The organism is Komarekiella delphini-convector SJRDD-AB1 (assembly GCF_014831675.1).
Classification (GTDB): domain Bacteria; phylum Cyanobacteriota; class Cyanobacteriia; order Cyanobacteriales; family Nostocaceae; genus Komarekiella.
Genome location: NZ_VJXY01000011.1, coordinates 115,344 through 173,014 on the forward strand (window position 1 = coordinate 115,344; position 57,671 = coordinate 173,014).

General features: G+C 42.1%; 48 protein-coding genes, 1 tRNA gene and 3 pseudogenes (1 of these 52 only partly in view). 30 read left to right on the forward strand and 22 right to left on the reverse strand.

Features of this window, described 5'->3' with window-relative positions:
• On the reverse strand, nt 1-1,821 hold the 5' portion of the coding sequence (locus FNW02_RS12510; RefSeq protein WP_191757868.1) for an NAD(P)/FAD-dependent oxidoreductase. It extends 312 nt beyond the left edge of the window; 1,821 of the gene's 2,133 nt are visible here — the first part of the coding sequence; its start codon is at nt 1,819-1,821; the stop codon falls past the left edge of the window.
• Nucleotides 1,822-1,981: 160 nt separating this feature from the next.
• Between FNW02_RS12510 and FNW02_RS12515 the strand changes: the two genes are divergently transcribed.
• Complete coding sequence (locus FNW02_RS12515) at nt 1,982-2,215, forward strand: hypothetical protein (RefSeq protein WP_191757869.1); 234 nt, start codon at nt 1,982-1,984, stop codon at nt 2,213-2,215.
• A gap of 296 nt (nt 2,216-2,511) precedes the next feature.
• Here the strand turns inward: FNW02_RS12515 and FNW02_RS12520 are convergent, their stop codons facing one another.
• Both FNW02_RS12520 and cimA read right to left on the reverse strand, forming a co-directional pair.
• Nucleotides 2,512-2,721: a hypothetical protein gene (locus FNW02_RS12520; RefSeq protein ID WP_191757924.1), complete on the reverse strand. Its 210-nt coding sequence runs from the start codon at nt 2,719-2,721 to the stop codon at nt 2,512-2,514.
• A gap of 132 nt (nt 2,722-2,853) precedes the next feature.
• Nucleotides 2,854-4,503 (reverse strand): citramalate synthase, encoded by a 1,650-nt coding sequence (cimA, locus tag FNW02_RS12525; protein WP_191757870.1) that lies wholly within the window; start codon nt 4,501-4,503, stop codon nt 2,854-2,856.
• A gap of 74 nt (nt 4,504-4,577) precedes the next feature.
• Between cimA and FNW02_RS12530 the strand changes: the two are divergent.
• The 6 genes and pseudogenes from FNW02_RS12530 to FNW02_RS12555 form a co-directional block, all read left to right on the forward strand.
• Nucleotides 4,578-5,024: pseudogene (locus FNW02_RS12530) on the forward strand (hypothetical protein).
• A 49-nt stretch (nt 5,025-5,073) separates the two neighbouring features.
• Nucleotides 5,074-5,430, forward strand: coding sequence for a hypothetical protein (locus FNW02_RS12535; RefSeq protein WP_191757871.1), 357 nt, complete (start codon nt 5,074-5,076; stop codon nt 5,428-5,430).
• Between the two features lie 298 nt (nt 5,431-5,728).
• Nucleotides 5,729-7,822: a thiazole synthase gene (locus FNW02_RS12540; RefSeq protein WP_191757872.1), complete on the forward strand. Its 2,094-nt coding sequence runs from the start codon at nt 5,729-5,731 to the stop codon at nt 7,820-7,822.
• A gap of 357 nt (nt 7,823-8,179) precedes the next feature.
• Nucleotides 8,180-8,356, forward strand: coding sequence for a photosystem II assembly protein Psb34 (gene psb34, locus FNW02_RS12545; protein WP_191757873.1), 177 nt, complete (start codon nt 8,180-8,182; stop codon nt 8,354-8,356).
• A 263-nt stretch (nt 8,357-8,619) separates the two neighbouring features.
• Nucleotides 8,620-10,824: a tetratricopeptide repeat protein gene (locus FNW02_RS12550; RefSeq protein WP_191757918.1), complete on the forward strand. Its 2,205-nt coding sequence runs from the start codon at nt 8,620-8,622 to the stop codon at nt 10,822-10,824.
• Between the two features lie 246 nt (nt 10,825-11,070).
• Nucleotides 11,071-11,183 (forward strand): annotated as a pseudogene (locus tag FNW02_RS12555) (DUF433 domain-containing protein); the annotation flags it as partial.
• 464 nt (nt 11,184-11,647) lie between these two features.
• Here the strand turns inward: FNW02_RS12555 and FNW02_RS12560 are convergent.
• Nucleotides 11,648-11,989 carry a hypothetical protein gene (locus FNW02_RS12560; protein WP_191757874.1) on the reverse strand — a complete coding sequence of 114 codons (342 nt, stop codon included), beginning with the start codon at nt 11,987-11,989 and terminating at the stop codon, nt 11,648-11,650.
• Nucleotides 11,990-12,136: 147 nt separating this feature from the next.
• On the opposite strand from FNW02_RS12560, the gene FNW02_RS12565 reads away from it, so the two are divergent.
• Nucleotides 12,137-12,421: a DUF427 domain-containing protein gene (locus FNW02_RS12565; protein WP_191757875.1), complete on the forward strand. Its 285-nt coding sequence runs from the start codon at nt 12,137-12,139 to the stop codon at nt 12,419-12,421.
• Between the two features lie 117 nt (nt 12,422-12,538).
• Here FNW02_RS12565 and FNW02_RS12570 read toward each other — a convergent pair whose 3' ends face one another.
• The 8 genes from FNW02_RS12570 to alr form a co-directional block, all read right to left on the reverse strand.
• Nucleotides 12,539-12,976 carry a TOBE domain-containing protein gene (locus FNW02_RS12570; RefSeq protein ID WP_191757876.1) on the reverse strand — a complete coding sequence of 146 codons (438 nt, stop codon included), beginning with the start codon at nt 12,974-12,976 and terminating at the stop codon, nt 12,539-12,541.
• 195 nt (nt 12,977-13,171) lie between these two features.
• The gene (locus FNW02_RS12575) at nt 13,172-16,234 is read right to left on the reverse strand and encodes a hybrid sensor histidine kinase/response regulator (RefSeq protein ID WP_191757877.1); all 3,063 of its coding nucleotides are present in this window, start codon (nt 16,232-16,234) and stop codon (nt 13,172-13,174) included.
• 228 nt (nt 16,235-16,462) lie between these two features.
• The gene (locus FNW02_RS12585) at nt 16,463-19,285 is read right to left on the reverse strand and encodes a methyl-accepting chemotaxis protein (RefSeq protein ID WP_191757879.1); all 2,823 of its coding nucleotides are present in this window, start codon (nt 19,283-19,285) and stop codon (nt 16,463-16,465) included.
• A 58-nt stretch (nt 19,286-19,343) separates the two neighbouring features.
• A complete protein-coding gene (locus tag FNW02_RS12590; protein ID WP_191757880.1) occupies nt 19,344-19,841 on the reverse strand; it encodes a chemotaxis protein CheW in 498 nt (165 codons plus the stop codon).
• Nucleotides 19,842-19,845: 4 nt separating this feature from the next.
• A complete protein-coding gene (locus tag FNW02_RS12595) occupies nt 19,846-20,223 on the reverse strand; it encodes a response regulator (RefSeq protein ID WP_191757881.1) in 378 nt (125 codons plus the stop codon).
• Between the two features lie 69 nt (nt 20,224-20,292).
• A complete protein-coding gene (locus FNW02_RS12600; RefSeq protein ID WP_191757882.1) occupies nt 20,293-21,354 on the reverse strand; it encodes a response regulator in 1,062 nt (353 codons plus the stop codon).
• Nucleotides 21,355-22,260: 906 nt separating this feature from the next.
• Nucleotides 22,261-22,342, reverse strand: a tRNA-Leu gene (locus FNW02_RS12605).
• Between the two features lie 124 nt (nt 22,343-22,466).
• Nucleotides 22,467-23,654 (reverse strand): alanine racemase, encoded by a 1,188-nt coding sequence (gene alr / locus FNW02_RS12610; protein ID WP_191757883.1) that lies wholly within the window; start codon nt 23,652-23,654, stop codon nt 22,467-22,469.
• 446 nt (nt 23,655-24,100) lie between these two features.
• Here alr and FNW02_RS12615 point away from each other — a divergent pair, with 446 nt between their 5' ends.
• The 14 genes from FNW02_RS12615 to FNW02_RS12680 all read left to right on the forward strand — a co-directional run bounded on the left by FNW02_RS12615 (nt 24,101) and on the right by FNW02_RS12680 (nt 39,605).
• Nucleotides 24,101-24,598 (forward strand): HNH endonuclease, encoded by a 498-nt coding sequence (locus tag FNW02_RS12615; RefSeq protein ID WP_162396860.1) that lies wholly within the window; start codon nt 24,101-24,103, stop codon nt 24,596-24,598.
• Nucleotides 24,599-25,312: 714 nt separating this feature from the next.
• Nucleotides 25,313-26,593 carry a DHH family phosphoesterase gene (locus FNW02_RS12620; protein ID WP_191757919.1) on the forward strand — a complete coding sequence of 427 codons (1,281 nt, stop codon included), beginning with the start codon at nt 25,313-25,315 and terminating at the stop codon, nt 26,591-26,593.
• Nucleotides 26,594-26,975: 382 nt separating this feature from the next.
• Nucleotides 26,976-27,512, forward strand: coding sequence for a phosphohistidine phosphatase SixA (gene sixA, locus FNW02_RS12625; RefSeq protein ID WP_191757884.1), 537 nt, complete (start codon nt 26,976-26,978; stop codon nt 27,510-27,512).
• A 112-nt stretch (nt 27,513-27,624) separates the two neighbouring features.
• Nucleotides 27,625-28,761 carry a citrate synthase gene (locus FNW02_RS12630; protein ID WP_191757885.1) on the forward strand — a complete coding sequence of 379 codons (1,137 nt, stop codon included), beginning with the start codon at nt 27,625-27,627 and terminating at the stop codon, nt 28,759-28,761.
• Nucleotides 28,762-29,161: 400 nt separating this feature from the next.
• The gene (nuoH, locus tag FNW02_RS12635; RefSeq protein ID WP_191757886.1) at nt 29,162-30,280 is read left to right on the forward strand and encodes an NADH-quinone oxidoreductase subunit NuoH; all 1,119 of its coding nucleotides are present in this window, start codon (nt 29,162-29,164) and stop codon (nt 30,278-30,280) included.
• Nucleotides 30,281-30,489: 209 nt separating this feature from the next.
• Nucleotides 30,490-31,074: an NAD(P)H-quinone oxidoreductase subunit I gene (ndhI, locus tag FNW02_RS12640; protein ID WP_191757887.1), complete on the forward strand. Its 585-nt coding sequence runs from the start codon at nt 30,490-30,492 to the stop codon at nt 31,072-31,074.
• Nucleotides 31,075-31,172: 98 nt separating this feature from the next.
• Nucleotides 31,173-31,820 (forward strand): NADH-quinone oxidoreductase subunit J, encoded by a 648-nt coding sequence (locus tag FNW02_RS12645; RefSeq protein ID WP_191757888.1) that lies wholly within the window; start codon nt 31,173-31,175, stop codon nt 31,818-31,820.
• A 109-nt stretch (nt 31,821-31,929) separates the two neighbouring features.
• Nucleotides 31,930-32,235, forward strand: a complete 306-nt coding sequence (gene nuoK / locus FNW02_RS12650) for an NADH-quinone oxidoreductase subunit NuoK (RefSeq protein ID WP_006199065.1) — start codon at nt 31,930-31,932, stop codon at nt 32,233-32,235.
• Between the two features lie 6 nt (nt 32,236-32,241).
• A complete protein-coding gene (locus FNW02_RS12655) occupies nt 32,242-33,162 on the forward strand; it encodes an NAD(+) kinase (protein ID WP_162396853.1) in 921 nt (306 codons plus the stop codon).
• 401 nt (nt 33,163-33,563) lie between these two features.
• Nucleotides 33,564-34,355 carry a GNAT family N-acetyltransferase gene (locus FNW02_RS12660; RefSeq protein ID WP_191757889.1) on the forward strand — a complete coding sequence of 264 codons (792 nt, stop codon included), beginning with the start codon at nt 33,564-33,566 and terminating at the stop codon, nt 34,353-34,355.
• A gap of 320 nt (nt 34,356-34,675) precedes the next feature.
• Nucleotides 34,676-34,969: a hypothetical protein gene (locus tag FNW02_RS12665; RefSeq protein WP_191757890.1), complete on the forward strand. Its 294-nt coding sequence runs from the start codon at nt 34,676-34,678 to the stop codon at nt 34,967-34,969.
• Between the two features lie 564 nt (nt 34,970-35,533).
• A complete protein-coding gene (locus FNW02_RS12670; protein ID WP_191757891.1) occupies nt 35,534-37,186 on the forward strand; it encodes a glycosyltransferase family 39 protein in 1,653 nt (550 codons plus the stop codon).
• A 61-nt stretch (nt 37,187-37,247) separates the two neighbouring features.
• Complete coding sequence (locus tag FNW02_RS12675) at nt 37,248-38,870, forward strand: glycosyltransferase family 39 protein (protein ID WP_191757892.1); 1,623 nt, start codon at nt 37,248-37,250, stop codon at nt 38,868-38,870.
• A 171-nt stretch (nt 38,871-39,041) separates the two neighbouring features.
• Nucleotides 39,042-39,605 carry a Uma2 family endonuclease gene (locus tag FNW02_RS12680; protein ID WP_191757893.1) on the forward strand — a complete coding sequence of 188 codons (564 nt, stop codon included), beginning with the start codon at nt 39,042-39,044 and terminating at the stop codon, nt 39,603-39,605.
• A gap of 189 nt (nt 39,606-39,794) precedes the next feature.
• On the opposite strand, the gene FNW02_RS12685 is transcribed toward FNW02_RS12680, so the two are convergent.
• Nucleotides 39,795-42,083: a glycosyltransferase gene (locus tag FNW02_RS12685; RefSeq protein WP_191757894.1), complete on the reverse strand. Its 2,289-nt coding sequence runs from the start codon at nt 42,081-42,083 to the stop codon at nt 39,795-39,797.
• A 476-nt stretch (nt 42,084-42,559) separates the two neighbouring features.
• On the opposite strand from FNW02_RS12685, the gene FNW02_RS12690 reads away from it, so the two are divergent.
• Both FNW02_RS12690 and FNW02_RS12695 read left to right on the forward strand, forming a co-directional pair.
• Nucleotides 42,560-43,012, forward strand: a complete 453-nt coding sequence (locus tag FNW02_RS12690) for a DM13 domain-containing protein (RefSeq protein WP_191757895.1) — start codon at nt 42,560-42,562, stop codon at nt 43,010-43,012.
• Between the two features lie 106 nt (nt 43,013-43,118).
• Nucleotides 43,119-43,838: a DUF4079 domain-containing protein gene (locus FNW02_RS12695; protein WP_191757896.1), complete on the forward strand. Its 720-nt coding sequence runs from the start codon at nt 43,119-43,121 to the stop codon at nt 43,836-43,838.
• A gap of 214 nt (nt 43,839-44,052) precedes the next feature.
• Here FNW02_RS12695 and FNW02_RS12700 read toward each other — a convergent pair whose 3' ends face one another.
• The 3 genes from FNW02_RS12700 to FNW02_RS12710 form a co-directional block, all read right to left on the reverse strand.
• A complete protein-coding gene (locus FNW02_RS12700; protein WP_225225615.1) occupies nt 44,053-46,194 on the reverse strand; it encodes a pentapeptide repeat-containing protein in 2,142 nt (713 codons plus the stop codon).
• Nucleotides 46,195-46,461: 267 nt separating this feature from the next.
• A complete protein-coding gene (locus FNW02_RS12705; RefSeq protein ID WP_191757897.1) occupies nt 46,462-47,469 on the reverse strand; it encodes a zinc-binding dehydrogenase in 1,008 nt (335 codons plus the stop codon).
• Nucleotides 47,470-47,558: 89 nt separating this feature from the next.
• Complete coding sequence (locus tag FNW02_RS12710) at nt 47,559-48,170, reverse strand: hypothetical protein (RefSeq protein WP_191757898.1); 612 nt, start codon at nt 48,168-48,170, stop codon at nt 47,559-47,561.
• 253 nt (nt 48,171-48,423) lie between these two features.
• On the opposite strand from FNW02_RS12710, the gene FNW02_RS12715 reads away from it, so the two are divergent.
• Entirely contained in the window at nt 48,424-48,933 is a 510-nt protein-coding gene (locus FNW02_RS12715) for a biotin carboxylase (RefSeq protein WP_225225609.1), read from the forward strand.
• Between the two features lie 87 nt (nt 48,934-49,020).
• Here FNW02_RS12715 and FNW02_RS12720 read toward each other — a convergent pair whose 3' ends face one another.
• The 3 genes from FNW02_RS12720 to upp form a co-directional block, all read right to left on the reverse strand.
• Nucleotides 49,021-49,272 (reverse strand): YggT family protein, encoded by a 252-nt coding sequence (locus FNW02_RS12720; RefSeq protein ID WP_191757922.1) that lies wholly within the window; start codon nt 49,270-49,272, stop codon nt 49,021-49,023.
• A gap of 132 nt (nt 49,273-49,404) precedes the next feature.
• Nucleotides 49,405-49,758 (reverse strand): ssl2009 family thylakoid membrane protein, encoded by a 354-nt coding sequence (locus FNW02_RS12725; protein ID WP_191757899.1) that lies wholly within the window; start codon nt 49,756-49,758, stop codon nt 49,405-49,407.
• 76 nt (nt 49,759-49,834) lie between these two features.
• Nucleotides 49,835-50,485: a uracil phosphoribosyltransferase gene (gene upp / locus FNW02_RS12730; protein ID WP_191757900.1), complete on the reverse strand. Its 651-nt coding sequence runs from the start codon at nt 50,483-50,485 to the stop codon at nt 49,835-49,837.
• A gap of 286 nt (nt 50,486-50,771) precedes the next feature.
• Here upp and crtH point away from each other — a divergent pair, with 286 nt between their 5' ends.
• Nucleotides 50,772-52,265, forward strand: a complete 1,494-nt coding sequence (gene crtH, locus FNW02_RS12735; protein ID WP_191757901.1) for a carotenoid isomerase — start codon at nt 50,772-50,774, stop codon at nt 52,263-52,265.
• 164 nt (nt 52,266-52,429) lie between these two features.
• Entirely contained in the window at nt 52,430-53,440 is a 1,011-nt protein-coding gene (locus FNW02_RS12740) for a serine hydrolase (protein ID WP_191757902.1), read from the forward strand.
• Nucleotides 53,441-53,660: 220 nt separating this feature from the next.
• Here the strand turns inward: FNW02_RS12740 and FNW02_RS12745 are convergent, their stop codons facing one another.
• From FNW02_RS12745 to FNW02_RS12755, 3 genes and pseudogenes are all read right to left on the reverse strand, one after another.
• Entirely contained in the window at nt 53,661-54,143 is a 483-nt protein-coding gene (locus FNW02_RS12745; protein WP_191757903.1) for a pentapeptide repeat-containing protein, read from the reverse strand.
• Between the two features lie 265 nt (nt 54,144-54,408).
• Nucleotides 54,409-54,738: a hypothetical protein gene (locus FNW02_RS12750; RefSeq protein ID WP_191757904.1), complete on the reverse strand. Its 330-nt coding sequence runs from the start codon at nt 54,736-54,738 to the stop codon at nt 54,409-54,411.
• A gap of 34 nt (nt 54,739-54,772) precedes the next feature.
• A pseudogene (locus FNW02_RS12755) lies at nt 54,773-54,919 on the reverse strand (ATP-binding cassette domain-containing protein); the annotation flags it as partial.
• A gap of 331 nt (nt 54,920-55,250) precedes the next feature.
• Between FNW02_RS12755 and FNW02_RS12760 the strand changes: the two are divergent.
• The 3 genes from FNW02_RS12760 to FNW02_RS12770 all read left to right on the forward strand — a co-directional run bounded on the left by FNW02_RS12760 (nt 55,251) and on the right by FNW02_RS12770 (nt 57,433).
• Nucleotides 55,251-55,697 (forward strand): hypothetical protein, encoded by a 447-nt coding sequence (locus FNW02_RS12760; RefSeq protein WP_191757905.1) that lies wholly within the window; start codon nt 55,251-55,253, stop codon nt 55,695-55,697.
• A gap of 297 nt (nt 55,698-55,994) precedes the next feature.
• Complete coding sequence (gene leuB, locus FNW02_RS12765) at nt 55,995-57,083, forward strand: 3-isopropylmalate dehydrogenase (RefSeq protein WP_191757906.1); 1,089 nt, start codon at nt 55,995-55,997, stop codon at nt 57,081-57,083.
• An 89-nt stretch (nt 57,084-57,172) separates the two neighbouring features.
• The gene (locus FNW02_RS12770; RefSeq protein ID WP_162396835.1) at nt 57,173-57,433 is read left to right on the forward strand and encodes a hypothetical protein; all 261 of its coding nucleotides are present in this window, start codon (nt 57,173-57,175) and stop codon (nt 57,431-57,433) included.
• Nucleotides 57,434-57,671 lie beyond the last annotated feature (238 nt).

Genomic DNA, 57,671 nt, shown 5'->3' on the forward strand with positions numbered 1-57,671 from the left:
CAGTGCTAGGCGATTAAAGGTTAACCAATCACACCTATCTTTGATGAAATTATCTGCCACTTCTGGGGGTTCGTCTACTAACAACCCAAAGAAGGTATTGAGCATGGAGTTAATCCGTTGGGGTGGTAAAAATTTCCCTGTGGGAACCATCATGCCTTTGGAAAATAACCAAGTCACGGAAACATTACTTTGATAAGCACGAATTTGATTCAAGTGTCGGAAACTCAATAAGTCATGCTTAAGGGCGGTATCCAAGAGTGTTGTTAGGCGCTCTAAGTTGCGAACCAGGGAACCAAACCCAGTAAAAACCAGGGGAGACTGGAGTGATGCTGCATCACCGATCGCAATCAATCTATCAAAGGCAACTGTGCGATCACTACTGTCTATACTAAAATGCCCCGGTATATAGCCAAATGTCGGCTTTTTCCACACTAATTTGTCCATATCGCACCTGCGATACTCTGGCAAAATCGTGAAGAAGTCTTCGTACATCTCCAGCAAGGAACCAGGATTTTGCGAATTTACTTCGTGGTAATGAAATAAATAAATTGTTAGTTCTTCATCTGCTCCAGGAAACAATTCCCAAATTAACTGTCTTCCCCGCGAGATATCGCCGTGACTGTAAAGAACGTCCCCATACTGAGAGTCCCACACCCCAGGATCAAATCCGCCCTCAATTACAGCTCCTACTGTCGGACATACACTGTCAAAAGCACGACCACCATTTAATTGCCAAGCAATTGGAGACGCAGATCCCATTGCATCTACTAACAGTCGTCCACTTACTTGCTTCTCAGTTTGGCTGGGTAAATGCTTGACTGTAACGATTACTTGTGATTTGTCAATATCTGCGCGGATAAACTCTGTTTCATCCGAGATTTCACCGCCTGCTGCTTGTAACTTTTGCCCACACATCCGTAGCCATTTCTCGGAATCTAAGCCTAAATTTAACACTGTGGGTGTGTGTAAGACAGGCGATCGCAGTTTAGACGGATTATTGGCATCAAAAAACTTATTAAAGCCGTCTTTGTATTCCTTGGCAATAATAGTTTCTAACTCGGCAGTTGTTACCAAACCCAGGTTAACTAAGCTTTGAATCTCATCGCGGGAAATATTCCATTCTCGATTCATCCGCCCAAATGGCATTCGCTCCAGTAGCAAAACTTTATATCCCAGTTTTGCCATCACTGCTGCATGAATCACACCTAACGCACCGCCAATATAAATGATGTCGTAAGTAGGGGAAGAGGATGCTATTTTTTTATCTCCCCCTGCTTCCCCTGCCCCCCCTGCCCTTGTTCCTGCTGAGGAAAACACAACTTGATGCGGCTCCTGGGGATTGCGTACCCCTTCACGCCATCTTTGTTCCCACCAGTAGGCACGCTTGAGGTCATATTCCCCATTGGGCATTTTCTGAAAGTACTTGACGGTGAGGGGATAGACAGAGCTGAGTGCTGCAAAAATTGATTGTTGGGACAAATCAATCGCTGGCGGTTCCGGGTAGCGATGCGGAAAACGGCTCCTGATTTCTGTGGTCAGACGTTGCAGGATTTGCCCTTCTCCCGGAAAAGGTTGATCTGCCCAACGGAAGACTTTCAGATAGGTAGTTCGTTGCACCGACCAAACAAATACAGAAAGTTCACTAGGTAATTTTTCGGGAATAGCCCCACTAGCATTTGTATTTCCAGCAGGTGTTCTCAAGCGAAAGCCTTCCGGGGTCAGCACCTTTTCCCCATTGCCTGGTTTAAAATCTGTTTGCAACCAGTTACGTACAGACGCCGTATCCGCAGTCGGAATTTCTAAATAAAGGATTTCTCTCATCTTTCCCTGACATCTCCGATCAATCTACTCACTAAGACAGATTTTACAAAGGCAGAAAGTACGCTAGACTCCGCCCTAATAGTTGCATAAAGATTCAGTGAAGAAATTTTAAGAGTTTGTCAAATTTATTGTTCATTTTTTATTTCTATTAACCCACGCCATGAATTATCCTATTCCAGACAGTCCCCAAGAAATTGTTGCCTTACGACAAAAGCCTATTGATGAAGAATTAGTTGCTGCTGCGATCGCTGGAGTTGTTAAAATTGTCCGTGCTCAGGGTCAATCCTTGGAAGAATTAACCGCTCAAGTGCTAGCGGATGACTCAATGCTGGATCGGCAACAACGACGCTGGCTGAGCAAATTGCTTGCCCAAGCCTGGGAAAATTTCTCCTAGACAATTGTGCAGGATGAAGTCCTTGTCGTAAGCATTGCCTATTTATTCGCAGCATTAGTTTTTTATATCTTTGCCTATATTGCAGATCGTATTTTAGGTGTGGGAGTAACAATTATTATTTGTCTGGAATTGGCAATTGGGCTGCTATTTTTGCAATCACGCTCATAAGCCACTAATTTAACGATATCAGTACTGGGCACTAGTCTGGAAAAAGGCACAAGGTAAAAGGAATTAGTTTTACTTTTTAAGGTGAGTTCGACGGGTTGAAAAAGGCACAAAAAAAGCTGAGTCTGAAATTATAACGTTTCTTGGTTGCCTGCAATACACTGTTTTTCCCATACTACTGAATAACGCCAGAACAAGTGCTTTCTAACGATCGCTTCCGTTAGGATCTTTGTATAAATTCGCTGTGCTTGTGATTGAGTTAGGTACTTGTCTGTACGACCATGCTCTTTCCATGCTTCCACTGCTTCCTGTATCGGTCTGATGCGCCTATTTCTAAACACGGCTAGCTCCTCCTGCACAAGTTGATTGAGCAGAAAACAGGAGCGATCGCATAATGTTTTGCGATCGCTTCCAGATTCTCATAAAAAACAGAGCCTAGACGACCTATGACTATGTGGTGATTTTTGTCAATGTCAAGCTTTCAAAGCTGATTCCGCTTGGCAATGCAACAACAAACCATATTCCAAGCCCTCAACTACAGCTTGATAGGAAGCTTCCAAAATATTGGTCGAAACCCCTACTGTTGTCCAGCGTTGATGACCATTGCCTGATTCTACCAACACGCGGGTTTTTGCAGCCGTGCCCGTATGTCCGTTAAGAATCCGCACTTTGTAATCTGTCAGTTCAAAAGTCGCTATTTGCGGGTAAAAGTTCACCAAAGCCTTGCGTAAAGCTGCATCCAAAGCTGCCACTGGGCCGTTGCCTTCTGCCGCCTCCAAAATATTTTTACCATCAACAGCTACTTTAACTGTGGCTAAGGCGTTGCTAGTTTCTTTTCCTTCAATCAAATCACAGTGGACTTGAAACCCTTTGATTTCAAAGAACTGCTGGCGGCCTCCCAAAGCTTCGTGCATCAACAGTACAAAACTTGCCTCTGCCGCTTCAAATTGAAATCCTTCACTTTCCAAATCTTTAAGACGCTGAAGAATTTGCCTAGCCTCTGCCTTTTGCTGATCGAGTTCAATCCCAAAAGTGCGGGCTTTAGCTAAAACATTGCTGAGTCCAGACTGTTCAGAAATTACGATGCGGCGACGATTTCCGACTTGTTCTGGCTGAATATGTTCGTAAGTCAAGGGATTGCGTTCCACGGCTGATACATGAATACCGCCTTTGTGAGCAAAAGCCGAACGTCCTACGAAGGGAGCGTGTTCATCGGGGGCAAGGTTCACTACTTCGCTGACAAAACGACTAGCTTCTGTAAGTTGGGTTAGCTGGTCTTCTCTGATACAACTGTAACCCAACTTCAGTTGTAAATTAGGAATTAACGAACAGAGGTTGGCATTACCGCAACGTTCACCGTAACCGTTGATTGTGCCTTGTACCATGTTTGCTCCTGCCATAACGGCGGCTATTGCATTAGCAACCGCCATTTCCGAATCGTTATGAGTGTGAATTCCTATTTTGGGAATTGGGGATTGGGAAGAGTTTTTCCTAGTTTCCAGTCCCCAGTCCCCAGTCACCCGTACCACATCTTGAACGATTTGGCTAACTTCATGGGGTAAAGTGCCACCATTGGTATCACAGAGAACTAGCCATTCAGCACCAGCTGCGATCGCTGTCTCTAATGTCTGTAAAGCATAATCTTGATTGTGCTTGTAGCCATCAAACCAATGTTCGGCATCGTAGATAACGCGACGCCCTTGAGAACGGAGATACTCAATCGTGTCGCCAATCATCGCCAAATTTTCTTCTAATGTCGTCTTCAGTCCTGCTGTGACATGTAAATCCCAAGACTTGCCAAAAATCGTTACCCAGCGAGTTCCCGCAGCCAGAATAGCTTGTAGCATCGGTTCATCTGCGGCAGTCATATTAGGGCGTCGAGTTGAACAAAAAGCTACAATCTCTGCTTGTTTAAGCGGATCTTCTTGGAGTTGCCAGAAAAATTGTACATCTTTAGGATTAGCACCAGGCCAACCGCCTTCAATGAAAGGAATTCCCAGTTGATCGAGTCTGCGGGCAATGCGTAACTTATCTTCTATCGATACTGATAGCCCCTCGCGCTGAGTGCCATCCCGTAGTGTGGTGTCATAGAGCCAAAGTTGAGGTGAGGGATTTGTGGTCATAAAACTGCACCGACGAGACAACTTTCAAGGCAATGTGTCAATATACAACAAAAACCCAGTTTGGCAATCTAAAAATGCCTAAGGTTCTAGCTGAAGGTAAAACAATTGAATGCGAGGACGTAGTGCCTCCACTCAGCCACACTTGCTTTAAGCAAGCATCTATCCGTCTTGCCTTCAGTTTGCACTTGAGCAAAAGACGGATTAGGTCATATACGAACGATATCGGAGCCAATTTACGAAAAATTTTGCAGCAAAATGGTATTGACCTCTACAATAGCGGTGCTAAGGTAATAAACTGTCACATAATCGGCAGTTGTGCTACCTGTGCGGTTAAGGTAGAAAGCGAAGTATCAGCCGCGAATTGGCGTGGCAAAGAGCGGCGATAGTCTGTGGTTAAACCACAAGACCTGATAAATGCGATCGCTTTCTTCTCATTCTCCTACAGCAGACCTGCTTTTAGCCTGCCAAATTCAGGTTTAGGTAATGTGAAAGTGACAAAATTTGATGGATTTTCCGGTTAAGGTTCTCAAATAGTGTGGACACCAGAAGGTTAAAAAGGAGCAAAACAAGATGGGTAGATGGACACCCTTAATTCTCATGGCTGGCGGCTTGGCGATTCTGCTTGGTACATTACTGGGCATCAACTTTCCTATGGGCGGACAACAAAGCGCTAACGCTCCCACTGACAAAAAAGCCAGAGTCCTTCCAGCGAATATCAATGTTAATAGTACTGCTGGCAGCAGGAATGATGATGCATCTCAAACAAATGAAAGCAGAGGCAGTGTTGCATCTGACAGAGATGAAAGCAGGACTAGCGTTGCTCAGAATAACGCGACCGATGAAACTGATACAACAGACACCCAATTCACTGATACTCAATCAACTGATGGAAATCAAAGCAACGAACCAATTCGAGCCTTATGGTAGCGGTTGCTAGAACAAAAGGGGCTAGACAGAATATAGAAGTCTATAATGCTCGTGAAATCTGTTTTTTTGTTTGTTTTTAACTGTCTAGCTTATTCTTAACTGTACTGTACTAGTACAGCATGATGGAACCAAACCACTCATTCTCAATTAATGAAACGCTTGCGCTATGGGAATTACGAATTCCGTAGCGGTACTAGTCATTAGTTACAAGTTATGAGTTATCAGTCGTAAGTTATTAGTTATGAGTTATTAGTTATGTACTAATAAGAAATGGCTAATGATAAATGATTAATGACTAATGACTAGTGAGATTGTAATTATTGGTGGTGGCGTTATTGGTTTAGCGATCGCCATTGAACTAAAACTGCGCGGGACACATGTCACCGTGCTTTGTCGTGATTTCTGTGCCGCAGCTACCCACGCCGCCGCTGGGATGTTAGCACCAGATGCGGAAAACATCCCGAATGAGGCAATGCGCTCGTTGTGTTGGCGATCGCGTGCTCTATATCCTGACTGGACACATAAACTTGAAGAACTAACAGGTTTAAATACTGATTACTGGCCATGCGGTATCCTAGCACCCGTTTATGAAGAGAGTAGGGGAGTAAGGGAGAAAGAGGCAGGAGAGCAAGAATTGCTTTCTACTTCTCCTTTGCCCCCCTACCCCTCTGCCCCTCTGTCCCTCCGCCCCTCCGCTAGCGAAGAATCCCCGGCTTACTGGTTAGACAAAGAGGCAATTCATCAATATCAGCCAGGATTGGGAGCAGAAGTCGCTGGTGGTTGGTGGTATCCTGAAGATGCACAAGTTGATAATCGAGCTTTAGCACATGTACTGTGGACAGCGGCCGAATCCCTTGGTGTTGAACTCAGACAAGGCATTACAGTAGAAGCAATTAGGCAACAACAGGGACAAGTTATTGGTGTTCAAACCAATGCTGGAGTAATCCGCGCTGCACATTATGTTTTAGCTACGGGTGCTTGGTCAAATGAATTATTACCACTACCCGTTTGTCCCAGAAAAGGACAAATGTTGAGTGTACAAGTACCCGAATTGCCAGAATTGCCCTTGCAGCGGGTTTTGTTTGGGCAGGATATTTACATTGTACCGAGACGCGATCGCGCAGCGTCTTTAAAAGAGAAGCGATCACTCGTTATTGGGGCAACAGTTGAAGATGTTGGCTTTACCCCCCACAACACCCCAAAAGGCATTCAAACACTACTACAAGCAGCTATCCGCCTATATCCTCAATTACAGGATTATCCTATCCAAGAATTCTGGTGGGGATTTCGCCCAGCCACACCCGACGAATTGCCCATCCTTGGTACTAGCCATTGTAAAAATTTAACCCTTGCCACTGGTCATTACCGCAATGGAATTCTGCTTGCACCCATAACAGCAGCATTGATAGCCGATTTAATCTGTCAGCAGAAGTTTGATCCTTTACTTTCTAATTTTCACTATTCGCGCTTTCACGCTCAGCTATCTACTAACACTTCCATGCTTACTCACTCTGCCAATTTTTCCAACGGGCATCGCCCTACAATATCCTCGCAAGACTCAGCACGGGCTAAACGCCCCGCTACCGCTAACAGCACTCAAGACTCAGCACTCACTATCGCTGGCAAAACCTTCCAATCTCGCTTACTAACGGGAACTGGCAAATATCGCAGCATTGAGGAAATGCAACAAAGTGTTGCCGCTAGCGACTGTCAGATTGTCACTGTAGCTGTGCGACGGGTACAAACCAAAGCACCAGGACATGAAGGTTTAGCTGAAGCCCTAGATTGGACAAAAATCTGGATGTTACCTAATACCGCAGGTTGTCAAACAGCCGAAGAAGCGATTAGGGTTGCCCGTTTAGGGCGAGAAATGGCGAAATTGTTGGGGCAAGAAGATAACAACTTCGTAAAGTTAGAAGTAATACCTGATCTTAAGTATTTACTCCCAGATCCGATTGGGACACTACAAGCAGCAGAACAACTAGTAAAAGAAGGCTTTGCGGTATTACCTTATATCAACGCTGACCCCATGTTAGCCAAGCGTTTAGAAGATGTAGGCTGTGCCACGGTGATGCCTTTAGCTTCGCCGATTGGTTCTGGACAAGGGCTGAAAACAACTGCCAATATCCAAATAATTATCGAAAATGCAACTGTGCCAGTGGTTGTAGATGCCGGTATTGCCTCACCCTCCCAAGCCGCAGAGGCGATGGAATTGGGGGCAGATGCTTTGTTGATTAATAGTGCGATCGCTCTTGCCCAAAATCCAGAAGCAATGGCTCGTGCCATGAATTTGGCAACAGTTGCCGGTCGTCTAGCATATCTTGCCGGCAGAATGCCCATCAAAGACTACGCCAGCCCTAGTTCACCTCTGACTGGGACAATTACTAGTTAGGGGATTGGGGATTGGGGACTGGGGAACTCGGGGCCCCCTCTGGGGATAAGGGGCAATGGGGACTGGGGACACTTCTCTTCTCTACATTCGCGTAGCGTGCCGTAGACAAATGCTACGCCAACGAGACGCTGCGCGTAGCTTGCTTCCCCGTAGGGGTACGACAAGCTCAGGGCAGCGCAGTACAGCGCTGGGGACTGGGAGGAATTATTGAAGAAGTCACTCTCTTGTCTACCTTGTCTTTTTTCAATGCCCAATGCCCTATGCCCAATGTAACGATTTATCTCCTATGTGGAGGGCAAAATATAAAGTTTATGTAACATTAAGTGAAGAATAAGATTAAGATAAAGGACTTAATTCATGCCCTATACAAATGAAGAAGGCGGTCTTCTGAACAATTTTGCGCGAGAACCGAAGATTTATCAAGCAGAACCTCCCACTGATGGACAAAAGCGAACCTATATTTTCTTTGGTATCGCTGCTACAGTTTTGGTTGGTAGCTTGATTGTGGTAGCCTTCTTTGTTTCCAACAGTTGAGCATCAACCATTTTAATAAAACTTCATCGTTTTGGTTTTTCAGGTTCCGATTTTAGTAGGAGCCTGCTTTTTTATTTTTTGTTAAAATTGAATTAGATGTTAAGTATAATTATATACTTTTTAACTCTACCAAATCTTGAAGGCTCGATTAATCCTGAGCAGAACCTACATTCACTTAAAAATCATTGTCATCATGAGATTTTTAGTCTGCTTGGATGCGTCCAGAAGAGGGATATACATTGTGTCTTGGCTCTTTAGCCGCCATGAGCGTGAATGATACTGTACACAACGATAATTTTGCTTGGAATCGGCAAGTATACCAACGCCTAAAACTTGCCCTAAGTCTTGGCTTGCGGCGACAACTCTTTCTAGCAGTGTGTGATGATTTACACTTAAGAAACCAAGTTGCGGCTCGTTTGCACTCTACATTGGCTTATCCTGTTGGACAAGTGCTATATCAGCCATCAGATACACAAGAAAATAGCACTCCAGCCTATCCGCGATTAGTCACGTTGCGGTTAAATCTAAACGATCCCAATCCTATAGTTCAGATAAATCAATGGTTGGCTAATTATCCACCACCAATTGTTGGGGCATCAAAAGATACTCCAGGAAAGTCCTTGCCAATACCAGGATTTCAGATTGTAGGGGTGGAGCAGCTAACCAAGCAACCAGTAGCAATACAGCGTTTATTTTTGCACTATCTGCGCTTAAGCGAACAATATTTCTCTACCCAAGAGTCCAGCCGATTTCTAGACTCTAATCTCTTGTTGTGGATACCGCGTCCTTGGTTGTCAGCTATTCAGCAATCAGCACCACAGTTTTGGCGTTGCCGTACTGGCGTATTTACGTTTGCTGGAGAACCGACACCAACGACGCACAATTCAGGTTATCCAGAACGTTTTTCTAGTTCGAGAAGTTTGGATTTAGGAAATCTTGAGCAACCGATTCCAGATGAATCAGTCACCCCAGCAGAACTCAGAACAGTGGCTACTGAGATGAAGTTTGAGGATTACGATTTTCAGACACAAGCGAATCACCAACACAAAAGTCAGGAAGTTTCGTCGCCAATAGTGGATTTATTAAATACTGTGCCACAGCCACAGGAATTTACTACTAGGTCTGCCAGTGGGAGTAATGACCAATCGCTGTCGTCTTTATCTCACATTAGCAGCGAATTAACGGAGCTAGTCATAGCAACAATTAATACGAAGATTGCTCAAGACTCAGAGGATTACTGGCAACCGCAGTACATTTTGTTAGAGATTGAAGCATTACACTCACAGCAAGCTTCAGGAGAGTTACTGGCAGAAGCTTATCATCGTTTGGGTAGCTTATATCGCCTTCGTATTGAGCAAGGACAGTCAACTTTAGAAAATCTGATGGTAGCAATTATTGCTTATCAGGAGGCAATTAGCTACGACGAAACCTCAAGTCAACTACCAGATATCTTAAATGACTTGGGTACACTCTACTGGATGCTATACCGTACACCACCCAATTTGGAAGAGGGACAAACTTATATAGAGCAGGCAATAGAATTTTATCAGTTGGCATTAAAGCTGCTCTCGCCAGAGACACATCCAGAAACTTACGCTCGTGTGCAAAATAATCTGGGGACAGCTTATGGTGATTTAGCTCGTTTTTCTAATCAATCTGAGAACTGGCAGCAAGCGGTTTCAGCTTACAGCGAAGCACTCCGCTATCGGACAGCTGACATGGATTCATTAAAGTATGCGGCTTGTCAGAATAATTTGGGTACTGCCTACTGGCATTTAGGGCAATATAATCAACCGATTGTGCATTTAAAGAAAGCGATCGCAGCTTACAATCAGGCACTCATACATTACAGCCCTGAACAAGAACCACTCAAGTATGGCATGATTCAAAATAACATCGGTACTGCCTGCTGGAATCTGGCACAATACGAACAACCAGCAGAAAATCTCCAGCTAGCAATTGATGTCTATCGTGAAGCTCTCAAGTATCGCACTCCAGCACATGTTCCGAGTGCCTGCGCCGCCACACACAATAATCTAGGCACTGCCTACTGGCATTTAGCAAACCTATCTCAAACAACTAAAGAGGTACGACAAAAGTATCTGCAACTATGTATTAGCGCTTACGAAGAAGCTATTGCTTTAGCTCACTCACTTAACGATACTTCTTTAAGTTTTGATTTGCTGGCTACTCACAATAACCTGGGACTAGCCCATTATCAGCTAGTAGTAGATAATTCTTTCAATGGTGATAAACCAACGCGTTCTCAACACCTAGAATCAGCATTAGATAACCATTTGCAAGCCTTAAATGGATTGAGCAAACAACCAGAACTTTATCAAACAACCTTTGCTTATGTGGTGAAGGTTATACGTGCTTTCCATAGTGAGTTAGGGATACAGGGACAAAATCTGGCTTTATCTAAAGTTCCTAGTCAGTTGTTACCAGAAATTTTGTCTAAGTTGTAGTTTTATAAATTATTTTTTTACCACAAAGGCACAAAGACACAAAGAAAAAATATTTTTACCACTAGCTAATCTAAAACATCTTCAACAAGTTGAGAAGCAGAATAAACCCTTGGAGAAAAATGATCGATGGCTGGCTATGTAATTAAAACGTTTTACCACTCAACGGTAAAAGTTAGATAATAAAAAAATGACCGCAGTTATTTCTTATTTCTTTATTTAATAACTTCACATAGCGAGGCAATAACCATGCAAAATATCACCAGAATTACCCGCAATCCAGAAGTGATGGGTGGTAAACCCTGCATTCGATGCGTGTCACCGTTGGTACTATCGTTGGGTTAATGGCATCTGGACACAGCAATTTAATAGTATAAGATTTGTATTTATAGGTTTTGCTTAAGCTGTAGTAACAACAACATAAGCGTTTGCTAAAAATGAACAAGCTGTAGTAACTACAATAATTTCATATATAAGTTTTGTTTAAGCTGTAGTAACAACAACATAAGCGTTTGCTACAAATAAACAAGCTCTAGTAACTACAATAACTTTATATATAAGTTTTGCTTAAAGTGTATTAACAACAGCATAAGCGTTTGCTATAAATAAACAAGCTCTAGTAACTACAATAACTTCATTAGTAACATCCGCTTCTGTGTGCGTAACAAATGCCTAAGCTGTCGTAACGACAACAACTTTATTCGTAAGGTCTGCTTCTTTGTTTGTAATGAATGACCAAGTTGTTGTTGCCACGGGAACTTTATTTATAACGTCGCTGCGGCAAAAGTACTTAAATTATTCTTGTGAAGAGGATTCTCTTTTAGCTTTACATTGCACGAGTAGCAAAATTAGACTGATGCCAAGCTTGATATAAATCGGGGTAAGGCATATTCTGGGCGCATTTCCCGGTTAAATTGTAGTACTCATGAGCCAAGCGCTGATGACTACTTAAAGCTTTGACTACTGCAAACAGATGGTTATTGTCTTGTAGAATTTGCTCTAAGCTATATACTGCCTGCCTACGAATGGGGTTATATACATCAGTTGATGGCAGCAGTTGCACCAAGGCTGCGATCGCACTTTCATTGCCTGTGCCGATTTTCTTTAGTGGTTTAGAAAGTATAGCAGCGATCGCAGTTACAACAGCCGTCAACAGTATCACATCCATAAATTTACTACAAACTCAGTATATGTAAAAATTACTTCAATTTTCACACATACCCTTTCACAAAAATATGGCACTAATAGAATCCTAGGAATCGAAGCCGTGGAAGTGTCAAAATGTTATGTGTAAACTTTATTCACAAAATCACTTATGCCGAAAGCAATTTGGAATGGAACTGTTTTAGCCGAGAGCGATAACACCGTAGTTGTGGAAGGCAACCATTATTTTCCTGCTGATGCCATTAACAAGCAGTACTTTCAAGAAAGTAACACCCACACTACTTGTCCTTGGAAAGGTGTCGCCAACTATTACAGTATCGATGTTGATGGTCAAGTCAACAAAGACGCCGCATGGTACTATCCCAGTGCCAAAGAAAAGGCTAAAAATATTGAGGGATATGTTGCCTTCTGGAAAGGTGTAAAAGTCGAGGCTTAGCTTATAGGGTGGGCATTAAAATGCCCACCCTACTATGGTTTATTTGTATAAAACCCGCTGTAACTCCAAATTTCCAGCAATAATTAAACTAAAAATTGCTATTAATAACAATACCTTCTATTCCCTAGCAATAACTATATCGTTAGACTTGATGACTGCATAGGCTTCTGTTCCTTCAGACAGTTCCAATTCCTCTGCTGAGACTCTGGTAATCATCGAGGTTAACTCAACTTTGTGAACAATTTCTAGCGTCACTTCAGTATTAACTGCTCCTGTAATCACTCGTTTAACAACTCCCTTAAGCACATTACGGGAGCTAACTTTTAGTAATTTCTTTTGACTATTAATTTTTATATCAGGAGCGTCAACATCCTCTTTGATCTTTTGTTTGGTTGGTATTGGTGCTGGTGCTGAAGAGTGATCATTAAGACCGCGTACTAGTTCTCGGAGGATCTCAGTTTTTGTACGCTGAGACTGCTGGCAGAATTCTTCTAGAATTTTCCGCTCCTCTTCTGATGTTTGAAATGTGACCCATCCTTGTTCTTTTCTTGGCATATTTTTACCAATTGAATTGGTATATACTTCTGAGCTTGGTATGATTTTACCAATTGTCAATCCTCCAAAGCAGAATCTATCTGAGGCTATGTATGGTGACAAGCCTTTTGGGTACTCTTCTTTTTAGAAAATGCAGTCGCTTGGGTCGAGAAAATGCGACTTGCTACCTCATACAAAGCCTTCCTCCGGTTGAACTCAATTAGATGTTGCCCTTCCGGCTACAGTACAAATTATTTCATCCATTGTTCGGAGTAATTCTTGTTCGTTGTAAGGTTTAGAAAAGTAGGCTCGCGCACCGAGTTGCATTGCCAGTTGCCGATGTTTATTACTGCTACGAGAGGTTAGCATGGCAATGGGAATATTTTTCATATCAACGTCTGTATTTACACGATCTAAGAAGCCATAACCATCAAGGCGAGGCATTTCAATATCACAAATCACTGCCTGCACTTGCAAACCACTCTGAAGTTTTTCTAAAGCATCTTGACCGTCTTTAGCTTGTTCTACTTGATACCCTCCTTTTTCGAGAGTCAGAGCTAAGAAGCGGCGAACATTAATCGAGTCATCTACAATCAAAATCGTGCCTTTTTGGTTAGCAGGAGTTGCTGGTACTTTTTCATCCTCAAACATGAGGAATGCTGTTTTTAATCTGGCTGACGGTAATTGATTGCTTCTGGGGGTACGCTGATTAGTGGCAATCCAATACAGCAACTCGTTGGTATTAACTAGGGCTACTACTCGACCATCACCGAGAATCGTACAATTGCTAAAGCCTTCAGGTAGAGGTATACTTCCCTCGACTTGGCGGATGGCAACTTCCTGTTCACCCCAACAACGGTCTACTTGTATGGCTACTGGCTGATTATTGCTTTTAACTACTAAGACGCTGCTAGCGTTAATCGCTGGGGGAGTTTCCAGTTCTGGGCTATCGTAGCGTGGGCAATTAAATTCTAAGTAGCGGCCAAGGCGAATTAGTGGCAACATGGTTCCTTGCCAATTCAGGACTTCACTACCCGCCATTGGGAAAACTCGGTCGTTTTGGAATAAGAATATTTCTGAAATGACATCTGTAGGAAATGCCAAAAGTATCCTGTTGATTTCTACTAACAAAACTCGTGCTACGGAGAGTGTAAACGGTACTGATAGGGTAAAGGTCGTGCCAACACCCCACTCTGTATCAACTTTCACATCCCCACGAATTAGTTTGAGGTTGTTGCGAACTACATCCATACCGACACCGCGACCGGATAATGCTGTAACTTGGTCGGAGGTGCTAAAACCTGGTTCAAAAATTAGTGATAACAGTTCTTCATCGCTAGCACTAGCGAGTAGAGAAGCATCTAATCCCATTGCTAGGGCACGGGCACGAATTTTCTCTAGAGAAATGCCCCGACCATCATCACGCATAGTAATGAGGGTGCGATTATTGTGATGAGTAGCTTTAATTTCAATCAATCCTTGTTCTGGCTTACCCAAGGTGCGGCGTGTCGCAGGTTCTTCGATACCATGATCGAAGGCATTTCTTAATAGGTGCATTAAAGGCTCATTCAAAGCGTCCAAAATGCTGCGTTCAATTAGAGTGTTACCACCTTCAAGTTTTAGCTGTACGTTTTTCCCATACTCCACATTTAAATCGCGTAAGGCTCTGGGAAAACGCTCGACTAAATCGGACAGCGGACGCATTCGGATGTGATTGAGTTTTGTCTGTAACTGTTTCGATGTTTTGTTAAGTTTGCGAGCAATCTGATCTGTATCGTCAACGCTAAGTTGAATATCAGTTGTGACTTCTTGTACCTGAACAATGGTTTCCATGACTTCCTGTGATAACAGGTTTAAGTCGTTGTAGCGATCCATTTCTAAGGTATCAAATCCTCTTTTTATGCTTTGTGTTTGATAGCTATCTTCAGATACTAAGTTATGTTCTATATTAGATGACACACCAGCTGGCATCACGGTTTGAGTTGCCATTTTGTCGTATGCTGTACGCAGTTCTTGATTTTCGCGTTCGAGAACTTGTACTCGCTGGTTCAAGTGACGAACGAGCTTGCGTAATCTTTCTAAATGCGAGTTTAATCCATTGCGTTGGACGATCAGTTCCCCAAATAAATCGTTAATTTGCTCAAGTTGTTTGCTGGGAACTCTGACGTTATTTTCTTGAGTATCACGCTCTTTACCAACACCAATTGACTCACTTTTGCGTTCGACAAATTCCGAATCTGTAGTAATTTCTCCAGCAACTATTGTGCTTGGTGGGATGTTGACAGCAGCGACGTCATTAGCAATATCTGTATCCAAAAAAGTAAAATTGGCAGCAATTGGTTCATTTACTAGCCAATTCTCTTCAGCTTGCTCTGGTTGTAAATCATCAGTTGATATTATTTGTATATCGTGGAGATTGGTGTCAGTTACATCTGTGGCAAGAAACTGGGCTATTGTCTCGGTTGTTGAGAATGACTCAGATTGAGCATTGGTATTTGCCACTCCACCAAATTCAATTTCTGTAGGTAAGTTATCTAGTTGATTTGTTAATACTAAAGCTTGCGATCGCCGCCACGCTTCTAATGCTAATTGGGCAATTTCGGGAATGCGATCGGAGGTTACTGCTTCTAAATGCTGCGTTACTGACTCACACAGCTGGGTAAAAGCTGGTAATTGGAGCATTTCCCCCAAACCGCCTAATTCCGCTGCCATGATCACAACTTCTTCGTGCAAACCAGGCTGTTCGCTATCTGCCAATATAGATTCTAGGCGCTGCAAACACCCTTCGACTTCTGTTTCAAATAGCAAAGGGATGATATCTTGCCCATCCTCTGGTGAGAGCATGGTCGTGGCGTCTTCAGGAGTGGGGTCGCCCAGGCGATCGTGCAACTCATCAAAAATGGGGTAACAAAAAGTTGCCAACCACTGTTCTTCAACAGTATTTCCTTCTGAGAGCAATTCTACTATTTGACGCAGCCAGTCAACTCCAGATAGCAATAAACTTTGCAACTGAGTGTCAATTTCTAAGGAATTTTTTCGAGTTTTTAAAACTTTAAAAGAATCTTCCAAACGATGAGCTAAATCACTGAGCGCCCGAAATCCCATCATGCCCGCACCACCTTTAATGGAGTGAGCAGCTCGGAGTGCAGCATTGATTTTATCCAAATCGATGCGGTTACTGGTGTCGATTTCCAGTAATACCCCTTCCAGCGTATTCAAGTAATCAGTTGCTTCTTCCAGAAATTGCATCTGGATTTCTAATTCTTTGTCCTGTGACATGGTTTTTGTCCTTAGTCATTGGTGAGACAGCGCTGCGGGAGGGTTTCCCTCTCTTACGAAACGCTAACGCGAACCGCAGGCGACTACGTTCGCATGATTGCGTGCCGGAGGCATCACCCGAAGGGTCATTAGTCATTAGTCATTAGTCATTAGTCATTAGTCATTAGTCATTAGTCATTAGTCATTGGTCATTAACGAAGGACAAAGGACAAATGACAAATAACTGGCTTAACTGACTTTAAATGTACCAACTGTCTCCTGCAACTCTTGAGAAATCTCGACAGTTTGTTGCAGAGATTCAGAAACCTGGCGGGAAGAATCGCTGGTGCGTTGTGATACCGCAGAGAGGTCTTTCATCAATTGTCTAACAGTTTGGGATGTTTGTACCTGAGATGTTGTTGCAGTAGAAATCGACTGTACTAAAGAGTCGATTTGACGTGATACATCCAAAATCTGACCTAGACTTTGCTTAGCTTCCTCCACAATCCGTGTACCTTCCACCACTTGAGTAGTACCTAGCTCCATTGCTTGCACCACTTCGCTGGTTTCTCGTTGGATATTACCGACTATTTGTTCAATTTCTTGGGTTGCGGCTGCACTTCTGACTGCTAGTTCACCGACTTCTTCTGCAACTACGGCAAAACCTTGACCTTCTTCACCCGCACGCGCGGCTTCAATACCGGCATTGATGGCGAGCAAGTTGGTTTGAATGGCAATTTGGTTAATCAACGACACCACACGGGAAATTTGTTGAGAAGATTCTCCCAGCCGTTTGACTTTCTTGGCGGTTTCACCAACGGTTTCCCGCAGAGACAGGATATTTTGTACTGTTAAATCCATTGCTTGTCCACTCTTGGTGGCGGTTTGAGTAGCATGGTTAGCAATGGTTGCAGCTTGCTGAGCGTTTTCGGCTACGACTTGCATAGACTGCGTCATTTGGTCAACAGCATCCAGTGTGTGATTGATTTCGGCAGCTTGTGTGAGTGCTTCCTCTGCTAGTTGACGGATAGCTACTTCGTTAGAGCCAACTGCACCATTCACCTGGGTAGCAGCTTGTTTAACTTGGGTAACAATATCTCGGAGACTTTCGACAATAGAGTTGAAAAAGTCAGCAACAGTGCCTATTTCCCCAGCGGTTACGTCTGCACGCACTGTTAGGTCGCCTCTAGCTGCACCTTCTACATCGTTGAGTAGTTCTAAAAGTTGCTGTTGTAGTGCTTCTTTTTGTTGGCGTTCTTGATCTGAGCCTTGTTCTGCTGTTGTCTTTGCTTTTTCTATCTTCTCAAGTAGTTTGGCTTGTTCTAAGGCATAGCCGACTTGAGTTGCTATCTGTTGAAACAAGTCAATTTCCGGCTGTTGCCAAACTCTAGGAGTTTCGCAATGATGAGCAATTAGTAAGCTTAGGAGTTGCTCTTGAGCAAAAATCGGTATACTCAAAATACCTTTGACAGCAAATTTATCCAATAATTGGATGTAACTATCGGCATTTTTCAGGTTTTGGTCTTGATGAATGTTGGCGATTGCCTGCACTCGACTATCTTGATGCTCTAAGTAGCGTTCTTGAAAATAGGGGTCGTCGATTTGCACTCCGAGCATTTTCGGCCAATTACCAGTTACCGATTCTGCAACAACTATGCCATCCCAAGTATCTGGATTCAAGTTATAAATGATTACCCGGTCTGTATTCAGCGCTTGCTGCACTTCTTTGACTGCTGCTTGATAAATATCTTCGGTTTTAAGAATTCTCCGAATTCGCAGGGTAATATCTGCAAGTAATTTGGCCCCTTCGATATCTAGTTCTTGTTCTTTGACCAAAACTTGCAATTGTTCGGCCATCTGGTTAATCTTTGCATTCAATACTCCTAATTCGTCTTCTCTGTCTATCACCAGACGGGTATTGAATTTACCTTTACCTAGCTCTGTCAGTGCCGCAGTCGCATTCAAAATTGGCTGTGTGGTACGCTTGGCTAACCAAGATGCGATCGCTCCTACAATCAAAGCTGTTAATGCTGTGCCGATCGCAATAATCCACAATAATTGTCTTTGAGGCTCAAATGCAATTGCTGTATCTGTAGATAAAAGCACTTGCCAATTTAAATCTGGTAAGCCATCAAGCTTTCTAAATGGCACATAGCTTACTAGTTCTTGCTTGTTATAAGTTTTAGGAACTGCTGTGAAACTATCTACCTTTTTATCCGCTAACAGCCTAGCTAAGCTGGGATACTCAGCTTTTGCCTCTTTACCTAAGAATTGCTTTTGTGAACTCAGAAAAACTTTTCCCGAAGCATCAACTAGAGAGTATTGATGTCCGGTTGCGTAGTTTTCAATTACCTCGTTTAAAGATTTTAAGGGCATACGCGCTCTTACTACGCCGATGCTTTGACTTGTAACTTTGTCTTTAACGGGTGCAGCTATGTAAATGCTGATGACGCCTGTACTTTTTGAAGCTTCAGCTTTACTGATAACAAGAGCGTCTTTTTGCAGAGCGTCTTGAAAATAGTCACGGTCTTTGTGATTATCCAAAGGTTCGCCTGTGGATTGGACAATCGAGTTGCCTTGAAGATCAAAAAAGGCAACACTGTCATAAGCTTTGTACGCTTCGACAATCCCATCTAGAACAGCTTGCTTTTCTTGAGTAGTTGTACTAACGCTAGCTTGGGGATTTGTCAAAAATGGCGAATTCGAGAGTACTTGAATATCTCCATAACGTTCCAACATGAAACGGTTGACTTTATCGCTTAAGCCAGCGGCTTCTGCTTCTTGGGATTGAGTAATTTGCTTAGTAATTGATTTGTTGACAAAACTGTAGGCGATCGCGCCTATGCCCAATACTGGTAATATACCGATTGCGATCGCCAAAATTGTCGCTTTCGTATCCAAGCTGAGCCTTTTGAAATAAGCATCTGCCTGATTCTGTGGATAATTATCAGAAATCTCCGTAGTAGGCTTATTCGTTAGTTGCACTCTACCATTAGTAATTTTTTGTGATGAAATCATTGATGCCCGATTTTTAGCATCACCACTCTTAGCCGTGTCAGTTTTATTAAACATAAAGGATTTCCCCTAAGTATGTGAATAAGAACACTAAAAATCTTTTTAGTAGTAGACCCTAATCACTGCGGAGAATGAAAGACTGCACAATCGCCTGTGCATCTAATACCAATAATATTTCTTTCTGTTGCACAACACAGCCACGTAAATAAGGAACTAAACTAGATGCAACTTGTCCCACAGGAGAATGAACATCATCAGACAAAAACTTAGTTGTACCTTTGATTTCTTGCACAACTAAGCCCAACAGCAGTGATTCCACTCTGATAACAATTGCATTGTACTGCCGTAGTCTATTGTCTAGGGATTGTAAATTGAGCATCCTTGGCAGATCAATTACCCAAATTATGCGACTTCGCCAATTCATTAATCCTAGAATACAGGCGGGCATATTTGGCATTGAAGTTACAGACTCAACAGGCACAATAATCGCTTCTTGCGTATACTTCATTGATAAAACAGCAGCAGTCTGTTGATTTAGCTGAAACTTAAGATAGCCATCTCCCGAATTATTGTAGGTTTGTTTCGAGGAAAGTGTAATTTTTGAACTAGTCATTGATTCAAATTACCACTGATTTAATAGTATGCAGGAGATGGTCACGGGTGTAAGGTTTTGTTATATAAGCATCAGCACCTTGTTTCATTGCCCAAAACCGATCAATTTCCTGATTTTTAGAACTGCAAATTACAATTGGCACTTTTTCAGTAATTGGGTTTCTTCTCAAAGAGCGACACAATTCAAATCCACTCATTTCAGGCATAACCACATCGGTAACAATCACATCAGGTTTTTGTGATGCAGCTTTTTCTAAAGCTTCTTTTGCACCAGTAGCTTTAATTACGTTGTAACCGCTCTCTTTAAGATAATGGCTCATTAGTTCCAATTCGCTGGGAGAATCTTCTACAATTAGAATTGTGCCAAGTAAAATTAGGCTCACTACTAAATCTCCTAAAAACTAACTTAAAACTACTAAATTTGGTTATTTTTATTTACTATTACTACTAAATTAACCAATGTGTTTAAAAACCATTTTTAGTAAATCTGATTGTGTAAAAGGTTTAGTCAAATAGCCTGATGATCTGACCATTTTGGCTTTTGCCCTGTCGATAAACCCTGTTCTGCCAGTTACCATAATAATCGGCGTGTTTTTAAAAGCTGAATGTTTTCGTAATAAGGAACATAGCTCATATCCATCTAGACTTGGCATTTCAACGTCTAACAAAATCAGGTCTGGTTTACTCCGAAGAATTTGCATTAAAGCTTTCACTGGATCATTGATCATCACAACCGAGAATGTGTTTTCATCCAAGAAATGTTTAATAGAATTTAAAACTGTTTGGCTATCATCAATACAGGCAATTGTATAGAGAGTCTTGCCAATAGACGATTGAGTAGTTTTGTTATTCTTATTCTCAGGAAGCTCAAAATTAATTTTTTTAGGCAATTGTTGCCCAAGTTTGATTTGCAGTTGTGGCTGAACTTGAGGCGGTTGCGTTGCAGGCGAAACTTGGGAACTCCCAGCAGCAGGAATTGATGACTGGATATTTTGCCGATTTCGTAGCTGCTTTTGACAATGCTCAACTAAAAGCCGCAAATCCAAACGACAGAACTTTGGTAGTTCATTCAAGGAGTCTTCAGGATTAAATTCATAGCTACCTTCTTTTAAGCAAAGAAATGACTCCAGCACTTCTTTTGCCAATTCGTCTATCAGGTTTCCGGCTTGCACAGAACTGATGTAATTCTGATTAACTAACCAAGAAATAGCTTGATAATCCGCATTTACTATTGATTGATTTTCAAACCTCAGCCGCATCTGCACGCGAGTAGCGCTGTTGAGAGTGGGAATTTGCTGACTCAAGCGTCGCAAGTGACTATCAAGCCGCTCAAACAGTTTATCTGAATAGGAGGCATAAGTAAGTTTACCGTCCTCTAGATAGATTGACCAAGAAACTGTCCCGGTAAATACCCGTAAACAACCTGTAACATGTCGGCTGGTTAGTTGTGCCAACAGAGATAGCGGATGTAGTTTCTGGAACAACCTGTAGCTACCTATAGGAGTTGTGCTCATTTTACTTCAGCTAAATTCGATATGTGTAAGCTTAATTTGTGCAGTAGCTTTCTTCCACAATTAAAATTAAATATGAAGTTAAATTTTCGTATCATAACATACATAAGTTCATATCTAGTTTTGTGGTACAAGTCCACAGCATAATTATTTTCAGATTTTCAAATTTCAGTAAATTCATAATTTAATGTTATTTTGCTTACTAGTATTGAGATTATTAGACATGTTTAGAGAATAATGCACAAAAATGTCAAGACTAGATGAAGCCACTTTCCATTGAGTGACCCCAATCTGACTACAGGAATAATACTGATTTTATTGACATTAATATAGTTAAGCCCCAGTATTTACTCGTAAGCGAATACTAGGACTTAACTCAGATAAACTTTGAGACAATCTAAGTAAAATTATTGAGAATACATGAATTTTGATAATAAAATTCTTCAGTTTTGACTGTTGCTACTGTCTATTTTCGTCCTGTCAAGGTGATAATCTCTGCAATTTTATAAAGTCAGTCATTATTAAATAGTATTATGTAATACATAGTATAATTTGTATCTATTTAACTCAAGAGTTTTGCAAATATAATTCAAAGCTAGCAGTGCTTTTGCCGTTTATGGTGGCAATTTTATTAGTATATTACCGTAGTTAAATTAAAACTATTTATACTTTTGCCAAATATCCTGTATCACTGAGATTGACATTTTACGTTCTCAGCATCTTTGTAGATTTTATTTAGTTGAGTACTGAGGTTTAAAAGTATTGGGCATTGCTTGATCATCGTGTCTTGTAACACTAGGTTGCACAAAACACTAAACCAGTCTAAATTACGCCCGTTTGCAACACCAATATGAGTGCGTAAATTCTAAATTTTTTACGCCTAGTTAAGATATGGCAATCTCTCAAAAGTGCGGATGAAAGGACTTGAACCTTCACTCCTTTCGGAACTAGAACCTAAATCTAGCGCGTCTGCCAATTCCGCCACATCCGCATCATCAGTTTATTATAATACCATAATAAATTGTTTATGGCAATAGGGACTGAGGACTAAAAAAACAAGGAAGAATTATTGAAGAAGTGTCTACCTTGTTTCTTTATCAACGCCCCATGCCCCATTAGATAACTGCAACACGAGGCAGACGATGCTTGAAACCACAGAGAATTTCCCAAGAAATGGTGTTTAATTGTTCGGCCCAATCATCCGCTGAGATTCGTTCGTTTCCCTGTTCTCCCAGTAAAGTGACAACTTCTCCTTCTTGGACATTGGGTATGGCACTGACATCCAGCATCAACTGATCCATTGTAATTGTCCCGATCTGCGATACTCGTTGACCACGAATTAACGCCTGCATTTTATTGGAAAGGCTTCGGGGAACACCATCAGCATAACCAATTCCCACGACGGCAAGACGAAGTTCACGCGGAGCAATAAATTGATGATTATAGCTGACACCGGTTCCTGGGGAAATTGTTTTTACCTGAGTGATTCGTGCATTAAGTTGTAAAACTGGCTTCAGGTTGATCGCATTTTGTAAATGAGGCGCTGGGTAGAGTCCGTAAATTATTAAACCTGCTCGCACAATATCGTAGTGCAACGCCGGATCTGTGAGGGCAGCAGCCGAGTTTGCCAGATGCAAGTAGGGTGGTTGTATTCCCATTGCTTTGATGTGAGCGATCGCCTCCTCAAATCGTCTATGCTGTTCTTTCATCACTGTGGTGTCAAAACTATCTGCTGTTGCCAAATGAGAATAAATGCTGGCAATAGAAAGATGTGGTAATCGCTGCACCAATTGCACAAACTCACCCGCTTGCTGCCAGTTAGTGCCCAACCTAGACATTCCCGTGTCTAATTTAATATGTACGGGTACGGGTGAACCGTAGTTCATTTCTTCTAAGATGTCAGAAAATACCAAAGCTTGTTTGGGACTGCACAGTGTTGGCTGAAGTTTCCAGTGAGCGATCGCATGAATTTGCTCTGGTGTATGGGTTGCCCCTAAAATCACAATTGGAGCTTTAATCCCGCCTTCTCGCAATTGAATAGCCTCTGGAACTGTAGCCACTCCTAACCAACTTGCTCCCGATTCTAGTACTGTCTGGGCAACTGTTACGGCTCCATGTCCATAGGCATCAGCTTTCACCACTGCCATTAATTGGGTACGCGGCGACAAAAACTGTACTAGCTGCTGAACATTGTACGACAACGCCCCCAAATCAATTTCTACCCAAGCTCGTTGTGAAAACCACGCATAAGTATCGCATTGCTGATTTGAAACTACACCAGGGGTTTGCTTGCGGCTTAACATTTTCACTGACTCCTATCACACCACTGCTAAACATCCAGACTATCTATTCACGCTCCTAGAAGCGATATCAGATTAAACAGGAAGTTTACCGTTCATCCGGGAATTGATACAAGATGCTTATAGTAGTTTTCAGTTACTTGCAATGCACTTTCCCCTAAACAGTTAAAAGTCAGTTTGGCTTTTAGTATTCCCGCAGAGTAGCAACTGCCGTTCAGAATTGTTACTCTACGAATAGCTTCTGACTTATTGCTACAAACTTCCTTTACTATGCGTAAAATCCTAAAACTTACTCCATTGCGACATTCAAACCTCATTTTTACCTGAGTAAATTCTCCTATCTTCCAAATTCAATTCTGAATTATCCCGGAAGTATAATTTATTGTTCTCTCTCTGGCAGAGTATATTTGTGTTAATATATGTAAAACTAATACCCTGAGCGCAGATCAATGGGGAAGGTTTTAGTCTTAAACGCTTCTTACGAACCGCTCAACATAACGAGCTGGCGTCGCGCTACGGTTCTGTTAATCAAGGGCAAAGCAGAACGCGTGGAACATAACGGTAAGTTCCTGTACTCGGATTTCCCGCTGCCAACTGTGATCCGGTTGCGTCACTATGTGCGCGTTCCCTATAAGGAAATTCCTCTGACTCGCCGAAATATACTGCACCGTGACGGTCATACTTGTCAATATTGCGGTTATACAGGGGATGAGTTGACCTTAGACCATGTGATACCGCGATCGCGCGGCGGGGGTGATACTTGGGAGAACATTGTTACAGCTTGTGTCCGTTGCAATGTAAAAAAAGGCAACCGGACGCCCCATGAAGCCCACATGCCTTTGCGTCATCCCCCTCGTCAACCTTACAGCAGTCTCTATTTCGAGGTTAGTAAACATTTGAAGAGTGGACTGCACCAAGAATGGCAAAAGTATGTTATTGGTCTTTGACATGAAACAATCTAGCCCCAGAAGCGCAGAAGAATAATCATCTGTTGATCTTTTAGCTTCTTTGTTGGCATAGCTGTCTATCTTTTCGGAAGGCAGCTAAACTTTTACTGAACACATTTGATTTTGATCGCTTGTTCCCTGCATAAGAATTGTCTGAGGTTTCTGAGGGAAGTTTTCAGACATCAGGAGATAAAGTAATCTGCACAAATTTTGGCAAGCAAGATAACAGCTTATTATTTTACCTCATAAAAATGAAAAATAACTGGAATGCGCTTGAAATTACTCAAAAGCAGATACGAAAAAAGCGTATTTCACTAAAAACAATTGTTAATTGCTCATTAGTCACAAGGATGAGATTATTGACATAATAAAAGACTGTCAAATCAAGAATTGAGTATAAAGTACGAAGCGGCTAGTACACCTTAAGTCAGATAAATTTTGAGGTTAGCGAGCAACTTTGAACAAAAATCCTGTTTATTTAAACCATGTAAACAGAAAAGAAGTGATTATTTGTAGACTTTACATGTATTCTGGATAGATTTAGTTGATTGATCAGGGCAGCGGCACTGCTACTAATGAAAAATATACTCTGATATATAGTGCGATGATTTGATATTTTTGCGAAAATTATAATATATGTCTAAATCAGTAAATTGTTAATTTTAGTATTTTTTAATGAATCAACGGAGCCTTACACTTCAAACAACGTTTCCTATGTACTTGAATTCTCCTGTTACTCAGTTTGATAGTTTGTCATTAACCACAGAGCTAAACTCAGATGAACCTGAAATAGAGAAACCAGTGGAACTTCCACTTACCCGCCCGTCTTTACCGCTATCGACAGGTGAAGGTGGCACTTATCCAGCGCAACGTGGTAATTCTCTGGCAAATCAGAAATCAGAAGAACTGCAAAAAACCCTCTTGGCGCACCGACACGATCGCCAATTGGTAATCCTACAAGATTTCCCTGATCCGGATGCTCTATCCTCTGCTTGGACTTATCAGTTAATTGCTCAGCAATACGATATCAAATGTGAAATCATTTATGCTGGCGCTTTGAGCCACCAAGAGAATATTGCCTTGGTAAGACTGACTAATTTGCCTGTTCAACGCTGGACACTGCAAACCTTGAAAAGTAAAGATTTGTCATCTTATCAAGGTTTCGTACTAATTGATAACCAGGGAACCACTTCTCAGCTACTATCAGCGGTACAGCAGGCTGGAATTCCCCTAGTGGCGCTGATCGACCATCACAGCTTACAGGGGGAACTCAACTCAGAGTTTGAGGATGTTCGTCCTTATGTACGAGCTACGGCGACAATTTTCACTCAATACTTACAATCGGGATTACTGGCTCTAGATAGCAGTATAAATCAACATGTCAAATGTGCTACTGCCTTAATGCACGGCTTGCGATCGGATACAAATCGGCTCATGCAAGCGCAAGAAGAAGATTTTATGGCTGCTGCATATCTGAGTCGATTTTATGACGCCCAACTGCTAAACGCGATTTTACAGGCAAATCGTTCCAAGCGGGTAATGGATGTTATCGAGCGATCGCTTAAAAATCGCATCGTGCAAAATAACTTTTCTATTGCTGGTGTTGGTTACTTACGCTACGACGACAGGGACGCCATCCCCCAAGCAGCTGATTTTCTCGTCACCGAAGAAAACGTCCACACCGCCGTAGTTTACGGTATTGTTCACGATGAAGATGAAGAATTGGAAATAGTCATCGGCTCTTTAAGAACCAGCAAACTCACCCTAGACCCCGATGAATTCATCAAAGAAGCCTTTGGACAAGATAGCAGTGGGCGGTTTTTTGGCGGTGGACGGACAAGCGCAGGTGGTTTTGAAATCCCAATGGGCTTCTTGTCTGGCAGTAACGAAAATTCTACTTATGCGAAAATGAAATGGGAAGTATTCGACGCTCAAATTAAGCAAAAGCTGCTGAGGTTAGTTAACCCCAAAGACAACCCGATTCAGTCGGAGTAGAAGTAGATGGGGAGAACTTCTAACTCATGCAGCAATCAAAGTGTTTGCTCAGATAGCATCCCTAACTCATTCGTGATCAACATATTTCCCAACTTTTCTAAAAAGTTGGGAATCTTGGTCTCATCACAAAAGATGAACTGATTGAGGATGTAGTTCGTGCCCAAAGTAGATAGGCACAAATAAAATACAGGTTTATTCAAGGTTTAAATCTATTGCCATATCTATCTATAACACTTAAAACACCTAACGCTGTGCTGTACCGAACGGATGGCAGATCAACGAAGACTAATGATGATTAAGATTAGAATATATTAATTCCCATCAGGCATAACTACTAACTCAGCACGGGCTACGGCACGCTACGATCGCAAAACTCAGAGTAATGGAACTTTACTTAATTCGTCATGGTATCGCCCAAGAAAGGGGATTAGACATCAAAGATGAGCAGCGAAGCCTCACCAAGGAAGGGCGGCAAAAAACCGAGAAAGTTGCCCAGAAGATTGTCAAACTTGGTTTGCAATTTGATTTGATTGTCACCAGTCCCCTAGTACGTGCTCGCCAAACTGCTGAAATTCTTATAGCAGAGAAACTAAGTTCTCAGTTGGAGGAATCTAGCCACCTCGCCCCTGATGGTAATATATCCAGCTGGCTCATCAACTGGTTAGAGCCAAGAAATTATTCACAAAATACCCAACTAGCACTAGTTGGACATGAACCTAATTTGAGTATTTGGGCAGAAACTCTCCTTTGGGGAACCGAAATTCTGAGCAGTGAAAGCCGCTCCAGAGAGTTGTCTGAGGTCAAAGCAGGTTTAGTCTTGAAAAAAGCAGGTATGATTGGGATAAAACTACCAGAAGCCGGCTCTCCCCTGGGTCGTAGTCAAATGTTTTGGTTGACACCACCCAAGTACTTGCTGTAACAGTTTTTCAACTTTTTTGTCAAAATTGTTGTTAGAACGACAACTGTTATGGCAACAACAATTTCTGGTAAGTTAGCGTGATCAGATATTTCAAAAAGTAAATGGTGTTGCCATGATGGTGTGCGAATACAAGCCTGGTCTAGAAGGCATTCCCGCCGCTCAATCGAGTATTAGCTATGTTGATGGGCAAAAGGGAATACTAGAATATCGTGGCATTCGGATTGAGGAACTAGCAGAAAAAAGTACATTCCTGGAAACTGCTTATCTCTTAATCTGGGGCGAACTGCCAAGCAAGGAAGAACTGGAAGCATTTGAGCATGAAGTTCGTTACCACAGGCGGATAAAATACCGCATTCGGGACATGATGAAATGCTTTCCAGAAAGCGGTCATCCAATGGATGCTCTGCAAGCCTCTGCTGCTGCTTTAGGCTTATTTTATTCGCTCCGAGATTTACATAATCCTGCCTACATTCGAGATTCGGTGGTTCGCTTGATAGCAACCATTCCCACAATGGTAGCGGCCTTCCAGTTGATGCGAAAAGGCAATGACCCCGTGCGTCCCCGCGATGACTTAGACTACTCCGCCAACTTCCTATACATGCTCAATGAGCAAGAACCCGATCCCTTGGCGGCACGAATTTTTGACATCTGTTTGATACTTCATGTCGAACACACGATGAACGCTTCCACCTTCAGCGCTAGGGTGACAGCTTCTACCCTGACTGACCCCTACGCCGTCGTTGCTAGTGCAGTCGGAACCTTGGGAGGGCCCCTGCATGGTGGAGCCAATGAAGAAGTAATTCAGATGTTGGAAGACATTGGCTCTGTAGACAATGTGCGTCCCTACATCCAAGATTGTCTGGAACGCAAAGCTAAGATTATGGGTTTCGGACATCGTGTCTACAAAGTAAAAGACCCACGAGCCACGATTTTGCAAAAATTGGTAGAACAGTTGTTTGAGAAGTTTGGGCACGATAAATTCTATGACATTGCCCAAGAGATGGAACGAGTGGTAGAGGAAAAACTCGCCTCCAAAGGGATTTATCCCAATGTTGACTTTTACTCTGGTTTGGTGTATAGAAAAATGGGGATTCCCACAGATTTGTTTACACCAATATTTGCGATCGCTCGTGTTGCAGGTTGGCTAGCCCACTGGAAAGAACAACTAGCAGAAAACCGGATTTTCCGTCCCACCCAGATTTACAACGGTCGGCACGAAATTCCTTATGCCCCAATTGAGCAACGTTAACTAGCAGTTTGATTGTCATTCATCCCAACCCCAGTTTACAGGAAGCACAAAAGTCAAAAGCAGATAACCGTTGCTGAAATGGTAGCGGAGGTTTTGTGTTGAAATACTAAAGGGATGACGGATGAAAAGAGGGGGAGACAAGAGTACTTGTTCACTTACTCCCCTTACTCCTCCTCAACGCAACGGGCTTTGTTAACTAATCTCAATGCCAACCATAAGTAGAAATCTCATATCGCTTCAAGGTGGTCAAACCATCCAAGGATATACTAGGCATGGGGATTAGCAACAAATCTTTAATCAAGTATCGTCTTAGCAGAGATTATAAATGGGTGAATTTACAGGTATTAATTGAACTAATAGTTGTAACTCACCATGACTCGATGACTTAAAGAGCGGAAACATGAACTCAGGAATTGACCTCCAAGGAACTTTTATTGAATCCCTCAAGGATTTAGGAATACCAGCAGGAACAGCCAAAGCGATTTGGATGCCACTGCCAATGATACTGATGCTAATTGGAGCAACAGTGGGGGTTTTGGTCGCCACTTGGCTAGAGCGAAAAATTTCCGCCGCCGCGCAGCAACGGATAGGTCCAGAATATCAGGGGCCTTTTGGGTTGTTAGTGCCTGTAGCGGATGGTCTAAAGTTGGTCTTTAAAGAAGATATAGTTCCAGCCAAGTCCGACCCCTGGCTATTTACCCTCGGCCCAATTATTGTTGTAATTCCAGTGTTTCTGTCGTTTCTAATTATACCATTTGGACAGAATATCGTAATTGGCAACGTGGGCATGGGCGTGTTTTTGTGGATTGCCTTGTCTAGCATTCAACCCATTGGCTTGTTGATGGCTGGCTATGCATCTAATAACAAATACTCTCTTTTGGGAGGCTTGCGGGCAGCAGCACAGTCGATTAGTTATGAAATTCCTTTGGCGCTGGCGGTACTAGCGATCGCTATGATGTCTAATAGCCTCAGTACCGTTGACATTGTTAATCAACAATCAGGCTACGGTATCTTGGGCTGGAACATTTGGCGTCAACCAGCCGGGTTCGTAATTTTCTGGATATCAGTCTTAGCTGAATGCGAAAGATTGCCCTTTGACCTACCGGAAGCAGAAGAAGAACTAGTAGCAGGCTATCAGACTGAATACGCTGGGATGAAATTCGGTCTATTCTACCTAGGTTCCTACGTTAACTTGATACTTTCTTCCCTATTGGTAGCAGTTTTGTACCTAGGCGGTTGGGACTTTCCCATTCCCCTCAACCTCATAGCTAGTTGGCTGGGAATCAGTGAAGCAAATCCCGTATTGCAGATAGTAACTGCTTCTTTGGGTATTACCATGACCGTACTCAAAGCTTATTTATTGGTATTTGTCGCCATCCTGTTGCGCTGGACAGTACCACGGGTGCGGATTGATCAATTGTTAGATTTAGGATGGAAGTTTTTGTTGCCTGTTGGTTTAGCTAATCTCCTATTAACCGCAGCTCTGAAACTAGCCTTTCCCTTCGCCTTCGGCGGATAGTCATTAGTGAGTCAACGCGGTCTTCTCTACGAAACACTTTGCGTACTCCTACGCTTAAGCAAGCTACGCGTAGCGTTCCGTTGGCGCAGCCTCAAAGTAGAGAAGGAAAGGCGTGCTAGAGGATCACCCGAAGGGGTCATTAGTCATTAGTAATCTGACAAATGATTCATGACAAATGACAAATGACAAAAAAGAGAGAGTGAAACACAATGCTAAAGTTCCTGAAGCAAGTTGGTGATTACGCCAAAGAAACTGTGCAAGCTGCTCGTTACATTGGTCAAGGGCTGTCTGTCACCTTCGACCATATGCGGCGGCGTCCAATTACCGTACAGTACCCTTACGAAAAACTGATTCCTGGCGAACGGTTTCGCGGTAGGATTCACTTTGAGTTTGATAAGTGCATCTCCTGCGAAGTCTGTGTTCGAGTTTGTCCGATTAACCTGCCTGTAGTGGATTGGGAATTTGACAAAGCTAGTAAAAAGAAAAAGCTCAACCACTACAGCATTGACTTTGGAGTTTGTATTTTTTGCGGTAACTGTGTGGAATATTGCCCCACTAACTGTCTCTCAATGACAGAAGAATATGAGCTTTCTACTTACGATCGCCATGAATTGAACTATGACAACGTAGCACTAGGTCGTCTGCCCTACAAAGTAACAGATGACCCAATGGTAACGCCACTGCGTGAACTAGTTTACCTGCCCAAGGGCGTCCTCGAACCTCATGGACTACCTGCGGATGCGCCTCGTGCCGGTGCGCGTCCAGAAGACCTTGTAGAACAAACAGAAAAATAAATGTTATTTGTCATTTGTCCTTTGTCCTTTGTTTTTTCCTAATGACCAATGACCAATGACTAATGACTCATGACCAATGACTATTGAGGACAAAAACAGTGAATTTAGCGGAAGGGGTACAGACTGTATCGTTTGGCGTGCTAGGTGCGATGATGATTGGGGCAGCTATTGGTGTAGTGCTGTTTGCCAACATTGTCTACTCTGCCTTCATGCTGGGAGGCGTGTTCATCAGCATAGCGGGAATCTACCTGTTGCTAAATGCTGACTTTGTTGCAACCGCACAAATACTAATTTATGTTGGGGCGGTTAATGTGCTGATTTTGTTCGCCATTATGTTGGTGAACAAACGGCAGAATTTTGTGCCGTTTCCCAACTCTTGGGTGCGGAAAGTCCTAACAGCTATAGTCAGTATAGGATTGTTTGCCCTTTTAAGTACGATGGTACTGGCGACCCCTTGGGCTTACTCAACTACTTCTGTGGCTGGTGAAAGTTCAATAGTTTTAATTGGTGAACATTTCTTCACTGACTTTTTACTACCGTTTGAACTGGCTTCCATTTTGCTGCTGATAGCGATGGTAGGAGCAATAATTTTAGCGCGTCGCGAGTATTTGCCAGACCAAGTTACGCCATCCGATCTGCGGCAAACAGTTTTGACTTTGCCAGAACGTCCTAGAGAACTTATATCGACAAGCACCAGTACTGGAAGCGATACTGATACCTTTCGTGGTGGTTCTCGTCGCGAATAGGGAACTGTGGAGATAAAGGAGTAGAGGGGCACACAAGTAAGGGAAAATAACTCTTGACCCTTGACCCTTGAACCTTGACCCTTGACAAATAACAACTGACATAAGATTCATGCAACTCCAGTACTTTTTATTACTAGCAGCCGCTCTATTCTGCATTGGCATCTATGGCTTAATTACCAGCCGCAACGCTGTACGGGTGCTGATGTCAATTGAGTTACTGCTCAATGCTGTTAATCTGAATTTAATGGCATTTTCCAATTTCCTTGACTCAACATTAATTAAAGGTCAGGTTTTCACCGTGTTTGTGATTACCGTGGCGGCGGCCGAGGCGGCGGTGGGTTTAGCGATCGTGCTTGCCATTTATCGCAACCGCGATACCGTCGATATGGAGCAGTTTAATCTCCTGAAGTGGTAATAGTGCGTGCAACTAAAGCAGGTAATCATTGCTTATAAAGCGCGAGACGCCCAGAGTAAACGCTGGGCTGAAATCTGTGCTAAACAACTAGAAAACCGCGAGTGCCAAGTTTTGATGGGGCCTAGCGGGCCAAAAGACAATCCATATCCAGTGTTTTTGGCTTCAGCTGGTCAACCAATCGATCTAGCTTTGGTACTCGGTGGTGATGGTACTGTCTTAACTAGTGCCAGACATTTAGCCCCAGCTGGCATCCCCATTCTGGGAGTGAATGTGGGAGGTCATCTGGGGTTTTTAACTGAATCTGTTGAGGAATTTCAGGATACAGAGCAAGTTTGGGATCGGCTGTTGGAGGATCGCTATGCTATCCAGCGGCGGATGATGTTGCAAGCGGCGGTGTATGAAGGTCATGGTTCAAATTTAGAACCAGTGAGTGAGCGTTACCTCGCTTTGAATGAATTTTGTGTCAAACCCGCTTCCGCTGACCGAATGATTACCTCAATTCTTGAAATGGAAATTGATGGTGAGGTAGTCGATCAATACGTAGGGGACGGGTTAATTATTTCCACTCCTACAGGTTCGACTGGTTACACTGTTTCTGCTAACGGCCCAATTATGCACGATGGTATGGAGGCGATTACCATCACTCCCATTTGTGCAATGAGTCTTTCTAGTCGCCCTCTGGTTTTACCCCCTGGTTCCGTGGTCAGTATTTGGCCTTTGGGGGATTACGATTTGAGCACTAAGCTGTGGACAGATGGGGTGTTAGGAACTTCAATTTGGCCTGGACACCGCGTTGATGTGCGGATGGCAGAATGTCGAGCTAAATTTATTATTTTGCGGGAGAACAATTCGTATTATCAGACGTTGCGGGAGAAGTTGCTCTGGGCGGGTACAAGGGTTCGCTACAGTAATAATCATCGAAATTGATTGAGTAGCTCAAGAGTGGATTTACCGCAGTACGTCTGTAATGCTCTTAAAGAGTCGCAAAATTATTCCAGCCCTCGGATTTATCCGGGGGCTTTCTTACCCTATCGTGACGTTCTTTGCTGACTTACATCGGTAGCGTATGTAAAAGGAAAATTTGTATCTTATTGCCAGATATTTTCGGCAGTCAAGCTCATAATAAAAACACCCTATACCTCATCCAAGAAATCAAGCGGCAATTGTGGGTAATAAACCGGACATGATATCGAGGGAGGATTTAGCAAAAAAAGCTTTCTGGAGAATCTTTTATCGAAAACTGTCTCAATCACGCTTCGGCACATTAATACATAATGTGATCTGCTAAATCCTAATAGAAAATTCTCACAATTTAAGTAGGAAGACAGATGGAATCTGGACGCAACATCAATTACCCACTAAGTCCTACTCCCCCCTTCACAGATTTTCCCATTCTTCAAACCGAAAATTATATCTTACGGCTTGCCTCAACTGATGAAGAATTAGAATCCATTTTCCGGTTGCGCTTTGAAGTTTTTAATCAGGAACTAGGTCTGGGATTCTCTACTTCTAACCTCACCCGAATAGAGCAAGACAATTTTGATGCGGTTTGCCATCATTTGTTACTTATTTCCAAACAGACTGGTAAAACGATAGGAACTTATCGGATGCAAACCTATGCAATGGCTTCTCAAGGGCTGGGATTTGATGCTGCTGACATATTTAATCTCAATGTAATTCCTGATCCTGTGCTTCAGGCATCTGTGGAAGTTGGGTATGCATGTATAGCTAAAGAATACCGCAATATTCAAGCACTTTTATTACTCTGGCAAGGGCTAGCAAATTATCTCATTCAGAGTAAAAATCAGTACTTTTTTGGCTGTGCATCATTACTAACACAATGCCCTTTGCAAGCTGCTTGTGCTTTTGATTATTTTCAGCAGAATGCCTTGATGCATCCAAGTATTTTAGTTTATCCAAACTCACCATTTTGTCTAGAACTTACTCAAAAATGTCAAGATGCATGTAATGTTGAGCTTCCTAATATTTTGCAGGCATATTTAAATATTGGAGCTAAAATATGCAGTCTTCCAGCCATTGATCGGCAGTTTAAGACTATTGATTTTTTAACTATATCTAATATTGCAGACTTTGCCAGATGGCGTTATCCAATTTTGTAAAAATGCTCTTTTGTACTAATGACTGTAAGTCGCGGCTACACGACCAAAGTATGCTTACGCAGAGTAGAGAAAAGAGGGATATTTAAAACGGTTTTGATATAGCAGATAAATATACGGATTAGCGATCGCACAAATAAGGCAATTCTCAAAGGAATAGAATTGAAAGCTAGCGATCGACCTCAGTCAATGTAGGTGTGGTTAAATTTGTTAGAATCGCCAAAAATTATAACGCCCCCGGTTGAGCCAGTTAAAGCGCCAAAAGTAGTAACGCTCCCGGCGGTTAGACCAAAAGAAATATACCTTGGAGGTGGCTCATAGGAGTGTACCTTCCTTACGTATTCACAGGTTGGCTTTTAGCAGTTTACTCTGCCCCGCTTTTGCTCTGGATTGGGGCTGGTGCTGTGGCTGTAGTTGTGAGTGCGGCTAGGACTTTAACTGTGGCTATAGTTGCGGCTGGAACTATGGTTGTAGCTGTTGCTGGGACTGTAGTTATGGCCATAGCAACTTATAAATTACGAGAGTCCTTCAACCCATTTCATGCCTTTCTAATTTTGACCATAACTTCTGGGCTAGGTCTGGCGATGGGATGGTTAACGCATCTAATATTTCGGTAAGTTGCGCCTGCATTGCTTGAAGGTTGACAATCAGCAAGAAAAGTAGGGGCATTAAAGCTATTGTGTGTGGCTGCTGACAAAACTTGCAATTTGAAGCAATTTTGCGGGATTTGATACAACCTTAGCCAATTATTTTCAGAGTTAATAGAGAAGAGGTGTTCATCGCCAATCTCCCAAATCAAATGACCCTCAATGTACAGTTAGTTGATGTCTTACACCTGTCACAACAACCGCCTGTAAATTCATGGTGCTGTGGCATAATTAACCGCAGGGTTTAACCCCTCACCCCAAAAACCTTGATTTTAGACTGTTCACCTGTAACAGCACAAGTGCGTTAAAAAGCACTGAAATCAAGACAGATTGTTGATGGATCATACTCCCCAATCTATCCGCACACAATATCCTTCAAGTTATGGGCGGGTGATGTTGTTAATGGAGAATGCTGCAAGCTATGAGGTTGGCGATGTTTAACGAATAAGCTCTACTTGACGTTTTAGCGATCATCGCACTTCATCCAGTCCGCTTAACTGGATTATTTTGGACAACTTTTTGGGAAACCTAGTTATGCGCCATCTCAAATTTGGCCCGAGTTGGTTGCGTTTTTTAGTTGTATTTTTGTTGGTGATGAGTGTATTGTTTCGCTTTGTTAATCTTGACAACAAAGTTTACTCGCATGATGAAACTTATAGCTCATTACGAATTTCTGGTTATACAACTACTCAAGTAAAACAGCGAATTTTTAACGGTCTGATCATTGCTAGAGAAAGCTTTGCTAAGTTCCAAGGTGTCAATCGAGAAAAAAACTTAAATGACACAGTTATGACTTTGGCAACGGCAGATTCTCAACATCCACCACTTTATTATCTAATAGCTCGATTGTGGATGGAAATCTTTGGTAACTCAGTGACAGCTATTAGAAGCTTGTCTGTCTTGATTAGCTTTTTGGTTTTCCCTTGCGTTTATTGGTTATGCCAAGAATTATTTAGCGTGCCGTTAACAATACCTGGCATAGCGATCGCACTGATGGCAATCTCTCCAATTCACCTAGTTTATGCCCAAGAAGCACAAGAATATATACTCTGGTTAGTCACCATATTACTATCTAGTGCTGCGCTACTACGAGCAATAAATCTGGAATCAAAAGATAAAAACGAATTAGCCAAAGAACAGCAAAAATCAGATCGCTTCGCTACCTGGAGCATTTATTCAGTAACCTTAGCGCTGAGTTTTTACACATTTTTGTGGAGTGGATTTGTAGCAGTTGCTCATGGCACTTATGTAATTATTACTAACAGATTCCAGTTGACTGAAACTGTCAGAGCTTATTTGCTAGCATCACTGGTAGGTTTTTTAGCCTTCATGCCTTGGATGACTGTTGTAATAGCTGACTTTTTCCAATTTTTGATTGCATCTGAGGTGACAACTAAAGATAAATCTTTAGTGCCTGTATTTCCCTTTTTATTGATGCAGTTAAGCCGGATTTTCTTTGATTTGAATTTAGTCTGGGAAAATCCTTTCAGCTATTTAATTGCATCCATTTTTGTAATTCTGGTGGGATATGCAATTTATTTACTTTGTCAGACAACTAACCACAAAACTTGGTTATTTATTGTGACGTTGATAGTCGTGCCAGCACTACCGCTAATGCTACCTGATTTATTTTCTGGAAGCATCCGGTCAGCTTCGGAACCATATTTAATACCAGCTTATTTAGGTATTCAAATAGCTGTTGCTTACTTAATAGCTACACGACTATATAATGGCAGGAAAAACTGGCAAATAATCATAGGGCTGCTGATTATTTGTGGTATAGTTTCTTCTAGGGTAAGTTCCCAGGCAGAAACTTGGTGGAATAAAAGTATGAGCTACGGAAATCCACAAGTTGCCCAAATTATTAATCAGACTACTAGCCCACTGTTGATTAGTGATGCTTCTGGGATTAATTATGGAAATGTCTTTTCTTTAAGTTATCTTTTGGAACCTAAAGTAAGATTTCTATTGGTACAAGACCAAAGAGTTCCCAAGATTCCTGATGGGTTTACTGATGTATTTTTACTCAATCCTTCATATGACTGGCGTCAAATAATCGAAAAAAGATACGATTTGAAGGCGGAGATTGTTTATAGTGATAATTATTATTCAGTCTGGAAATTAACTAAACCTCGAAGCTTGCGCCGACGCGATATTCCTCGCAAGAATAAATTATCTACTGCTTGACAGTGTGGTACACGATGTGAGAGAAACTTAAACTCTGGAGACTTATTTGTGAAACCTGGCTATGCGGCATCCCAAACTTTCTCCGAGTTGGTTACGATTTTTCATCGTATTACTATTAGTACTTGGCGTTTTTTTCCGGTTTTTTAATCTGGATTATAAAATTTATTGGCATGATGAAGTCTACACTTCTTTCAGAGCAGCTGGATTCACAGGTAAAGAAATTGGTGAAGAAATTTTTCAAAATCAGATTATTTCACCACAGGAATTACAGAAGTATCAGCGTCTAAAACCAGGAAGTACTCCAGTAGACACAATCAAATCTCTAGCAGTTGAAGACCCACAACATCCACCGCTATACTTTTTGATGGCTCGTTTCTGGATGCAGGCATTCGGCAGTTCTCGCACAGCATCGCGTACTTTACCAGCTTTATTGAGTCTGCTATCGTTAGTGTCAATGTATGCTCTTGGACGAGAGCTTTTTACCTCCCGAATAGCAGCTTTGCTAGCGACAGCGCTTTTAGCTCTATCTCCGTTTGACATCTTATTTGCTCAGATTGCAAGGCAGTATAGTTTTCTGACAGTATGCGTAATTGCTAGTAGTTTTTTCTTGCTTAGGGCATTGCGCTTGCCAACTTGGTACAATTGGGGACTTTATGCACTGGCGGTTACACTCGGTTTGTATAGCCAACCTTTTTTTGGGTTGACTTTGAGTGGTCATATAGTTTATGTGCTGTTAGCGCGGCTTTTGGTTAAAAACTCCAAAGTGAGGGCAGAAGATTCCCATAATTTACCTGTAAATCAAAACAAATTTTCAATTTCTAATTTAATATTTTTCGGGCTAGCGATCGCCACCTCACTGATTCTCTACACCCCCTGGTTATTTGTGTTAAAAAGCAACTATCAGCGGGTTTTAGACACTACAAGTTGGGTTAAAGGTGGTGACATTCTTTACCGTGTAAAGCTATGGATTCTCAGCTTTACTGCCCTATTTTTAGATTTAGATTTTGGTTTTAACAATATCTGGACTTATATACCCAGGCTGCTAATTATACTGCTGATTGCTGCGGCTATCTACCAATGTCGTTACACCAGTCGGAAAACCTGGTTATTTATCCTAACTGCGATTTTTGTGCCTTTTCTGATGTTGGCTGTGTCGGATTTCTTTTTAGAAACGCAGCGGTCTGCGGTCAGCCGCTACTTGATTTCTTCTTTTCCTGGAGTGCAGCTAGCGGTAGGTTATTTACTCGCAACTAAAATACTAAATAGACAACGCTTCTGGCGGGGTGTCATGGTAGTGCTAATTTCGTGCAGTGTCGTATCCTGTACAGTTAGCGCTTTTTCTGATACTTGGTGGAGCAATATCCCCAGCCATTTTAATGCGGAAATGGCACGGCGAGTCAATGCTGTTTCTTCCCCCATTTTACTTAGCGATGGTGGCTATGATGGGACTAATTTAGGAGACATACTTTCTTTGAGCTATTTACTAGATAGTGATGTGCAATTAGTATTGTTTGGTCAGCCTCCCAAACTAGAGATATCAAATGTAAAGTCTCTACTCTCAAAAAATTCTGAAACATTCTTATTTCGTCCTTCGCCCCAACTTGTTCAAGCTATTGAGTCGAAATATGGTCAATTAGTACAGATAGTTCCAGCTGGAGGACTTTGGCAACTAAAAAGGCTATGAGTTCTAATACACCCAGTAAAGGTTGCTGATTAAATGGAAGCTACGATTCGACAGTTCAAGGACATGGCAGGAAAACAAAGTGTATTTTTCCTTAAGTGCTATGGTCTGCACCTATAGCTATAGTTTATTTTGCTAAACTTAAGTGCAAATAAAATCAGGATTGACGGAGCCATGAGTGCTACGACAACTCGACCTCTAACCCTAGAAGAGTTTCTGAAGCTCCCAGAAACTAAACCAGCTAGTGAATATATTAATGGAGAAATTATTCCCAAGCCAATGCCAAAAGGGAGACACAGCCGTTTGCAAGGAAAATTGTGTGCGGTAGTAAATCAAGTTGTAGAATTGCCAAAGATTGCATACGCATTTCCAGAACTCCGGTGTAGCTTTGGAGGACGCTCAATCGTACCAGATGTGGCTATATTCAACTGGGGACGCATACCATTTACTGTCGATGAGCAAGTACCGGATAACTTTGAACTGCCACCAGATTGGACAATTGAGATTCTCTCGCCAGAACAAAAGCCGAACAAAGTGATTGGTAATATTCTCCAGTGTTTGAAGTACGGTAGCCGCCTGGGGTGGTTTCTTGACCCTGATGACCTGAGTATTTTGGTATTTTTGCCAGAGCAACAACCAGAGTTACTTCAAGGTGAAGATTATTTACCAGTTTTAAAAGAAGTTGAACTGACACTAACTGTTAATCAAGTTTATGGATGGTTAAAGATGAGTGGTTAGAAATGCTGGCATTTGTCAGCTATCTATCACTAGAAACTATTTAATCGAATATCCTGACAAATATCATAAATCTGCCATACTGAGTTACCGACACAGAAGCTTATAAACGTGAATTAAACAAGATTATGAGCGGTTATTCTAAGTTCACCATGAAGTTGGGCGATCGCTTACTTTCTAACCAATTTGTGGTTAAACTTTAGAAACTGCGATCGCGCTGACATCGGCTTTTCGATCAAACAAAATTCGTGGTTTCAGTAAGATTCGTAACATTAACAAAAATGAATTAAATTCTCTTGGTGTACTCTGGCATTTCCACTGTCCTGGACGACAAAATAACATTTCTATCAAGTGGCGATGCTGACTCAAATTCACTGATTCAAACCGGACGCGCACTATGGGAAATTCATTATTAAATCCTGTACGTATAATCTCACCAGTTAAATGGAGATTCTCCTCAACAATTTCGATGTTTACTAACTGATTTACAAATAAATTTCCGCACGGTAGCTGAGTTAGAGCAACTTCAGCACCTACTTCCGAAATCATTGTAGTCACACCCCAGAAATTTTGTTTACCAATCTTTAACCGCACCACTCGCCGCAAATCAAACCATTCATAAACATCTCTTCTGGGAGCATCTAGCAAAATCAACAAAGCAATGCCAATCATGAACAAATTATAACTGCTCCACAGCCAACCCAAGCCTATACCTTTAACTCCTTGAGCGACTTCCGGTGGTACTGAGGTAGCCCACATTCCTTGAACCATACTCAGACCTAGATTACGCCACAAGCTAATAGCAGTAGCGACAAATAGAATAATTAAAGGTAGGGCTAAATTCCAGTTGAAAACATAGCGATCGCTTGCTATACCTTTAGGTGTGACTTTAAACCCTTTCTCAAAAGGATTCAGCATAACTTTTATTACAGTCAGCGCTAAAGGAAAACATAGTAATAGAGAGTAAACATCTGATAGTAAAGCTGAACGAGAACGGTGATTTAACCAACTAAATACTGTAAAGCTTACCAAATAACAAGGTAAGATGAAATACACTATCTCTGCTAACGTTGCTCGAATCGGAATCACACCTAAAAACGAATAGGCTAACGGCATGAGAAGAAAATAAACGCGAGAAATCGGGCTAAACCAACTTAATAATCCCTCAAAATGAGCTAATCTTTGAAAAATATTTAATCCGGGAATAGTTAAAGGATTAGATTTAATAAAAAATGCTTGCAGTGTACCTTGTCCCCACCTTAATCGTTGAAGTGCATAAGCAGCAATATTTTCTGCTGCTAAACCAGCACTTAATTTTTCATTTAAATAAATCAATTGATAGCCTTGAGCAGTTATCCGAATTCCTGTGAAATAATCTTCACTTAATGACTCAGTTACAAAACCCCCAGTTTCTTCTAAAGCACTGCGACGAACAACGAAGGAAGTACCAGCACAAATCACGCTACCTGTGACATCGCGTATTGGTTGAATTAGCCGATAAAATACTTCTTCGTCTGAGGTAATAACATTTTCTAATCCGAGATTATGGGCTACGGGGTCAGCATTGTAGAAGCTTTGAGGGGTCTGTACAAGGGCGACTTTATCATTTTGAAAGAAACCAACAGTGCGGGTGAGAAAGTTTTTTGTGGGGACAAAATCGGCATCAAAAACTACAATTAACTCACCTTGAGTGTTGGCGATCGCATGATTCAAATTTCCAGCTTTAGCATAGTTTTTATCGGGTCGTGTTACATACTTACATCGCAATTCTTCAGCTAAACTTTTGACTTCTGGACGTTTGGTATCATCCAAAAGATAAATGTTTTTATTGGTATAATCTAGAGCTTGACAACCAATAATCGTGCGCCGCAAGATAAATACTGGTTCGTTGTAAGTTGGGATTAAAATATCTACAAATGGGGCAAAACTACCATGAATCACAGCTAATGATTTTTCGTCTGCCTCACGGTGTCGGTCTTTGACATTCAACATGAAAAATAGTTGGATAATATTACCCACAAGCAATGTCATTTCCATGAAGAATAACCCTAGACTAAACACCCCATTTAGTGGATCTTCAACATTTAGAGTAGAGAGCGATCGCCAAACAACATAACGCAAAGTGAGAATAATTAAAATTCCCACTACCAGCCGTCGTGACCAAACACGGGGCTGAGGCGAAATTTTCATGACCAAAAATACTGTTAATAGTAGCAAAACAGTTAGTGCAAGTAAATATTCGACCTCCACCCTTGGTACTTCTAACCACGTTGGTGGTTGTTGTTGTAAAGTATTAACTTGAGAAAAGATTCTTGCAATTGTGCCTTCACCAGCAAACCATGCTGTAACGAAAATAGCGGATAAGAAAACGATACCCAATAAAATCAGCGTTGCTGTTCTAAATTGAAAAACTCTCTTGGAAACAAGAGATTGAGAGGATTTATAGCTAAGCTTTGATACTCTTATTTCGCGCTTCTGCACCTAAAACTCTCCTGAAAAACCAAGAATTTTGTCTGGTTATTGTGACGTAATTTTTAAAAAAATGTTACGAAAAATTAACTATAATATTTTACATGATAAAAATGCAAGTTTTGTAATTTTTAATACATAAGCTTGCTGTTTGCATAAGTCATAATTTTTTGTAGAATTTTAGGCTATTTACTTTTGAGAAATCAGCCAAAAATAACAAGAATAAGAGTAATACACAAAAAAATTGAGCCAATAACTGAACTAACTCACTAAAAATTTAAACAAATAAGAGTGGTTGCTCACATTTAAATAAATGTCATATCTAAACCATTACATTTGTCATGATGTTAGAAATTAACTTTCCAATATTCTAAAATCAATTATTCATTTCGCGGTTAATTCTCAACCAATTCTCAGGTTAAATTAATTTTGGTGATGGCACGAGGCTTTAAATTATCTTTAGAGATGAATTTAAGGACACTAAAGCCATGAAATTTCAGCATTTAGCCATTATTGGCATCGTTGCCGTTATAACTGTAAGTTGTACAACAGAGAATTCAAATCTGCCTGAGATTCAGGCGCAATCTACAATAACCTTAGCTAGTACAGTGGTAGAGACTGGAACCTTTAAAGCTGGGGAACACCCAACTACAGGAAAAGTCAGCATTGTCACCGAACAAGGAAAACGCTATCTTGAGTTTGATCAAAGTTTTAAAACTGATAACGGCCCAGACTTATTTGTAATTCTGCATCGTTCTGATGCACCGCCAGTATATGGTATTAAAGAGAAAGATTATGTAAGCATTAGCCGCTTACAAAAAACACGTGGTTCTCAACGCTATGCTTTGCCTGAAAATGTCAAACTGACAGATTTTCGCTCAGTAGCAGTATGGTGTCGTCAATTTAATGCTACTTTTGGTTATGCATCTTTGCCTAGTTAGTTCTATGAACAGTGGTAATAGTGAACAGGTAATGAATGAAAATTGAATAAAATACTTCAATAAAGTTACCTGTTACGAATAATTCTATATTATTAAAAAGTGTTGTATGCAATTAACAGATTTTTTAGGACTTGTACATCCTGCGATCGCAGTTATTTTCGTGTTTCCACTTATTGGTATGGTGGTTAATTTCGCTTGGCAAACACGCCAACGCCGCTTGCAAAACTTAGCTGGAAATAAAAGCAAAATTCCCCCAGTAGTTGGTTCAGAACATAGAGATTTGGGAAAATGGCTAACAAGTGCAGTTGTGGGATTAACTTTACTAGGTTTAGCTTATCCAATTGGCAAAAATGTTATCAATAATCAACTTTGGAGTAAAGTACCTTTCCAAGTTGTTTTTATCTTATTGATGTTTGCTGCAACTATTACTTGTTTAATATTACTTTATCGAGCAAATCAGAAAGTATGGCGAGCAGTTTTTGCAACTTTAACAGGTGCAGGCTTAGTAATTTTGGGCTGTCAGGATGGAGTATTTCGCCGCACAAATGAGTGGTATTGGTCACATTATTATATTGGCATTAGCGCAGCACTGCTGATGATTTTTTCATTAGCAATTGTTCAAGATATTTATCAGGATAAGTCTCAGCGCTGGCGCACCATCCATACAATTTTAAATTGCATTGCCTTGTTACTATTTATCGGGCAAGGTATGACAGGTACACGAGATTTACTAGAAATTCCCTTGAGTTGGCAAGAATCTCATATTTATCAGTGTGATTACGTTAATAAAACTTGTCCGACACCAAACCCCCAAGCACCAAAGTAAAGAGTGCTGAGTAAAGAAGTGCTGAGTCACCGAACTTCTGAGCGGAGGAAAGCTCCCCTCAGAGTTCTCGCTGAGTTGAAAGACCACGCCACTTGCGGGCGGGGCTTTTACCAAGTACATAGAATACTGAGTAAGTTGTAATTTACTCAGCACTGGCTAAACCATAGCTATCCGCTAACAGCACTCAGTACTAAGTGTGTAAATCTAATCAAACTTACTTTAGATAAATCAGCAGATTTAATCCCGGAATTGTCCGGGAAAGAGTCCACAAAACTAGGGTAATATAAATAACGCCTAAACTCCACTGATACCAAGCAAGTGCAGAGATCATACCAGGTAGATGTTCATCTCGCAGGCGAATGTCGTTAAATCCTAATCTTAATAGATTGTTGAGGCTAAAGTCATAATAGTTGAGCCAATTCCAGCGGCGATTCCATAATAAGGGCATATATCGTTCGCGGAAAGTCTCATTTCTAGGAATAACTGGTAAGCGTCCAATTAACAATCGTAACTGCCGAAATGTCCCATCTTCTGTAAAGTAGGAAACGTTCATTAAATCGTGATAACGACCTTGTTGATAAAGCTTGAATAATAAAGCTATTGGTATAGGGATGACGATAATTAAAAAACAACCTAGTGTAAGCCAAGGTTGTTCAGCATTACGAAAGATAGCTAATAAACTAAAGAGTGTTAACAAGCTAAAACTAATTAACATTGAAGTGGTTTCGTAGAATGTGGGAATAATTGGTATAGGATACAAGCGGCGGTAGCGATCCACTAGCCAAAATAGCAAGCCAAAATAGGCGATCGCTAATCCCCCCACACCAAAAACTAACCAAAAATCTGTACCATAGCCACTCAACAACAACAATACACTTAATGCCAACCAACTCCAAGCTTGCAATAACCATGCAACTGGGGAAAGGGGTTCACTAACAACTAAGCGATCGCTCAGTTGCATGTATTTCTCTAAATCGATGTCTGCTAAAGTCAGTAACTCGCTGCGGTTGCGAAACGATTTTATCCGACGGCGGTAGGCGATCGCTTCTGCTTGACTTTTAGAAAATCCTAGATTAATCAAACTTGCAAGAGTTGCACTATTAATATTTGTAGCCATCAAACTGCGGCTTAACTGTGTTAATCGCAGCTGTTGTTTTGTGTATTCCAGTTGATTTGCATCGGTAACTTGCTGCTGCTGACGAAAATTTTGCCCCAAATTACGCAAAACGCTTTGATTACCTTGCAAAGTAGGTATAGAAAACATCTTACCAATCTGTCCAGGATTACCTAAAATTTTCGCTTGGTTAGAGTTAAAAGTTAAACCAGGTACACTTAAAAAAGCTGCCGTGGCAAACCTCGCATCACTAAAATCTGCTTGGTTGAGAATGCTAGCACCACGCAGATTTACAGGTTGATTAAACTCCGCTTCCCGAAAGCTCACAGCTTGCTCAAAGGTTGCTTCTGTTAATAGTAACTGATTGAAACTAGCTTTAGTAAACTGTGCTTGATCAGAAAAACGTACATCAGAAAAATCTGCATTATCTTGCCACTGCCCACTACTAAATTTAGCCAATTGTTTAAAATTTGCTTGATTAAAGTTAGCAGTATTTACAAATATGCTGCCTTGAAAATCAGCGGTTTCCTGAAATTGGGTTTGTTTAAAATTAGCTTTGTCAAAAAAAACACTACTTTGAAAATTGCTTGCTTGCCGAAAGTTAGCACTGATAAAGCTAACAGGACGGCTGAATCTGGTTTCAGTCCAGTTAGTAGGTTGGAGAAAGGTGGCATTTTGGGCATCCACAGACTGAAGAAAGAATGTATTGAGAAACTTCACTTCTCCATTGAAGCGAGTTTGTACCAACGTTAAAGCACCACGAAATACAGTAATTTCACTGACTGGAGTTAACTGAGTTCCCAAAAGCGATCGACAATCTTTTGAGTTGGGTAAAGCGTAGGCGTAGCCCGTCGTAGCGAAAAGTCGGAGCGGCGGTTTCCGCCGTTGGCGTAGCCCGCCGCAGGCATCTGAACTTTTCAAGACAGACATCGCAAGTGACTGCAAACATACAAAGCGCAAACGTTCCAGTTCTTCTTGTTCAGTTGCAGTGAAAATAGGAGCGTAGACGCCTCGCGACTTGTCGCCAGACATCACTTGAGCATAGAGGGGTGTTCTTAAACCCAAATCGCTACCTACAAAATCCCCTTGAATTAAAGAATAGCTAAAGTCCAAACCCAAAGGTTTTGCACCCAATTCTTTTCGCAGTATTTGATAAAAAGCATCACGAAAGCTACCATTTTCTGGACGCAAATCGATCACCATTTGCCGCAAATCCACCGTCAAATTGCCTTCGCGGAGCATCGGTGTACGCAGTCGCTCTTGTAATAATTCCAGAGTTAATGGTGTGCGTTCTGGTTGTGCCTGTGCTGTCCAAGCTGGTAGAGGTAGAAACAGGAGAATTAATAAAACGCAGAAGGACGCTAAGGAAAGCGCAGAGTAACGCAGAGAAAACCCTCTGTGTACCTTTGCGTTTAACCTCCGCGTTCCTACCCTGCGGGAAGGCGTTCGCGTAGCGTCTCGTAGAGAAGCGCCTATGCGTTTAAAAAATAACTTATGCAAATTGCTCGATCATTCATCACTAATTAGCAGAACAATTTTACCTGTGATAGACCCAGTTTCAAGTAATTGGTGTGCTTTTGCCGCTTCTTTTAAAGGAAACTTATGACTAACGTGGATTTTTAATCTGCCTTGATCAATCCAGTTAGCAGACTGTTCAAGAATTTCTGCGTGGTGCTGAAGGCTCTGTTCTAATCCCAACAACGCTGGTGTCAGCATTAATTCTAAACTAATGCGGAGATTACGTATTCTGGCATTTTTCCAAATAGTATTGGCATTTGGTTCGAGAATCGTCACAATATCGCCATATACCCGCACTGCTGGGAAAGTTTTATGAAAGGTTTCACCGCCAACAGTGTCAAAAGCCAAGTCTACGCCTTCGCCGTTAGTCCAATTTAAAGCCGCTTGCACAAAGTCCATTTGTTTGTAAAAAATTACATGGTCAGCACCGAGTTGTTTAACGAAATTAGCCTTTTCCTCAGAACTTACGGTAGTAGATACACTAGCACCTTTGAGCTTAGCCAATTGAATTGCTACATGACCGACACCACCAGCACCCGCATGAATCAAAACCCGTTCCCCAGGTTCCAATCGTCCCCGTTCATACAAAGCTTCCCAAGCGGTGATTAACACCAAAGGCGCTGCAGCTGCTTCTGCAAAGGAGATGGAAGCAGGTTTACGCGCTACAAACCGCTCATTGACAACGGTATATTCAGCATAATTACCTTGGTGTGCGCCTAAGCCACCCATGCAAAAATATACTTCGTCTCCTGGGCGAAAACGCTGAACACCAGTCCCTACTGCTTCAACAACACCCGCACCATCACATCCTAAAATTGCAGGCATTTGCTCGGGGTAGAAAGTGCCTCGGCTACGAAGTTTAGTATCAATGGGGTTAAGTCCAGCCGCCACCAAGCGTATTAAAAGTTCAGTATTCCCTACAGGAACAGCAGGGTTTGGTACTTCCTGTACTTGCAAAACTTCAGGACTGCCAGTTGCCGTCATTAAGACTGCTTTCACGACTCTTTCCTCCTGGTAGATGCACGCTCTTTTGCAACTTTAGCGTAACAGGGTGGACACGCAGCATCGACTTGTGTACACGGTAGATTCTACTTTTGGGGCCAGCGCCAATTGTAGCGATTCCATTCGTAGATTCCTTGAATTTCGTACTCAGCACCGTTGTAGAAGCGGACGACGCAATTAGTAGAGGAATCACTACCATTGCTAATTTCCTCAACTTGAATCACCATACAGGGAAACCACTCACGTTTACAGGGGCCATCCTCTTGTACCCATTCCCATAGCGCATTTGAAACTTCAATGCGATCGCCTAGTCTTAGCTTCAATGCATCCTCAAAATAAGAATACTTATCAAAATGGTATGACTCAACACGATTCAACCACTGCAAACCATAGCGTTGGCGGATAAATTGTACTGTTCCAGAGTCATTTTCTAGTAACCAGTCGTTAAGTAATTGCACTTTCCAGGTGCGGTTGCGTAGTTCTTCGTCCTTAACAAACTGTAAAAATACTTCTAATTCCTCTGGGTTAAGTTCGTCTAAGGGATTAGCAATATTTGACGCCCCAGAGTTAGAATTTCCCTGAATTTGCTCGACTACTTGCAGTAATATCTGTTTCTGCGTATCAGTGAGAGGACAGCCTACAGCATCACAACTATTAAAGGCTGCTTGCAAGACTGTTTCAACCTCATCTGGAGTCATAAGTTAATCACAATTGAGGGTTTTCCCTAATTATTACAAAGGTTAAATTAAAGTCTCCAATCTTCTGGTAGTGAAATTCAGGTAAGCTGGGGTTAAAAACAGTCCCGATCGCGATGCGCTGGTGATACAGACCATTGGATAGCGCCGATTTGCTGTTTCTGCGTCTGCACCAGAGCGTCAAAAGCCGACCCTTAGACTTCTCACCCTCGTGCTGAGTTGGTTTAGTTACTTTTAATTGCCACCATTTTGAGATATGGAAAAGAAAAACAGCATAGTATTCTTATTGAATTCCCTAGTTTTGGCTAGATCGAACTACTCACAACTCAGGAAACAGTGCTCAGGACTAATAAAAGTCGTCTTTATTTCCTGCCTGATCACCTTTTTATCGTGGGTGATTACTCCCCCAGCCCAAGCGCTGACACAGATTAAACTATCTGATATTTCTTATAAAGAATGCCCACCAGAACTGGCACAAGGAGCAGTTATTAGTAGCGGTTCTGCGTCTGCCAATTGCTTTATTGTCATTGGCAAAGCGGAAAATGGCACTAATAAAACAGTTTACGACGCAGACATTTTTGGACGCATCTATGATGCCAACAATGACTCGGTAATGCAAAACCGTACTCGCCTGGGTTCTATTGCCGAAGTGCCACCAGGTATTAGCGATTTTGAATTGAGAATTTCTGTGCCTGCGAATCAACCGTTACCTTTAAAGCTGAAGCAGTTTAAAGCAGCTGGGTTTAGCGGACAAGTCCGGCGTTAATAAACAAAATAGATGAGTCTGGACTTAACTAGCCCAGACTTAAGAATGTTTTACTTGAATTGCAGTAAACTGCAAATTCTGTGTTATTTACACAGCTTGCAAACCGCCACCTACTATTTGAAGCAGTATAATAGCTAACATCGGTGAAAAATCCATGCCGCCTAATGGAGGAATAATTGAGCGGAATAGATTTAGATAGGGATCGGTTATCTGGCTCAAAGTGGTAAATGGTTGGTTGTACCAGTTGATGGTGGGGAACCAGGTCAATAAAACCCGAATAATTAGTAGAACAGTATAAATCTGGATGAAAGTCGCCAGAGTGTTGACCAGTAATTGCAATTCCATAGATAGCTTGGTTTCCTGCTAAGTGTAAAAAGCGGTCTTGTTATTGATTTTAATTTAGCCCATGTCATAGTGTATGCAGATTACGCATTTACCACACTTGACACTTTCACCATGCCTAAACAAACTTTAAGAGTCTTTAGTGACGGAGCGATCGCTAATTGCCTGTGGTGAACCACCATTCACATTCCCCAGTTGCTTTCGCACTTCATCAATTGTGGAATTAAGCTGAGCAATTTTATCTTCTAGCGATCGCCGCGCCGTTTCCATTGCCATACCCTCACTTTCTGCGGCTCTCATCTGACGCCGTTTCGCTGATATTTTCTTCGCTTCGACTTGGCTATCTGTAAGTTCTGTGTCCTCCTCACCTGTCAATTCCAGATCGCGTCGAGAAGCAATCAGTGCCCCAATGACGCCACCAAATACACCACCGACAAATGCACCTGCTACAAAACCACTAGTAAAACCATCTCGCTGACTCATATCTTTACCGCCTTCAACAAACTTTGCAACTTTTACATATAGTTAAGCTATTTTTCTGCCTTAGCTGCATACTAGCTTAAGTCCCAAAGATGCGATCGCCTGCATCTCCCAATCCCGGTACAATATATCCTTTGCTGTTGAGTTTTTCGTCGATAGCAGCCGTATAAATAATTAAACCTGGATAAGCAGCACTGAGTTTTTGCAAAGCTGGCGGAGCCGCCACCACGCAAACAATTCGTGTTAAAGCTGGGTCAATACCTCGTTGTGTCAATTCTGTCATTGCAGTCATTATCGACCCTCCTGTCGCCAACATCGGATCGGTAATTAACACCCGTGTTTGAGGATCAAATTTTTCTGGCAATTTATTCAAGTAACATGAGGGTTCCAGCGTCTCTTCGTCTCGCACCAAACCAAGATGGTAAATCGATGCTAAAGGCAATAAAGTCTGCGCTCCCTCTAATAATCCTAGCCCAGCCCGCAAAATCGGCACTACTACCATAGGTATCTGTGGGTCAATCAAAGTTGCTGGACAGGAATCCAATGGACTCTGCACCATTGTTTCTTGCGTTGGCAACCAATCTCGCGCAGCTTCATAAGTCAGCCATCTTCCCAACTCAGTCATAGCACTGCGGAATAATACTGAAGGTGTCGCAGCATCACGAGCGACTGCCAGCCAGTGCTTTATCAGCGGATGGGGTGGAACATAAACACGCAGTTGTAGCGTCATAGCCAGAACTAGGCGACTTTTTATTGTACAAGAACTGAAACATCATAATACTCTTTCCTGCCACCGACTGACAGCTAAAATCAACACTCCAAAAATTATTGATAAACTTTTTCATTAGCAGTTGACATCTATTCTCAATCAAGGCTATATTGTTATACAGTGTTCTCCTCTCTTTAAGGATCGGCAGACGGGATTGGCCAGCGGTAGCAGGCTTGTCCCTCTTTTTTTTGCCAGGAGTCAAGGGTCAAAATAGGTTACTCTGAACTGTGAACTTTGCAAAGTTGACATGCAAGATATTGACGTAATTGTGATTGGGTCTGGCATTGGCGGATTAGTGACAGCAACACAGCTAGCAGCAAAGGGTGCTAAAGTGCTGGTACTTGAACGTTATCTGATCCCCGGTGGCAGTGCTGGTTATTTTGAACGCCAAGGTTATCGATTTGATGTTGGAGCATCGATGATTTTTGGGCTAGGACACAACGGCACTACTAACTTACTCACCCGCGCTTTGGACGCTGTGAATGTTAGCCAGCAAACAATCGTCGATCCTGTGCAGATTCACTATCATCTACCCCAAGGTCTAGATTTGAAAGTTGACCGGGTTTATGAAAAGTTTTTGCAAAATCTTGCTGCTTATTTTCGTCATGAAGAACCGGGGATTCGTCGCTTTTATGACGAATGCTGGAAGGTTTTTAATTGCCTTAACAGTATGGATTTACTGTCGCTGGAAGAACCTCGGTATCTAATGCGGGTATTTTTCCAGCATCCTTTGGCGTGTCTTGGTTTAGCCAAGTATTTGCCCCAAAACGTTGGCGATGTGGCACAGCGCTACATCAAAGACCCCCAATTATTGAAATTTATCGATATGGAATGTTATTGCTGGTCGGTGGTTCCAGCTAACATGACACCAATGATTAATGCTGGAATGGTCTTCTCTGACAGGCATTACGGCGGAGTTAACTACCCCAAAGGCGGGGTGGGACAAATTGCCCAAAAACTAGTTGAGGGTTTAGAGAAGGTTGGGGGTAAGATTCAGTACCAAGCCAGGGTTACAAAAATTCTCACAGAGCAAGGAAAAGCCGTGGGTGTGCAACTGGCTAATGGTAAAGTATATCGGGGTAAACGCATAGTTTCTAATGCTACACGGTGGGATACTTTTGAACAATTACTACCAGCAGAGGAAATACCATATAATGAGAAAAAGTGGCAACAAAATTATCAAAAGTCACCGAGCTTTTTGAGTTTGCACATAGGGGTGAAGGCGGAAGTATTACCTAGGGGGACAGAGTGCCATCATATTTTGCTAGAAGATTGGGAGAAGATGGCAGCAGTGGAAGGCACAATTTTTGTTTCGATTCCCACATTGCTTGACCCAGATTTAGCACCAGCCGGATATCACATAATTCATGCCTTCACGCCTCACTGGATAGATGATTGGCAAGGACTTTCTCTGGGTGAGTACGAGGCGAAGAAAGAAGAGGCAGCTTGGCGAATTATTGACCGATTAGAAAAGATTTTTCCCGGTTTAGATGCTGGATTAGATTATCTGGAGGTGGGAACACCGCGAACCCATCGCCGCTTTTTGGGCCGTGAAGATGGCACTTATGGCCCAATCCCCCGGCGTAAGTTGCGGGGGTTGTTGGGGATGCCGTTTAATCGCACCGCTGTTCCAGGGCTTTATTGTGTGGGGGACAGTACCTTCCCAGGTCAGGGATTGAATGCGGTAGCTTTTTCTGGGTTTGCCTGTGCTCATCGCATTGCCGTGGATTTGGGATTGTGATATTTACCCAAATTAGTTGAATATTTATAATAGTTCTGACAATAACTTGCAAGCAATGGCTTTTTCGCCTTAGTACATAATTCCGAAAAATTTTAGGATTGTGCTTTAATGGTGAGCGCCTTTTGTTTTTTTATAAATCCTCCTCACACAGCAAGTTACTACTGATGCGACTTACACCCAAAGCAAATATTGTGAAAGTAAGCTGGCTCCTACCCAGCTTTTTAAGTGTGTTCTTACTTGGGTCTAACGTCCAAGCTGTTGCAAAGTTTCAAGAAATTAGCTCGGTTCAACCTAGTACTACCCCAGCAGTTGATGATAAAAGTTTATTTGCTGATGTGGTTCCCTTACATTCACCAATGAAAGTGCTAGAGCCTCAGATTAAAGCTTTAATGGCTCGCTACAGTTTTCTGAAAACAGGCATGTTTTTCCTGGATTTGGATACTGGGAATTATCTCGATGTTGGAGGCGCTCGCGTTTTCCCTGCTGCTAGTACAATCAAGCTACCAATTCTCATTGCTTTTTTTCAAGATTTAGACGCTGGTAAAGTCACCCTGAACGAAATGCTGACCATGCGGCGCGACTTAGTGACCAATGGTTCTGGGACAATGCAGTATGAGCGAGTCGGTAAGAAGTACACAGCTTTGGAAACCGTCACCAAGATGGTTACTATCAGTGATAATACCGCCACCAACATGATTATTGATCGCTTGGGTGGAGCGGCACGACTCAATCAGCGTTTCCGTAGTTGGGGACTGAAAGACACAGTAATTCGGCATCTTTTGGCTGATTTGCGGGGAACTAATACTACAAGTTCTCAAGATATGGCACGGGTGCTGGCTTTGTTAGTCAATAACAAGCTAGTTTCCTCGCAGAGCCAAGAACAGGTCTTAGATATTCTGTATCGCACCGTCACCAATACACTGCTTCCCGCAGGTTTGGGAAAAGGTGCAGTCATCGCCAACAAAACCGGAGACATCGGCTTTCTCATTGGCGACGCTGGATTTATTACTATGCCTAATGGCAAGCGTTATTTAGCGGCTATCTTTGTCAGACGTCCATATAAGGACACTAGAGGAAGAGACTTTATTCGTCAAGTTTCCCATCTAGTCTACAATTACCTGAATCAGCCAAATCCAGTCGCTACGGTTGATTCCCCCAACAGTGCTACGAGGTAAAATGCTTTAAGACAATAATTTGAAAAGTTATGTTCGCCTAAAGTTTGGATTTGGAGGAAGCCGACGCACTCTACGGGTTCTTGCTACATACTTTTCGTAGTGTCTTGGTGAATCAGCGCTGTAGGCGGGTTTCCCGCCGTAGGCGACTGATGAACCCGGAGGGTGGTTAAAACAACTGACTTTTCAATCACTAAGGCACTAAGACACTAAGGTGAAAAGGCTAGTGATTAAACCTAGCTCCTCGTCGTTGTAAATCTTGACGTTGCAACTTTGTTAATCCGATTCCTGCTCCAAATTCGCACTCATCTACTAGCGTATCTAACCAAATAGTCTCATTCAGAGTTGCACACCTTAAATCTGCATTTCTTAAGTTAGCTCTTGTAAAATTGACAAATAAAAGGTCTGCATTAACTAAACTGCTGCCTTGCAGATTAGCTTCTGATAAATTCCCCTTGATGAAATGTACCCCATCTAAAATTAAACCAGATAAATCTGCTCCTATCAGATTAGGAAATTTTAAGTTATTTGGATATTGTAAAAACCGGATTGTACAAATTATATTTGCTTCATTTAGGCGTATTTTAGTTAAGAATTCATAACGAGCTATACCCAGTTCTCTAAGAATGTGCAGACGTTGGGGAGGACTGTGTTGTAAAAACTGGATAGCAGCATGGCGCAAGTCTTGAGTAGATAGATTTAGCATGATTATTAAATCCTAATACTTTTGCCATTTCAAATTTTAAACGCCGATGTACGCAAATGAACACAAAATGTTTAGGCGGATCTCGGCGGTTACGATTTTGAATGATGAACTACTTATCCTAGCGTCCTGACAACAATACTTTCGTAGCAGATTCTCCTGCTAATTTTATCTGCCTTGTTAATTGGAAGTTTAATAATACTAAAATGCTAAAATCAGCGAGAAATGCTATAAAAATTGTAGTTGTCTCAGCGTATTCTATAGCTGCCTAAGGAAAAGTTGAAAATATCCATAGATTAGGATTTTTCCACGAAGAGACGCCGAGAAACTCTAGAATTATCGGTGGTAGAAATATTGCTGTGCCTATAGTACTAATTACCCAGAAAGAACGCTTGGGAGTTTTCAGCAAAAGTATTAATTGTGCGAGGGTAGCATAAATCATCATTAAACTGATAGATAAAGCCACAGCTAAAAGCGCTTTCATCTTGTCAAGAATGGGAACACCAAACATAGATGCAGACGTTAGTGAAATCCAAATTAGCCAGTGGATAGTGGCAATTATAAGGTTAATTGCGATCGCCATTAATATAAATCTCACCCGTAGTTGGTTCCTCAGCAGTTGCCAACATTCAAATGAGAGTCGTTTTACCCGCGCTATTCGGGCCAATCAGTCCATATACTTCACCCGCCTGAATCTCTAAATCAAGGTCATTGACAGCAATGTGCCGATCAAATTGCTTAGTTAGTCCACGGGTGCAAATTGCTAATTCTTTTACCATCGCTGCTGGAGTGCGGCTTGTGATTAACAGTTAACCTAACCTCTTTCTACAGCTTTTGTCAGTGTCGTTTCGGAAATCGAAACTGGTTATATGTGAAAGTCTGAAATGCAGTAACCAATTAGCAGTGATTATAATAGTTAGTTCTTTATACAGATTTTTCTCTATTTAATCTAGTTTTTACAACACAACCAAAATTGTTTGCAACACAACCATTGAAAGAGTGAATTCATCTAACAACTTATGATGATAAAACCTCTGTCTAAGGAAAGATTTGGCTGAGAAGCCAGATGAAGTAAAAATAGTAAGCTAAATCTCGTACAGATTGTATTCTATGAAACTAAATTATTTTACGAAAAGGCTTTCGACTGTAGGACGCTGGATAGCTACAACTCTATTTTGTGTATCAGCGATCGCTTTCGTTTGGCAGGGTGCGTTTTTCTCAAACACCTCAGCTATGGCTGAGCCTGCTGCAAGCTTGATCGCATCAGCAGATGCAGGTGATCAGGTTAAGGGAAAAGCCAGCGAAGATGCTGGACGAGCCAAGAACTTTATCCGAGATACCGCCGATAAAGTTGAGAGCACTGCCAAGAAAAATGCCGCTAAAGTTGATCAAGCAACGGACAATGGTAGTTTTGTTGAGCGCAAAGCCAAGAAAGATGCAGCTCGAATTGAGAAAAGAGCAGAGGAAGATGCAGCTCGCACACAGAAAGCAGTAGACAACACAAAGAACGCTGTTGAACGCACTGTTGATAGCATCAAGGATGCTTTCAGCAACTAGACAGAGCTAGCTTTGACTTGTGGCTGGTGACTCTTAAGAGAGGGTAAAGGTTAAAGGGTAAAACGCAAAGTCTGAGCGGAGCGCAAAGTCTGAGCGGAGGAAACCTCCGCTCAGACTTTGTAAGAGAGGGTAAAGAGATGGTTTTTCCCTTTTCCCATTAACCCTTTCCCATGCCTCATGCACAATACTGCTTGTGGGATAAAAATTCCCCAACTTTCAATAAATTAAAAACTCCACAGGTACATTTTGCTCGGTATGATATTTGATCTGCAAGCATTTACCGAGTAAAAACTAGCTATGACCCAGAACTACCGCATTACCTTACTCTCCGGCGATGGCATTGGCCCTGAAATTATGGCAGTAGCGGTAGACGTACTGAAAGTCGTAGGGAAGCAATTTGATATTGAGTTTGAATTCCAAGAAGCGCTGATTGGCGGTGCAGCGATAGACGCTACAGGCGAACCTCTGCCATCTACCACCCTAGATACCTGCCGCAATAGTAATGCTGTATTACTCGCTGCTATTGGTGGTTATAAGTGGGATTCTCTACCATCTCATTTACGCCCAGAAGCAGGTTTATTGGGACTTCGCGCCGGATTGGGACTATTTGCCAATTTGCGCCCAGCAAAAATTTTGCCTCAGCTAATTGATGCCTCAACTTTGAAACGCGAAGTTGTGGAAGGTGTAGATATTATGGTAGTGCGCGAACTCACTGGTGGAATATACTTTGGGAAACCCAAGGGGATTTTTGCCACGGAAACTGGTGAGAAGCGTGGTGTGAACACAATGGTTTACACAGAATCGGAAATTGAACGCATTGGACGGGTGGCATTTGAAGCGGCGCGAAAACGTGGTGGAAAGCTCTGTTCGGTGGATAAAGCGAATGTATTAGAAGTATCTCAGTTGTGGCGCGATCGCATCACCCAACTTTCTCAAGAATATCCAGATATCGAACTTTCTCATTTATACGTCGATAATGCTGCTATGCAACTAGTACGCGCTCCTAAGCAGTTCGATACTATCGTTACAGGAAATTTGTTTGGCGATATTCTTTCTGATGCTGCTGCCATGCTCACAGGTAGCATCGGGATGTTACCCTCTGCTAGTTTAGGTGCTTCTGGGCCTGGCGTCTTTGAACCAGTCCACGGTTCTGCCCCAGATATTGCAGGACAAGATAAAGCAAATCCCCTAGCACAGGTTTTGAGTGCGGCGATGATGTTGCGCTACGGTTTAGACCAGCCAAAAGCCGCAGATCACATTGAACAAGCCGTATTCCAAGTTTTAGAACAAGGCGATCGCACAGGGGATATAATCTCTCCAGGAAAAAATCTTTTAGGTTGCCGCGCTATGGGCAATGCACTGATTAAGGCTCTTGAGGAAAAATAATTTTTAGTCTTAACCAGGCGATTTGGCAACCTTGGCTAGAAGTTTCGGGTAGACTATAGGGAAATCTAGCAATCATATAGCAGTCGATAGTGTACGCATTACGACAAGGACAAACAAATTTTACTGCCCCTAAGAATCAGCCTCCTTTGATTGATCCCGCCGTAATCAGAGCCGCTGGGCAAATCTACTACACCCACTGCGAGGTTCATCCCGAAATAGCTGGGCAACCTTCAGGTGTAGCAATTAATCGTGTAACTCATCGAGGTAAGGTAATTTTTACTAACCAACCAGTCCTCTTACCTCAAGAATGCTTTGTGCCATTGAATCAAATAGAGTCGCACATGTATTAGTCAACAGTCAACAGTCAACAGTCAACAGTCATCAGTCATCAGTCATCAGTCAAAATTTATTAACCCTCGACAAAGGGCAAAAAATCAAGGACAAATGACAAAGCGCAAAGTCTGATCTAAGGAAGCCTTAGCTCAAACGCCAGTGACGCTCCTGGGTCGCTACCGCTACGCTAATGCACAAGTCGGGGAACCCGCCCAAGCAACTGGCTCAACTTTGTAACAGAAGACAAATGACAAA

Excerpts from the sequence above, each read along its gene's own strand:
- FNW02_RS12515 (WP_191757869.1), top strand. The coding sequence starts at position 1,982 with ATGAATTATCCTATTCCAGACAGTCCCCAAGAAATTGTTGCCTTACGA.
- cimA (WP_191757870.1), bottom strand. The coding sequence starts at position 4,503 with ATGACCACAAATCCCTCACCTCAACTTTGGCTCTATGACACCACACTA.
- FNW02_RS12535 (WP_191757871.1), top strand. The coding sequence starts at position 5,074 with ATGGGTAGATGGACACCCTTAATTCTCATGGCTGGCGGCTTGGCGATT.
- FNW02_RS12540 (WP_191757872.1), top strand. The coding sequence starts at position 5,729 with ATGACTAGTGAGATTGTAATTATTGGTGGTGGCGTTATTGGTTTAGCG.
- psb34 (WP_191757873.1), top strand. The coding sequence starts at position 8,180 with ATGCCCTATACAAATGAAGAAGGCGGTCTTCTGAACAATTTTGCGCGA.
- FNW02_RS12550 (WP_191757918.1), top strand. The coding sequence starts at position 8,620 with ATGAGCGTGAATGATACTGTACACAACGATAATTTTGCTTGGAATCGG.
- FNW02_RS12560 (WP_191757874.1), bottom strand. The coding sequence starts at position 11,989 with ATGGATGTGATACTGTTGACGGCTGTTGTAACTGCGATCGCTGCTATA.
- FNW02_RS12565 (WP_191757875.1), top strand. The coding sequence starts at position 12,137 with ATGCCGAAAGCAATTTGGAATGGAACTGTTTTAGCCGAGAGCGATAAC.
- FNW02_RS12570 (WP_191757876.1), bottom strand. The coding sequence starts at position 12,976 with ATGCCAAGAAAAGAACAAGGATGGGTCACATTTCAAACATCAGAAGAG.
- FNW02_RS12575 (WP_191757877.1), bottom strand. The coding sequence starts at position 16,234 with ATGTCACAGGACAAAGAATTAGAAATCCAGATGCAATTTCTGGAAGAA.
- FNW02_RS12585 (WP_191757879.1), bottom strand. The coding sequence starts at position 19,285 with ATGTTTAATAAAACTGACACGGCTAAGAGTGGTGATGCTAAAAATCGG.
- FNW02_RS12590 (WP_191757880.1), bottom strand. The coding sequence starts at position 19,841 with ATGACTAGTTCAAAAATTACACTTTCCTCGAAACAAACCTACAATAAT.
- FNW02_RS12600 (WP_191757882.1), bottom strand. The coding sequence starts at position 21,354 with ATGAGCACAACTCCTATAGGTAGCTACAGGTTGTTCCAGAAACTACAT.
- alr (WP_191757883.1), bottom strand. The coding sequence starts at position 23,654 with ATGTTAAGCCGCAAGCAAACCCCTGGTGTAGTTTCAAATCAGCAATGC.
- FNW02_RS12615 (WP_162396860.1), top strand. The coding sequence starts at position 24,101 with ATGGGGAAGGTTTTAGTCTTAAACGCTTCTTACGAACCGCTCAACATA.
- FNW02_RS12620 (WP_191757919.1), top strand. The coding sequence starts at position 25,313 with ATGTACTTGAATTCTCCTGTTACTCAGTTTGATAGTTTGTCATTAACC.
- sixA (WP_191757884.1), top strand. The coding sequence starts at position 26,976 with ATGGAACTTTACTTAATTCGTCATGGTATCGCCCAAGAAAGGGGATTA.
- FNW02_RS12630 (WP_191757885.1), top strand. The coding sequence starts at position 27,625 with ATGATGGTGTGCGAATACAAGCCTGGTCTAGAAGGCATTCCCGCCGCT.
- nuoH (WP_191757886.1), top strand. The coding sequence starts at position 29,162 with ATGAACTCAGGAATTGACCTCCAAGGAACTTTTATTGAATCCCTCAAG.
- ndhI (WP_191757887.1), top strand. The coding sequence starts at position 30,490 with ATGCTAAAGTTCCTGAAGCAAGTTGGTGATTACGCCAAAGAAACTGTG.
- nuoK (WP_006199065.1), top strand. The coding sequence starts at position 31,930 with ATGCAACTCCAGTACTTTTTATTACTAGCAGCCGCTCTATTCTGCATT.
- FNW02_RS12660 (WP_191757889.1), top strand. The coding sequence starts at position 33,564 with ATGGAATCTGGACGCAACATCAATTACCCACTAAGTCCTACTCCCCCC.
- FNW02_RS12670 (WP_191757891.1), top strand. The coding sequence starts at position 35,534 with ATGCGCCATCTCAAATTTGGCCCGAGTTGGTTGCGTTTTTTAGTTGTA.
- FNW02_RS12675 (WP_191757892.1), top strand. The coding sequence starts at position 37,248 with ATGCGGCATCCCAAACTTTCTCCGAGTTGGTTACGATTTTTCATCGTA.
- FNW02_RS12680 (WP_191757893.1), top strand. The coding sequence starts at position 39,042 with ATGAGTGCTACGACAACTCGACCTCTAACCCTAGAAGAGTTTCTGAAG.
- FNW02_RS12690 (WP_191757895.1), top strand. The coding sequence starts at position 42,560 with ATGAAATTTCAGCATTTAGCCATTATTGGCATCGTTGCCGTTATAACT.
- FNW02_RS12695 (WP_191757896.1), top strand. The coding sequence starts at position 43,119 with ATGCAATTAACAGATTTTTTAGGACTTGTACATCCTGCGATCGCAGTT.
- FNW02_RS12700 (WP_225225615.1), bottom strand. The coding sequence starts at position 46,194 with ATGCTCCGCGAAGGCAATTTGACGGTGGATTTGCGGCAAATGGTGATC.
- FNW02_RS12710 (WP_191757898.1), bottom strand. The coding sequence starts at position 48,170 with ATGACTCCAGATGAGGTTGAAACAGTCTTGCAAGCAGCCTTTAATAGT.
- FNW02_RS12715 (WP_225225609.1), top strand. The coding sequence starts at position 48,424 with ATGGAAAAGAAAAACAGCATAGTATTCTTATTGAATTCCCTAGTTTTG.
- FNW02_RS12725 (WP_191757899.1), bottom strand. The coding sequence starts at position 49,758 with ATGAGTCAGCGAGATGGTTTTACTAGTGGTTTTGTAGCAGGTGCATTT.
- upp (WP_191757900.1), bottom strand. The coding sequence starts at position 50,485 with ATGACGCTACAACTGCGTGTTTATGTTCCACCCCATCCGCTGATAAAG.
- crtH (WP_191757901.1), top strand. The coding sequence starts at position 50,772 with ATGCAAGATATTGACGTAATTGTGATTGGGTCTGGCATTGGCGGATTA.
- FNW02_RS12740 (WP_191757902.1), top strand. The coding sequence starts at position 52,430 with ATGCGACTTACACCCAAAGCAAATATTGTGAAAGTAAGCTGGCTCCTA.
- FNW02_RS12745 (WP_191757903.1), bottom strand. The coding sequence starts at position 54,143 with ATGCTAAATCTATCTACTCAAGACTTGCGCCATGCTGCTATCCAGTTT.
- FNW02_RS12760 (WP_191757905.1), top strand. The coding sequence starts at position 55,251 with ATGAAACTAAATTATTTTACGAAAAGGCTTTCGACTGTAGGACGCTGG.
- leuB (WP_191757906.1), top strand. The coding sequence starts at position 55,995 with ATGACCCAGAACTACCGCATTACCTTACTCTCCGGCGATGGCATTGGC.